This window comes from Hymenobacter cellulosilyticus (genome assembly GCF_022919215.1).
Lineage (GTDB): Bacteria > Bacteroidota > Bacteroidia > Cytophagales > Hymenobacteraceae > Hymenobacter > Hymenobacter cellulosilyticus.
This window is the reverse complement of sequence record NZ_CP095046.1, coordinates 3,141,926-3,199,596: the sequence shown is the minus strand read 5'-3', so window position 1 is coordinate 3,199,596 and position 57,671 is coordinate 3,141,926. Positions and strand designations below refer to the sequence as shown.

General features: G+C 59.1%; 49 protein-coding genes and 2 pseudogenes (2 of these 51 running past the window's edge). 17 read left to right on the top strand and 34 right to left on the bottom strand.

Annotated elements, in window-relative coordinates:
• On the top strand, positions 1–1,701 hold the 3' portion of the coding sequence (locus MUN79_RS15745; RefSeq protein ID WP_244673632.1) for a M14 family metallopeptidase. Its footprint begins 96 nt before the window's first position; only the last 1,701 of its 1,797 coding nucleotides appear in the window; the start codon falls outside the window, past its left edge; its stop codon occupies positions 1,699–1,701.
• A 298-nt stretch (positions 1,702–1,999) separates the two neighbouring features.
• On the opposite strand, the gene MUN79_RS31855 is transcribed toward MUN79_RS15745, so the two are convergent.
• The 22 genes and pseudogenes from MUN79_RS31855 to MUN79_RS15650 all read right to left on the bottom strand — a co-directional run bounded on the left by MUN79_RS31855 (position 2,000) and on the right by MUN79_RS15650 (position 18,755).
• Entirely contained in the window at positions 2,000–2,371 is a 372-nt protein-coding gene (locus tag MUN79_RS31855; protein ID WP_375378177.1) for a MerC domain-containing protein, read from the bottom strand.
• Between the two features lie 316 nt (positions 2,372–2,687).
• Positions 2,688–3,140: a Fur family transcriptional regulator gene (locus tag MUN79_RS15740; RefSeq protein ID WP_244673631.1), complete on the bottom strand. Its 453-nt coding sequence runs from the start codon at positions 3,138–3,140 to the stop codon at positions 2,688–2,690.
• A 42-nt stretch (positions 3,141–3,182) separates the two neighbouring features.
• On the bottom strand, positions 3,183–4,817 hold the full coding sequence (locus tag MUN79_RS15735; RefSeq protein ID WP_244673630.1) for an outer membrane beta-barrel family protein: 1,635 nt from the start codon (positions 4,815–4,817) through the stop codon (positions 3,183–3,185).
• Positions 4,818–4,879: 62 nt separating this feature from the next.
• A complete protein-coding gene (locus MUN79_RS15730; protein WP_244673629.1) occupies positions 4,880–5,635 on the bottom strand; it encodes a TonB-dependent receptor in 756 nt (251 codons plus the stop codon).
• Between the two features lie 42 nt (positions 5,636–5,677).
• The gene (locus MUN79_RS15725) at positions 5,678–7,105 is read right to left on the bottom strand and encodes a DUF3526 domain-containing protein (RefSeq protein WP_244673628.1); all 1,428 of its coding nucleotides are present in this window, start codon (positions 7,103–7,105) and stop codon (positions 5,678–5,680) included.
• A 14-nt stretch (positions 7,106–7,119) separates the two neighbouring features.
• Entirely contained in the window at positions 7,120–8,145 is a 1,026-nt protein-coding gene (locus MUN79_RS15720) for a DUF3526 domain-containing protein (protein ID WP_244673627.1), read from the bottom strand.
• Positions 8,061–8,543 (bottom strand): hypothetical protein, encoded by a 483-nt coding sequence (locus tag MUN79_RS15715; RefSeq protein WP_244673626.1) that lies wholly within the window; start codon positions 8,541–8,543, stop codon positions 8,061–8,063. The genes MUN79_RS15720 and MUN79_RS15715 overlap by 85 nt, the downstream gene beginning before the upstream one ends.
• 72 nt (positions 8,544–8,615) lie before the next feature.
• Complete coding sequence (locus tag MUN79_RS15710) at positions 8,616–8,912, bottom strand: AAA family ATPase (RefSeq protein WP_244678347.1); 297 nt, start codon at positions 8,910–8,912, stop codon at positions 8,616–8,618.
• A pseudogene (locus MUN79_RS15705) lies at positions 8,898–9,316 on the bottom strand (ATP-binding cassette domain-containing protein); the annotation flags it as partial. The gene MUN79_RS15710 and the pseudogene MUN79_RS15705, both read right to left, overlap by 15 nt.
• A 2-nt stretch (positions 9,317–9,318) precedes the next feature.
• Complete coding sequence (locus MUN79_RS15700) at positions 9,319–10,506, bottom strand: DUF4374 domain-containing protein (protein ID WP_244673625.1); 1,188 nt, start codon at positions 10,504–10,506, stop codon at positions 9,319–9,321.
• A gap of 70 nt (positions 10,507–10,576) precedes the next feature.
• Entirely contained in the window at positions 10,577–11,020 is a 444-nt protein-coding gene (locus tag MUN79_RS15695) for a hypothetical protein (protein WP_244673624.1), read from the bottom strand.
• The gene (locus MUN79_RS15690; protein ID WP_244673623.1) at positions 11,002–11,679 is read right to left on the bottom strand and encodes a TonB-dependent receptor domain-containing protein; all 678 of its coding nucleotides are present in this window, start codon (positions 11,677–11,679) and stop codon (positions 11,002–11,004) included. The genes MUN79_RS15695 and MUN79_RS15690 overlap by 19 nt, the downstream gene beginning before the upstream one ends.
• Positions 11,672–12,916, bottom strand: a complete 1,245-nt coding sequence (locus MUN79_RS15685; protein ID WP_244673622.1) for a TonB-dependent receptor plug domain-containing protein — start codon at positions 12,914–12,916, stop codon at positions 11,672–11,674. The genes MUN79_RS15690 and MUN79_RS15685 overlap by 8 nt, the downstream gene beginning before the upstream one ends.
• A gap of 172 nt (positions 12,917–13,088) precedes the next feature.
• On the bottom strand, positions 13,089–13,298 hold the full coding sequence (locus MUN79_RS15680; RefSeq protein WP_244673621.1) for a hypothetical protein: 210 nt from the start codon (positions 13,296–13,298) through the stop codon (positions 13,089–13,091).
• A 271-nt stretch (positions 13,299–13,569) separates the two neighbouring features.
• Positions 13,570–14,928, bottom strand: coding sequence for an MATE family efflux transporter (locus tag MUN79_RS15675; protein WP_244673620.1), 1,359 nt, complete (start codon positions 14,926–14,928; stop codon positions 13,570–13,572).
• 65 nt (positions 14,929–14,993) lie between these two features.
• Positions 14,994–15,767 (bottom strand): hypothetical protein, encoded by a 774-nt coding sequence (locus MUN79_RS15670; protein ID WP_244673619.1) that lies wholly within the window; start codon positions 15,765–15,767, stop codon positions 14,994–14,996.
• Between the two features lie 20 nt (positions 15,768–15,787).
• Positions 15,788–15,922, bottom strand: a complete 135-nt coding sequence (locus tag MUN79_RS30125) for a hypothetical protein (RefSeq protein WP_262922874.1) — start codon at positions 15,920–15,922, stop codon at positions 15,788–15,790.
• Positions 15,919–16,389, bottom strand: a complete 471-nt coding sequence (locus MUN79_RS15665; RefSeq protein ID WP_244673618.1) for a UCP032817 domain-containing protein — start codon at positions 16,387–16,389, stop codon at positions 15,919–15,921. The genes MUN79_RS30125 and MUN79_RS15665 overlap by 4 nt, the downstream gene beginning before the upstream one ends.
• A 74-nt stretch (positions 16,390–16,463) precedes the next feature.
• Positions 16,464–16,586, bottom strand: a complete 123-nt coding sequence (locus tag MUN79_RS30120; RefSeq protein WP_262922873.1) for a hypothetical protein — start codon at positions 16,584–16,586, stop codon at positions 16,464–16,466.
• A gap of 302 nt (positions 16,587–16,888) precedes the next feature.
• A complete protein-coding gene (locus MUN79_RS15660) occupies positions 16,889–17,317 on the bottom strand; it encodes a Fur family transcriptional regulator (RefSeq protein WP_244673617.1) in 429 nt (142 codons plus the stop codon).
• Positions 17,318–17,588: 271 nt separating this feature from the next.
• Complete coding sequence (locus tag MUN79_RS15655) at positions 17,589–18,212, bottom strand: MFS transporter (RefSeq protein WP_244678346.1); 624 nt, start codon at positions 18,210–18,212, stop codon at positions 17,589–17,591.
• 105 nt (positions 18,213–18,317) lie between these two features.
• Positions 18,318–18,755, bottom strand: a complete 438-nt coding sequence (locus MUN79_RS15650; RefSeq protein ID WP_262922872.1) for an MFS transporter — start codon at positions 18,753–18,755, stop codon at positions 18,318–18,320.
• A 706-nt stretch (positions 18,756–19,461) separates the two neighbouring features.
• Between MUN79_RS15650 and MUN79_RS15645 the strand changes: the two genes are divergently transcribed.
• The 5 genes from MUN79_RS15645 (at position 19,462) to MUN79_RS15625 (ending at position 24,080) form a co-directional block, all read left to right on the top strand.
• Complete coding sequence (locus MUN79_RS15645; protein WP_244673616.1) at positions 19,462–19,821, top strand: BLUF domain-containing protein; 360 nt, start codon at positions 19,462–19,464, stop codon at positions 19,819–19,821.
• A gap of 1,427 nt (positions 19,822–21,248) precedes the next feature.
• On the top strand, positions 21,249–21,902 hold the full coding sequence (locus MUN79_RS15640) for an alpha/beta fold hydrolase (protein ID WP_244673615.1): 654 nt from the start codon (positions 21,249–21,251) through the stop codon (positions 21,900–21,902).
• Positions 21,881–22,027: an alpha/beta fold hydrolase gene (locus tag MUN79_RS15635; RefSeq protein ID WP_244673614.1), complete on the top strand. Its 147-nt coding sequence runs from the start codon at positions 21,881–21,883 to the stop codon at positions 22,025–22,027. The genes MUN79_RS15640 and MUN79_RS15635 overlap by 22 nt, the downstream gene beginning before the upstream one ends.
• A gap of 493 nt (positions 22,028–22,520) precedes the next feature.
• Complete coding sequence (locus tag MUN79_RS15630) at positions 22,521–23,312, top strand: M28 family metallopeptidase (RefSeq protein WP_244673613.1); 792 nt, start codon at positions 22,521–22,523, stop codon at positions 23,310–23,312.
• A 420-nt stretch (positions 23,313–23,732) separates the two neighbouring features.
• Positions 23,733–24,080 (top strand): ankyrin repeat domain-containing protein, encoded by a 348-nt coding sequence (locus tag MUN79_RS15625; protein WP_244673612.1) that lies wholly within the window; start codon positions 23,733–23,735, stop codon positions 24,078–24,080.
• Between the two features lie 44 nt (positions 24,081–24,124).
• Here the strand turns inward: MUN79_RS15625 and MUN79_RS15620 are convergent, their stop codons facing one another.
• Positions 24,125–24,532 carry a hypothetical protein gene (locus MUN79_RS15620; protein ID WP_244673611.1) on the bottom strand — a complete coding sequence of 136 codons (408 nt, stop codon included), beginning with the start codon at positions 24,530–24,532 and terminating at the stop codon, positions 24,125–24,127.
• A 941-nt stretch (positions 24,533–25,473) separates the two neighbouring features.
• Between MUN79_RS15620 and MUN79_RS15615 the strand changes: the two genes are divergently transcribed.
• The 6 genes from MUN79_RS15615 to MUN79_RS15590 all read left to right on the top strand — a co-directional run bounded on the left by MUN79_RS15615 (position 25,474) and on the right by MUN79_RS15590 (position 41,330).
• Positions 25,474–25,845, top strand: coding sequence for a hypothetical protein (locus tag MUN79_RS15615; protein WP_244673610.1), 372 nt, complete (start codon positions 25,474–25,476; stop codon positions 25,843–25,845).
• Positions 25,846–27,005: 1,160 nt separating this feature from the next.
• A complete protein-coding gene (locus MUN79_RS15610; protein WP_244673609.1) occupies positions 27,006–28,094 on the top strand; it encodes a hypothetical protein in 1,089 nt (362 codons plus the stop codon).
• Positions 28,095–28,311: 217 nt separating this feature from the next.
• Positions 28,312–30,423, top strand: coding sequence for a hypothetical protein (locus MUN79_RS15605; RefSeq protein WP_244673608.1), 2,112 nt, complete (start codon positions 28,312–28,314; stop codon positions 30,421–30,423).
• 132 nt (positions 30,424–30,555) lie between these two features.
• Positions 30,556–31,863 (top strand): MBL fold metallo-hydrolase, encoded by a 1,308-nt coding sequence (locus MUN79_RS15600; RefSeq protein ID WP_244673607.1) that lies wholly within the window; start codon positions 30,556–30,558, stop codon positions 31,861–31,863.
• Positions 31,864–32,127: 264 nt separating this feature from the next.
• On the top strand, positions 32,128–38,193 hold the full coding sequence (locus MUN79_RS15595; RefSeq protein WP_244673606.1) for a LysM peptidoglycan-binding domain-containing protein: 6,066 nt from the start codon (positions 32,128–32,130) through the stop codon (positions 38,191–38,193).
• Positions 38,145–41,330 (top strand): hypothetical protein, encoded by a 3,186-nt coding sequence (locus MUN79_RS15590; RefSeq protein ID WP_244673605.1) that lies wholly within the window; start codon positions 38,145–38,147, stop codon positions 41,328–41,330. Before MUN79_RS15595 ends, MUN79_RS15590 begins: the two co-directional genes overlap by 49 nt.
• Positions 41,331–41,677: 347 nt before the next feature.
• Here the strand turns inward: MUN79_RS15590 and MUN79_RS15585 are convergent, their stop codons facing one another.
• The gene (locus MUN79_RS15585) at positions 41,678–42,547 is read right to left on the bottom strand and encodes an SDR family NAD(P)-dependent oxidoreductase (protein ID WP_244673604.1); all 870 of its coding nucleotides are present in this window, start codon (positions 42,545–42,547) and stop codon (positions 41,678–41,680) included.
• A gap of 121 nt (positions 42,548–42,668) precedes the next feature.
• Positions 42,669–43,571: a helix-turn-helix domain-containing protein gene (locus MUN79_RS15580; protein ID WP_244673603.1), complete on the bottom strand. Its 903-nt coding sequence runs from the start codon at positions 43,569–43,571 to the stop codon at positions 42,669–42,671.
• Between the two features lie 290 nt (positions 43,572–43,861).
• Here MUN79_RS15580 and MUN79_RS15575 point away from each other — a divergent pair, with 290 nt between their 5' ends.
• From MUN79_RS15575 to MUN79_RS15555, 5 genes and pseudogenes are all read left to right on the top strand, one after another.
• On the top strand, positions 43,862–47,050 hold the full coding sequence (locus MUN79_RS15575) for a SusC/RagA family TonB-linked outer membrane protein (protein WP_244673602.1): 3,189 nt from the start codon (positions 43,862–43,864) through the stop codon (positions 47,048–47,050).
• 33 nt (positions 47,051–47,083) lie between these two features.
• Positions 47,084–48,405, top strand: a pseudogene (locus MUN79_RS15570) (SusD/RagB family nutrient-binding outer membrane lipoprotein).
• Positions 48,405–48,524, top strand: a complete 120-nt coding sequence (locus MUN79_RS15565; RefSeq protein WP_244673601.1) for a SusD/RagB family nutrient-binding outer membrane lipoprotein — start codon at positions 48,405–48,407, stop codon at positions 48,522–48,524. Before MUN79_RS15570 ends, MUN79_RS15565 begins: the two are co-directional and overlap by 1 nt.
• A 90-nt stretch (positions 48,525–48,614) precedes the next feature.
• Complete coding sequence (locus MUN79_RS15560) at positions 48,615–50,123, top strand: calcineurin-like phosphoesterase C-terminal domain-containing protein (RefSeq protein WP_244673600.1); 1,509 nt, start codon at positions 48,615–48,617, stop codon at positions 50,121–50,123.
• 114 nt (positions 50,124–50,237) lie between these two features.
• Entirely contained in the window at positions 50,238–51,119 is an 882-nt protein-coding gene (locus tag MUN79_RS15555; RefSeq protein WP_244673599.1) for a glycerophosphodiester phosphodiesterase family protein, read from the top strand.
• Positions 51,120–51,289: 170 nt separating this feature from the next.
• Here the strand turns inward: MUN79_RS15555 and MUN79_RS15550 are convergent, their stop codons facing one another.
• The 9 genes from MUN79_RS15550 to MUN79_RS15510 form a co-directional block, all read right to left on the bottom strand.
• Positions 51,290–52,243: a phosphatidylinositol-specific phospholipase C gene (locus tag MUN79_RS15550; RefSeq protein WP_244673598.1), complete on the bottom strand. Its 954-nt coding sequence runs from the start codon at positions 52,241–52,243 to the stop codon at positions 51,290–51,292.
• Between the two features lie 126 nt (positions 52,244–52,369).
• Positions 52,370–52,780, bottom strand: coding sequence for an alkaline phosphatase (locus MUN79_RS30115; RefSeq protein ID WP_262922871.1), 411 nt, complete (start codon positions 52,778–52,780; stop codon positions 52,370–52,372).
• On the bottom strand, positions 52,717–53,277 hold the full coding sequence (locus MUN79_RS15540) for an alkaline phosphatase (protein WP_262923065.1): 561 nt from the start codon (positions 53,275–53,277) through the stop codon (positions 52,717–52,719). Before MUN79_RS15540 ends, MUN79_RS30115 begins: the two co-directional genes overlap by 64 nt.
• 319 nt (positions 53,278–53,596) lie before the next feature.
• Complete coding sequence (locus tag MUN79_RS15535) at positions 53,597–54,319, bottom strand: calcineurin-like phosphoesterase C-terminal domain-containing protein (protein WP_244673597.1); 723 nt, start codon at positions 54,317–54,319, stop codon at positions 53,597–53,599.
• The gene (locus tag MUN79_RS15530) at positions 54,295–55,131 is read right to left on the bottom strand and encodes a metallophosphoesterase N-terminal domain-containing protein (RefSeq protein ID WP_244673596.1); all 837 of its coding nucleotides are present in this window, start codon (positions 55,129–55,131) and stop codon (positions 54,295–54,297) included. The genes MUN79_RS15535 and MUN79_RS15530 overlap by 25 nt, the downstream gene beginning before the upstream one ends.
• Entirely contained in the window at positions 55,121–55,792 is a 672-nt protein-coding gene (locus tag MUN79_RS15525) for a PI-PLC domain-containing protein (protein ID WP_244673595.1), read from the bottom strand. Before MUN79_RS15525 ends, MUN79_RS15530 begins: the two co-directional genes overlap by 11 nt.
• On the bottom strand, positions 55,741–55,929 hold the full coding sequence (locus MUN79_RS15520; protein ID WP_244673594.1) for a hypothetical protein: 189 nt from the start codon (positions 55,927–55,929) through the stop codon (positions 55,741–55,743). The genes MUN79_RS15525 and MUN79_RS15520 overlap by 52 nt, the downstream gene beginning before the upstream one ends.
• A gap of 66 nt (positions 55,930–55,995) precedes the next feature.
• The gene (locus MUN79_RS15515) at positions 55,996–57,552 is read right to left on the bottom strand and encodes a RagB/SusD family nutrient uptake outer membrane protein (protein ID WP_244673593.1); all 1,557 of its coding nucleotides are present in this window, start codon (positions 57,550–57,552) and stop codon (positions 55,996–55,998) included.
• 89 nt (positions 57,553–57,641) lie between these two features.
• Positions 57,642–57,671, bottom strand: partial view of a SusC/RagA family TonB-linked outer membrane protein gene (locus tag MUN79_RS15510; RefSeq protein WP_244678343.1) — the end only. Its footprint extends 1,986 nt past the window's final position; the window shows 30 of its 2,016 coding nt (coding positions 1,987–2,016); the start codon falls outside the window, past its right edge — the gene reads right to left on this strand; the stop codon is at positions 57,642–57,644.

Sequence of the window (57,671 nt, the reverse complement as noted above, 5' to 3'; positions counted from 1 at the left end):
TTGCCGCCCGTCTTGCCCTGGTCTGGTAAAAGCGAACGATTGATCGTTAAACCAAATGATCCCTGGATCACGCCGGCCGAGTTGGCTAACTTCCAGACCACGCCGCGTTACGCCGAAGTTCGGTCTTGGCTGGAACGGCTTACGGCCGCTTCGCCCCTACTCACGTTGCAAACATTTGGTCGCACTGGTGAAGGCCGCGACCTGCTGTACGTGCGTGCACGCAAAGGTGGCGCTGTCAAGCCGGTCGTGCTGGTGCAAGCCGGCATCCACTCCGGCGAAATCGACGGCAAGGATGCTGGCCTGATGCTGTTGCGCGACATTGCGCTACGCGGCAAAGACGACCTGTTGGACCACGTTGATCTGGTATTCGTGCCGATCTACAACATTGACGGCCATGAGCAAATGAGCCCGTGGAACTTCGTGCATGTGCGCGGGCCCGCCGAGAAGGGGCGGGATGCCAACGCCCGCAACATCGACCTGAACCGCGATTACGGCAAATTAGATGCGCCCGAATCGCGCGCCATGATCGGGCTGCTCCGCCAACTGGACCCGATTCTCTACGTCGATTGCCACGTCAGCGAAGGCTTCGATATGCAGTATGACGTAACTTTCACCTACGCGGGCTGGGGTAGGTATGCGCGCCATCGAGCAACGGCTGACTGGCTACAGGGGCGCTTCGGTCCGGCCGTGACGCAGGCCCTGACAAAGGCGGGGCATATTCCCATCATGTATCCCAGCCCAATCGACACGCGCGAGCCGACCAAAGGCATCCGCTACAGCCCGGAGGGGCCTCGCTACTCGACCGGCTACGGCGACTTCATTGGCGTGCCGACGGTACTGGTCGAGAACCATATGCTGAAACCGTACCGCCAGCGCGTACTGGGCACCTACGTGCTGCTGGAAGCCGCGCTTAAGATTGCAGCAAAGGATGCTAAATGGATTGTTGCGGCCAAGGCGAAAGATCGCGCGAGCCGTCCCACGGAATTGCTCACGCGCTGGAAGCCAGCACCGCAGCCCATTGGCTGGATCGAGCAGTTCAAGGGGGTGGCCTTCGAGCTGTATAGCTCGCCAGCCTCGGGTCGGCTGGAGCAACGCTGGCTAGGCCAGCCGATTACGTTCCGGATGCCTATCATCGGGCAGCAGCCCACGGAGATGGTGCGGTTGCCCAAGGCCTGGTGGGTGCCAGCCGCCCAGGTGGAGGTAATTGACCGGCTGCGCCTGCACGGCATCATCTTCGAAACAAGTGAGACTGCGCGGACGCTACGCCTCGATCAGGTGCGGCTTGTCAAACCTCAGCTGTTGCAGCCCAATGAAGGACGTGTGCCAATGACAGCCACCTTCGTGCATGCGTTAGGCGAGCAGATGCTGCCGGCGGGCAGCGTGCGGGTACCCGCCGATCAGCCCAACGGGCTGCTGGCGGCCGCGTTGCTGGAACCAGAAAGCCAGGACTCGTTTCTCGCCTGGGGGTTCTTTCCCGAACTGCTGTCCCCGGCGCCGAACACGGACGCCTTCGTACTGGCCGCACTGGGCGAACGCCTGCTGGCGACGAATCCATCGCTCAAGGCAGAATTCGAGGCGAAGCTACGTGCTGACACTGCTTTCGCCGCCGACCCGGATGCGCGGCTCGCGTGGTTGTACGCGCACGCTGGACCGGGCCACTCGTATCCGTTGCGCTATCCAATTGCCCGGGAGCTGAATTAAAGGGTTGATGGGGCAAGCTCTAGAAGACACGCTACTCCTATCAAGCCCACAAGCTCGGCTAGCACGGACTCGCATGACCTAATTGCCACCGATCTATTCAATGTCCAGCCAGTAAGAACACTGCTCTGCTGCACTCTTGCAGATACGTTGCCATGGCATACAAAGGCGTTTAGCAGTGAGAAAAAGAATAAAGACGGCTAACCCAGCAAACAATAAACCAGCTGACTACCCTTTCCCTTGGCTTCTAATCAACTCAAGATCCTTACGCTGAGCAGAGCCAAGGAAAGGAAGGATAGAATCACTGCATAGCACAGCGACGACAATAGCGCAGGTTCAATAAATGGGTAGTTAGAAGCCCCAAAGAAGCCGCATACTGTATTATCTCCAACTCAGGCCAGCGCTCTGCCAGCAGAACAGTGACGGCAAACAGACTGAAAAATGCCCATAAGGCTACCCGAAGCCGCCACGAAGACAAACGCCACGCAGCTACGGCAACTAGCACGCCGCTGCTCAACAGGAACAAGGAATCCCAGTAGGGAGCTGGTTCTGTACCCCGCGTGCCAGTCCACCAGGTCAAGAGTAGAGGACCTATTGCACAGTGCACCAGGCATAGACCAGCATTCAGTATGCCGCCGTAATCGGCTAGTATGCGGGGTACATGGTTTTTCATTCGGCAAAAGTAAGCGAGGGGTTCCTTATTTGCAACAATGTTGCAAATAAGGAACCCCTCGCTTACTTTTCATTTATTGTCATGATAGGTACTTACCCAATGTCGGTACCTACTGCCAGGCAAAAGTCATTGAGCATCCACCCAACCTGATACGGTTTTCCTCTGAATGACAAAACATTGGGCCCCGCGAAATATAATCAACTCCAGAGTGTCCCTGTATCAGTGCATCGGTAGTGGCCAAGAGCTTGCCATGCCATGCGACAAGCCGTTGGCCTGCCCTACCCCCTTACTATGTTGTAAGTACAGTTGTTAGGGCTTACTTTTCTTGGGGATGACAGGTGGCACACACGCCGGAGAGCAGATAATCACTCGACGATGTATGGTACAGAGCAGGCAGTTCTACCGGGGGTACAATTACTTCGTGCAGGCAATACAGCCGCCGGCAGGTTGTGCACTTGAAATGCACGTGCGCCGGGGCTGGAGCTGGGCTAGAAGCGGCGTAGCGAACAATGTCGCAATGGTCAATAACCCGATGAACCAAGCCTTTCTCTTCGAATATGCGCAGCGTGCGATACAGGGTGATACGGTCGGTGCATGGCACAATCTGTTTCTCAATCTCGCTGCCCGATAGCGCATAGGAGGATTCCAGCAGCATGGTTAAGACGGCCTGGCGTATGGCCGTGGAGCGTAGCGTATGGCGGTGGAGCGTAAGGCGCACGAACTCGACAGACGTGGCACCCACCGTAGATGGAGCAGATGAGATACTCATACACGAAGGATAGAAAGCTACCGGATAGGATTGTGAGACTGATTAGCGGATGCGGCCGGCTTCTTCTAGGCGCCGATTCTGGCCCGCGCTGAGCTTACCACCCAGGCGGTAGGTAACACTTAGATTCGCGCGGCGGGTGTCGCCAGTGTGGTCGTAGCGAATGTTGATGGGCTCATAGATGGAGTAGCCCCAGTAGTGGTCGGTGTGAAACAGGTCGACCACGGCCAGCTTCACATCCAGCTTTTCCTTAAAAAAGGACTTTTTGAGGCCAGTTTGCACGCCAAAGTAGCGTCGCAGCAGGTAGCTACCGTTGAGCATCGGCGACTGATAGAACGTCGACACATCCAATGTGAGCTTGCCGGGCAACTGCAGGGTTTGGATAACCGACAGATCTACCGACAGCCGGCTTGGGCTAAATACCACGTTTTCCTCGGGCCGGAAACGCAGGCGCTGGTAACGCACGTCCACCGTATTTTGCACCGTCCAGAACGCGGCCAGCTTTACGGGTACGACCATCAGCAGATCGTAGTCCTCGCGGCTGGCGTAGTTGTAGTCGCGCAGCACAATTTCGGCGGTCTGCTCATTCTGGCGGGCAAACTGCGCAATGGCCCGGCTCACGCGGGTATGGCTCAGGGTGAATGAGTAGTCATTCCGATAGGTATAAGCGGCCGCGTAGTTCCAGGACGTTTCGGGCTGCAAATAGGGGTTGCCCTCGTGGTAGGAATACCGGTCGAAGAAGAACCGCGCCGGGTTCAGAGCCCCGTACTGGGGCCGGTTGATGCGCCGCGTGGCCGACACGTTCAGGGCGTGGTTCTCACCCAGCTTGCGGCCCACCGACAGGTAAGGAAACAGATTGGTGTAGTCGCGCTCAGTTACCTGTTGCAGGTTCAGAGAGTTGCCCTCCGAGCGGGTGCGCTCCACCCGCAAGCCCGCATCCAGACTCAGGCTACCCAGTTGACGGCCCGCCGTGAGGTAGGCGGCGTAAATGCGCTCCTGGTACACGAAATGGTTGCTGAGTACCGGCGAAAACACCCGGCTCCCGTTGCGCAGAGAGTCGTAGCGAAAGTCATTATCGGCCCGCACAGCCGAGTACTTCAGCCCGCCCGCCAGCTTCACAGATGCCACCGGCCAGATTAGGTCCGCTTTGAGGGAGCGAATGGTGATATCGGTGGGCTGCACGAAGTTGAGCTGCTGATAAGGCTCAGTGGGTTGACCGGAGGAATTGAAGCGCTGGTTGGCCAGGAAGCCGTCGGAGGTGCTGGCGTAGCGGGCGTAGTCGGCGTCGGCCGTGAGCAGCCGACCCAGCGTATCGAGGGTAGCTTTGTAGTTGAGGTTGAACAGGTTTTGATGGGCCGGCTCGTCCGTGATATTGTGATTACGCAGCACATCCTCCTGGCCACTTCCTGCCCGGCGGATGCGGGTTGGCCCCTGCCCGTCGCGCTGCCAGCGGTTGTGGAAGCCGCTGTAGACGAAGCCCAGCGTTTGGCGGGGCATCAGGTCCACATCCAAGCCGGCCTTGTAGCTGTGGCCCCGGGTAATTTCCGGGTCGCGGGAGCGGCGGTCAAAGGTCGTGGCCGCGTCGCCGGTGCCCAGCACCCGGAAGCTGGTCCGGTTGAGGTAGGAATGGCGATAGGTGTAGGCGTAGTTGCCAAACACATTTACGCGGCCGGTTTTCACGTTGCCAATCAGGCTTTCCGCCGTTTGGGGGTAGTAGCCTCCTCCCCCACCAGCCGTCAGGTTCAGGCATAGCCCCGGCGCGTGCTCTTTTTGGTGATGATGTTGATGATGCCCGCGTTGCCAGAGGCGTCGTAGCGGGAGTCGGGCGTGAGCAGCACTTCAATGCGAGCCAAGTTGCTGGCGGGTGTGCTTTTGAGGTAGGTGCTTAGCTGCTGGGGTGAAAGGTAAGTCAGCTTGCCGTCGAGCATGACGTTTACGTTGGCATTGCCGCGGAGCAGAATCTCGTCGTTTTGCGAGACACTCACGCCGGGCGCCCGCCGCAGCACCTCCAGGGCCGTACTGCCCGCCGTCGATACCTGCTGGTCCAGGTTGTAGACCAACTTGCCGTCGACTAGCTCGGTGGCTTGCTGCTGGCCGGTTACGGTTACTTCGCGCAGGGCTTTGGTTTCGGCCTGCAGCCGCAGGGGTGGCAGCATTACAGTTTGTTGCCCCTCTGAGAGGGTGAAAGGCAGGCTTTCGGCTGGCTGCCAGCCCAGGGCCCGAGCCCGTACCAGGTAGCGGCCCGCGGACACGGCCGCCAGCTCGTAATGACCTTCCTCATCGGCTTGAGTGCCGGTTACGACGGTTGAGTCGGGCAGCCGCACGAGCAGCAGCTGAGCTCCCGGCAAGGGCTGGCCCACTGCGTCGCGCACAACTCCGGCTACCAGCGGGCCCACCGCATAGGATGGGGCTTTACTTACTGTTAGCGACGGCGCATCGGAACTGTACGGCAACGCTTGGGAGCCTACCAGTAAGAGCAATAACAGGGTGTTTAACATAAATCACCTGGATTGAGTAGTTATTTCAAGCCTGAATCAGGATCAGTTCCGTAGCTGCCGGGGAAGATTCACGTAGCCGAGGACAAATAGCACGGCGGCCGCGCCTAACAGCTGCAGCAGCCCTGTGGCTACACCTTGCTCCGTCAGCGGCGGGGCCTGAAAGACGGGTCGGCGCGGATAGTCGGCAGCGGTTAAGGGGCGGTTGGCGAAGAGACGGGGATAGTAGAAATCCACAATCTGGCGGTGAAACGCGGGCAGACTACTGAAGAAGCGCAGGTAGGTGGGCAGATCAGTGCCGGCTACCTGGCTGAGTAGGTTTTGGGTGTTCACGGCCGGGTTGAGCAGGCTGAAGCGGGCGGCCAGATTCTCCCTATCCGCCACGGCGCTCAGATAGGCTTCTACCACTGGTCGCTGGCGCTGGGAGTTCAGTTGGGCATAGGAAGCAAAACCTTTGGGCAGCAGGTTGGGCTGGAAAAGCGTGTCATTGGCAGCGGAAGCCAGGTCGGGCCGCTGGCGCAGGTACTCCCGTACCACGGCCCGCACACTGGGTTCGTGGTCTTCCCTATCGATGCCGGTGCGGCGCACCAGCGTGGCCAGCGCGGAGCTGTCGACGGGCCGAACTACGGCCAGCGTGGCGCTGAGCAGGCTAGGTACCACCAGCAAAAACAGCAGCCACAACCCCACGGCCGTCAGGGCATTGACGGCCGAGTTTCTGTTGAAGCTCACGAGTAGCCACACCAGGGCAAACCAGAAGGCACAATAGGCCAGTACGGTCAGCAGCCAAAGCACCATCCCGGCACCATCCACCTCCAGGCGGACGCCGGTGACGACAAAGCCTACCACCGACAAGAACACGGCCAGCCCGGCTACCAACCCGAAGCCAAACAAGAGCTTACCCAGCAGCAGGCGGCGCACCGAGGCCGCCTGCACCCGCAGCAGCGGCAGCACCCCGTTTTCCCGGTCAGCCGACAGCAGCCCGTAGCTGAGCACGATGATGAGCAGGGGCAGCAGGTAAATCAGCACAAAGGCCAAGTCGAAATTGCCGACCAGCAGCTTCTGGGGGTTGGCCAGCTCATTCTGAAACAGCTGGTAGTACAGCCCCATGCCGGTAAGGCGGTAGTAGCCTGGATTCAGGTCGCGCTGACCCACGACCAAGCCGGCCAGGGGCGCGGGCGGCAGCGTGGCGGCATAGCCGTGCCGGTACCAGGCAACAGTCGGCGCGGTAGCATCCAAGTAGGCGGTTTTAGCGGCTGGCTGGCTGGTATCGGCGCGCAGAGCCGCTTGGTAGCCGGCAAATTCGACTTGCTCGTCGGCCACTACCCGCGCCAGCGTGAGGCGTTGAGCAGCTATTTGGCGATGACCAGCCGCAATGGCGTAGAGTCCAAACAGCGCTAGGACGACCAGCAGGGCAACTTGCAGCCGGTTGCGCCAGAAGCGGCGCCATTCGTAGCGCAAAATGAAAGTGAGCATGCAGTGAGTGGCGTTTAATGCAGCGGAAAGCGGTTGGCGGACAAATGCAGCGCCAACGGCAGCACCACCAGCCAGAGCAGCAGGGCGGCCAGCTCCGGCGCGTAGTGCCGCAGGGTGCGACTCACAGCAGGCAGCTGGTAAGAAAAGTCCGGAACGGCAGCCCAGAGCGCCTGGCCGGGATGGTACTCATAAAACTGCCCGTACTTGGAGTGGTGAGCCGCGTCGAGGTGCAGGCTGCGCATCAGGGCCAGGCGGTAGTCGCTGGCCTGGCGCTGGAAGTCAAGGCTAGTCGATAAGTCGGTGCCGGTCAGGGCCATGCTCAGGTTACGGACGGCCAAGTAGGGGTCCAGGAAGCTGGCGTAGCTGCTGAGCCGGTTTTGGCGCTCCAGCACCTGGCGCAGGCTGTCCCGGTGCACGGCCTGCACTTTGTCGAGGTACTCCTCCCCAGCCTGGGCCGCCACCCACTCCACGTTCAGCGGCAGCTGCTGCACCGAGTCGGCGTGGTAGCGCCGCAGGTAGGAGCGTATCAGCTGCGCCCGGCGCCCGGCTTTAGTCGTGTCGCCGGGCAGGCCCTGGTCCATGTCCCGGTCGATGCCCTGGTGGTAGGCCTGCACAGAAGGCAGCGCGTACAGGTTGTCGCCTAGGGCGGCGGCCGTTTTGGGCAGCACGATGACCAGGGTTATCCAAATCGTGAGCAGGCCCAGCAGGGCATTGCGCGACGATCGGGCCCAGCCCGAAACCAGCACGCCAAGGCAGATAAAGCCCAGAAAGTACACTGCGTAGCTCAACGCCAGTAGCCCCAGCCGCCGGGCCGTGTCGCTGGTCCAGGGCAAGCCGGCCAGCCAAAACGCCCCGCCCAGGGCCACGGTCAGCGTGGGGACGAGTAAGGCCAGCACGATACCGTAATAAGCTAATACTTTGCCCCAGGCCAGCTGCCGTCGGCTCACGCCCTGGCTCAGGGCCAGGCGCAGCGTGCCACTCTCCTTTTCCTGGGTGAAGGCCCCGAAGCACAGAAAGATGATGAGCAGCGGCAGCAGCACCTGTAGAACCAAGGCCCCGACAGCTCGCCAAACCGAATCAGGGCCGAGTAGTCCTGGGCCGGGCGGAACATGAACTCGTGCTGGTAGTGCGCCTCCAGGTATACCGACGTGCCCGTGTAGGCATCTAGGCCGTAGTCGAAGAAGCTCAGGCCGGTTTTGGGCTTGAAGACGAACGTGCCGAAGTGGGTGGCAATGTGCGGGTGCTTTTCGCCCTGCCCCAGCCACTCAGCGCGACGCTCGGCCTGGGCCCGCGCCATCTGGGCCCGGTGCCCGGCGTAACTCACGTAGCCCACAGCACTGGCCGCCAGCAGCAGCGCCGCCACGACCAAGCCGAAGAACAGCACCTGCCGGTTGCGCACCGCGGCCCGAATTTCCTTGTAAATAATGCGTCGAAGCATAAGGGAGATAGTCAAGAACTCGACCGGCAGGTAGTACTCTGCCCCGCCGGTCGATAAAAGAAAAGCTGGGGCTCAGGCGTGCATATGCTGCAGGTAGAGCTGCTCCAGGTCTTCGTAGCTCACGTCGGTTGCCGGAAACGACTCCAGCAGGTGGCCCTGGCGCATAATGCCGATGTGGGTGCCCGTGTCCTTGGCCCGGAACAAGTCGTGGGTGGCCATGAGCGTGGCCACCCCCTGTTCCTGCAGGCGTAGCAGCAGGGTCGAAAACTCGTTGGAGGCCTGCGGGTCGAGGCCGGAGGTAGGCTCGTCGAGTAGCAACACCTTGGCCTCCTTGGCCACGGCCAGGGCAATGCCTACTTTCTGCCGCATCCCCTTCGAGTAGGCCGACACCCGTCGCTGGGCAAATTCTTCCTGCAGTCCGGCTTCGCGCAGCAGCGTGAGCAATTCGGCTTTCGGATGCTGCTTGCCGGCCAGCCCGCAGAAGAAATCCAGGTTTTCCAGCCCCGTCAGATCCGGATAGAGCATCAGGTTTTCGGGGATGTAGGCCACGAAGCGCTTGGTGGCCGCGCCCTGCTCCTGCACGGGCAGCCCGTTGATATAAGCCTCTCCCCACTGGGCTTGATAAAGTCCAGGAACAGGTTGATGGTCGTGCTTTTGCCGGCTCCGTTGGCCCCAAGCAGGCAGTAGATGTCGCCGGGGCGCACGGTCAGGTTGAGCGGGTGCAGGGCCGTGAAGTCGCCGTAGCGCTTGGTCAGGTCGCGGGCTTCGAGCATGGCTAATTCAGCTTGGCCAGGCCCGTCAGCAAGCCCGGCAGGTCCATTTTCTTGGTTACCGTACCGTCGCTGAGCTTGTATTGATAGAGGCTGTTCTGGCTCTTGGTATTCACGCTCAGCAGCAGGCTCTCATTGTCGAACTTGCGAACCAACGACGACTGCGAACCAAAAATTAGCGGCAGATTCGGCAGGGCGCCACCCGAGGTTTTGGCATTCAGATCCAGCTTGTAGTAGCGGTAGTTGGGGCCTTTGGTCTCGTAGGAGTCATTGGGCTCTTCGATGCGGGTAGTGAAGGCCAGCCCGTTGCCGAAGTGGTAGAGGCCCTTGCAGTCCTTCCCAGTGGCAGCCTTCAGGTCGAAGAAGTACGTGGGGTCGAAACGGGTTTCGCCAGCCTTGATGCGCAGCACCCCGCTGGGCACCTTGTTGGTGCCGTCGCCCTGCACATAAATGTCGCCGTTGGCATCCTTGCTGAAGCACTCAACCGCCCCCGACGAAAATACCCGGCCGGTGCGGCCGTCGGAAATCACCCGCTCTACCTTGCCCGTGGGCAAGTCGATGACGGCGACGTGGGCCGAGTCGGTGAGCGGGCCGTAGGAGTCATTTTCGTAGTACACGCCCCAGAATAGCTTCGTGTCACGCACCATCGAGCCCAGGTAGTATATGCTGCGGGCGCCGGTCTTCTGCAGCTTGGCCAAGCTTATTTCGCCCGTCGTTACGAAGGTGGTGGGGTTGAACTTGACCAGCCGGGCCAGCCCGCCGCCCACCGAGGCGTAGGCCTCCGTGTCGCTAACGAACTGCACGTCGGAGAAGGTGTTAGCACCGGGCACCACGAGCCGCCCGGCTCCCACGGGCCGCCCAGTGGCGGGGTCGAAGGTGTACTTGGTGAGCGTAGCCGGGGCCGCAAACTTCGACATGTAGACGGCCTGCTTGTAATTCCACATGGCAGCGAAGCTGGCCTGCTCGGTAGCGTTTTTCGTGTCGAGCGTGGTGCCGTTCAGGTCGGTCAGGCCCTGGATGTAGGTGGTTTGACTGGGGTAAGCCCCGCCTACGGTACTCACGGCGTAGTTGACGCCGGCGCTGGGAGTCGGCGGTCCATCCGACCCGTTTCCTTTGTCGCAAGCGGAGAGCAAAAGCGTGGTGGCCGCCAGTACGCCGGTCAACAGCCGGCTAGTTGAGTTAAAGGTGTGCATGAAAATGTGGAAATGTTAGAATGTGGAAATGTGTATCAGAGCGGGCCGGAAGCATGAGACAGTGGCGTGCTCACCGCAAAAAAGCCCGCAGCTTCACGTGCCCCGAGCGACCGGGACGCTGCACGTTGTAGTTGTCGTAGGTGGCCGTATTGGCTAGGTTGTGCAGTTCGGCGCTGAGCGTGAGTCGCTCCCCAGCCAGGGCGTAGCTCACGCCTGTGTTCTGCACCAGCTGGCTGGGAATAGCAGACTTAGTGTCCTGAATGCCTTCCGTTTCCCAGTACAGGTAAAACTTCTGCACGTAGCTAGCCTGCCACCAGGCGCTCAGCCGGCGCCCGGTGCCACCCAGGTTGGCCTTGGTCAGCTGCACCTCCGCATTGCCGAACAGATAGGGCACGTTGGGCATGCGGGCATTGAAGAACTTGGCGTCGGTGCTGCCGCTCTGGCTGGGGGGCGTGCGGTTGCGGATGTCCTGATAGGTGGCGTTCAGGGCCACACTTAGTAGCGGCACCGGCACGTAGCGCACAGATGCCTCGGCCCCAGCGTGCGGGATTTGAGCAGGTTTTGGTTCTGAGTGTCTCGTATGGACGGCGGCTGATAGATAACATTATCGGCCCCGCGCACGAAGCCACTGACCTCGGCGCTCCAGCGCGGGCGCACGTACTGCACTTCCAGGTTGGCGTTGTGGCTGGTTTCGGGCTGTAGCGCCGGGTTGGCCCGCACCAAGATTCCCTCGCCGAACAGTTCATACTCGTCGGGCAGACGGGTGGCGTACTCGTAGCTGGCCTTCAGGGCCCAGGCCGGAGCCAGCTGCCAGCGCAGCAACTGGTTGGCCCCGAGGTGCTGCCGGGTTTGCTCGGTTTCGAGGTAAGTGTCGCTGTCTAGCTTGCCAAACCCACGGGATGTATACCCAAAGTACTTCACGGCCGTGCTGCTGCTCCAGCGCTGATCAGCCCAGTCGTGCTCGTAGGCCAGACCAGCCACCAGCTTGTGCAGCGAGGAAGGGTCCTGAGCATAATCCCGCTCCTGGCGAGCCACTACAATTTCGTCTTCGCCCCGGCGGTGGAAAGAACTGCCGAGCACATTACCTACCAACCGGCCATGCGCCCCTAGTGCTTGAGTAGCGTTCAGCCGCACGACGCTGGTGTGGGAGGTAAGCGTAAGCAGGCTACCCAAACCGTAAATTTCCCCGGAACTGAAGAGCTGCCGGGCAATAACGCTGCCGTCCCAGTTGTAGACGTTGCGGCTGGTATCGGTCAGCGCCCCCGAATGCGGGTGTAACCGGCGTACGCCCGCACGTCCAGGCCGGGCCGCAAAGCCGTTTTCTCGTACGCAAGCGCGGTGCCGACGCTGGTTTCCGCATAGCTGGCTTCCCGTAGGCCTGCCGCATCTGCACGTTGTGCTGAATCTGCCGGTCTACGCCCGCTGCGAAGGCAGTCAGAGCCAGCTTATCTGCCCACTTGCGGTCCTGCCAGCCAAGTTCTACCCGGCCCAGATAATTCTGAAACTGGTCGTGGAAGCGCCGGACGGTGCGCAACTCCGGCGTACCGGCGTTGATGACTTCAGCCTGCACTTTGTAGTCGTTGTCGGCGTGGTTGAACAGGCCGTTGCCCGCTACGTAGAGCCCACTTTTCCCCACGACGTAGCGACCATTCAGGGCCGCTTTGTGGGTATTGAACGAGCTGTGCTCGTAGGAGGCATCGGCGTAGGAAAACCGTTCCCGGCGGGTTACTACGTTCAGGGCCCCGCCCAGCGCATCGGCGCCCAGGCCTACGGGTGTCACGCCACGGTACACATCCACGCGCTCCAGCAGGCTGACCGGTAGCACGTTCAGGCCCAGCCCCCGGCCGTAGAACTCCAGTGGTATACCGTCCAGAAAAACGCGCACCTGCTTGCCGCCCAGCCCATTCAGCGACAGGTTGGCATTGCTGCCCAGCCCGCCGTCCTGGCGGATACGCACGCCCGGCACCCGGTTTACCAACTCCGTCAGCCCAAAGGCTTGGCCGTAGTAGGGCCGTACATCCAGCACGGCTACGGCCTGCACACTCCGCTGCACGGTTGTGGCCTCCGATTGGCCCTGTACCTGTACCGTGCTCAGCTCCTGGGTAGCAGCTCGTAGCGCCAGCGTCAGACGCACGGGCTGGCCGGCCCGCAGGTGGATTGCTTTCACTTCCGGGTGGTAGCCCATGAGGCGGACTTCTACCCGATAATGTCCGGGGCACACCTGGAAAGCACAGTCCCCAGCCGCATCCGCGGCCAGCACCTCGCCGGTTTCAAGAAGACGAACGACAGCGCCGGGCAGCACCTGCCCCGTGGCGGGGTCGGTTACGTGCACCTGTAACCCCAGGGCACAGGCCGCAGGAGGCGAAGACGGAGTTGCCACCTGCCCGTAGGCAGCTTGGCCGTTGAGCATACTAGCCAGCAACAACGCCAGTAGCCAACCGCCTCTTCCCCAGCCGGGAAGCGGATAATAGCAAGGCATGAAAAGAAAGGAAGGCACCGGCCCGCGTGGCACGCAGCCCAGTTGTGACAGGTAGCCGCGCCGATTAGCGCAGCTCGTCAACTGCCCAACGTGCCACGTTGGGCTAGGCTAGCGGCGGCCCGCGCAGGGCCGCACCGGGCAGCAGGTGCCGGGCCGGACAGGCATCGGCCAGGATTCGGTAGCAAGGATAGTTCGGTAGTACCCGCGGCAGCGGTACGGCCGGTGGCACAGCGGGCTGGAAAGCAGCATCAAACAACTGCTCGGTCTGGCAATGCTGGTGCTGCTTGGAGATTTTGTCTTGCTCAGCAGACACGGCAACGTCAACGGTGTGGTGGTGAGCATGCAGGCGCAATACGGCTGCATCAGGCGCTAGTACGCGCCCTAGTAGCAGCAATAGCCACCATGCTCCTAACCGGCTCCGTAAGCGTTGCATTACCATTTTCTTGCTGAAGTACCCAAAGGTAACAAGCCGCCAAACATATGCAACGTTATTGCATATAAATTACCCTTGCTTTCTCAGATGAGTCGTTTCTATTCCGCTAGTCCATATTGTGCCGCCAAGAGCATCTTCACCAGGAAGGGCGCTACGCTCCTTGGGCTTGCAATACCGGCTCCTCTGCGCGCCTGAATGACCAGGTAGTAACACCCAGTACGACAAGGGCGTAGGTTACATTCTCCAGCGCTAAGCCGTAGTAGATACCGGGAAGTCCCAGAAAACGAGGAATCAGTAGGATCAGGGGCACAAACAGCACTTCCCTGCCAAATGAGAGCGTCGTAGCCAGTCGGGCCTGCCCGGTGGCCTGAAAGTATACATAGCCCGTAGAAGCCAGTGGGGTGCCCAGCAGCACCAGCATCAACATCCGGAATTGCGCCAGGTCGGTAGTGGCAAACGTGGTGGCCGGTAGCAACAGATCTAGCACCTGGGCCGGGAATAGCAGGGAGGGTAAGCTGACGAGAAACAACAGGCCGATGCCCGCTAGTCGAAATACCCGCACGGCCTGCTGGCTGCGCAGGTAGTTGCCAGCCCCGTGGTTGATACCGACGGTGGGTTGCAAAGCCTGGAGTAGACCGAAAACGGGCAGTTGGGAAAAGCCATAAACGCGGTACACCGCCCCAAAAAAGGCTAATTCGGCCGCCGTACCATAGTGAGCCACGGATTTGAAAATCAGCACCTGCCGGACAAAGCTGGTGGCCTGCATCAGAAAAGCAGAGGAGCCGATACCGACTATTTCGCGGGTCAGGGGCCAGTTGAAATAGGGACGCACGGGCCCTAATGCCAAGGCCGTACGGCCGCGCAACAGGTGCTGCAGGTTGAGGACGCAATAGAGTAGCATGGCCAGGCCCGTGCCCAGGGCCGCTCCCCGCACACCCATATGCAAACCCTTTACAAAGGTGGCCGCCAATACCATGTTGGTAATTACCGCTGTGGCCGAGTACGTCATGGCCTGCCGGATCTGCCCCGTGGCCCGGATGAGCGTACTGGACGACAAGCTCAGCAACGTAAAAAAGCCGCCGAGGGCCAGTATTTCGTAGTATGCGGCCCCATAGCGCAGCACGGCTCCGGTGCCGCCCAGCAGCGCTACGGCTTGGCGGGCGAAGCCGTAGCCTAGCAGGCTGACGGTGCCGCCCAGTACCAGGCTCAGCGTGAGCAGCAGATTGAGCAGGTCCCGTTGCCGGGCCGGATCATCGGCCCCGAGGCTGCGGCTGGCCACCGAGCTAAAGCCGGCCGAAAGCAAGGCTACCAGACTGGAGTTGATAACCGTGAGCGGAAACACTAGTACTAAGCCGGCCAGGGCATCGGGGCCTACCCAACGCCCCACAAACACGGCATCCACCAGCGAATTGATGGACACAATGAGCATTCCCAGAATACCTGGCACAGCTTGGCGGCGCAACAGGTGCCAAAGGTTGTCGTGGAGAAAGGCGTGGGTAGCAGGGCGCACAAGTAGGGCTAAAACTTCCCGGCAGCTCGCCCGGGACTGTAGAGTGTAAGTGCGGTGGAGCCGGCTCAGTGTGGCAGTTCCTGAATCAATCCTTCGTCCAACAAGTCTTGATAAGCCGTCTGCATTTCCGGGTCTGGCAGCTCACTACGCCGGTGTAGGCCATCGGCCAGGTGCCACACGTCCCGGCTAGAGCCAGTGAGTTCGTAGGCATTATCGGTTTCACCAGTCAGCACGTAGGTAGTGGCCAGGCCATCTACCTCCTTTTCCAGAGTCAGCAACTGCTGATTGCGCAAAAACACTGGTTCCGTTGTGCTGATAACCGGCAGCACTTCCCGTTCCTCATTGTAGAGCACGAAACATTGGCTTCCGCTCGACTCAATCGGCAAGCTTCCCTGGGCGGGTACCTCGCGCACGTAGCTGCTCGTGCTAGGCTGCCGCTCCGGCTGATACTCCACCACCCGAATCGATACGGGCTCTGGGCCCGGATTAGTGGCTACTGCCCGCAGCCCACCGGCCGGCGTGGCTTCGGCTAGGCTGAGGTGCAGGTCTTCTACCAGAAAAAAGTCTTCGGCCGCGGTACCGGAGTGTTGCAGGCGCCCATCGGTATACAGCTCCGAGAGAAGCATGTAGCGGCCCAGCGGCGCCTCGGCGGGCACAGCGTAGGTGAAATAATAGTGCCGGCCGGTGTGCATACCCTGCAGCAGCTCTACCAGGGCTTCCCGCTTATGCCGGCCGCTCAGGTAGCTAGCCAAGACGAGCAAGGGCACGTTTTTCGGCAAATGCTGGGCTACCACTTCCGGAACCGGCGTCGTGGGTGCGGGCCCGGGTAGGCCTAACACATGGCCTTCGTGCAGCAGCGTTACCTGCCCGTCGGGGCCTGTACGCCAATGCGTACAAAGGGCATAACGTGGGTATGCGTCAGCCGGGCCGTATTGAAATTCCAGTGAATGGTGACGTGGGTGCCGCGCCGGGTGCGTTTGGGAAAGATGCTCATACCTTGCGCAGGGCGAGCAGCCGCGCTTGACTGTATTGCTCCGGATACTGTTGAAACCACTTCCGCACGGTGTCTTCTCCCAGGTGGTCATAGGTTGCTTCGAGCAAGCCCTCCATTCGGTCGAGGTAGCGCTGCTTGTTTTGCTCCGGGTCCTGCTCGCGCAACCGGGCCTGCTCGGCCTTTTCCTGCTTGGTGGCGGGCAAATGGTGCAGGTACTTCTGAAAGTGCGCCTGGCAAAAGTCCTGGTACTCCCGCGTAAACAGGATGAAGTTGTGCCACATTTCATCCAGAATGAGCAAGTCGTCCGGGATGAATGCTGGAGTGAGCTGGCTCAGGTACAGAAACTTCTTCGTCTCCTGAAAGATGTCCCGCGCCTCTTCTTCCTCAACAGCCAACAGGTCTGTAAAGCGGGAAATAACGTCTTCGTTCTGGTATGCCAGGATAGCGGCTAAGGGTGGCGTTTGCATAACGGCTAGCAAAAGGCTCAGATAGGGAAACGGGCAGATGCCTTCCTGGCAACTGCCCGCTCCCGTTTTACTGCCTACAGACCTACTGCACAATGCGTGCTGCCGGTGCAATGCGTGCTGCCGGCGGGAGCCATAGCTTTCTTGTTCAGGATGTTGGCGATGAGCGCCTGGCGAGTGGTCAGCTGTACTTTTTTCATAGTAGTAAAGAAAGGAGTGGTATGCCTACTCGGTCGAAGGTTTTCGGCGACGCCTTGTCGTTGCAACAACACCCAATACTAAACAGAAGGATTATTAAATGCAACTCAATTGCATTTAATAATCCTTCAAGTTAGATATACTAGCTATAATAACCTGTTAGTCATATTTATATACTTTCCAAAAAGTATACAACCAATGCATATTTGCTGCGCTTTTCGAGCATCTCTCAGCTATGAATGCACACAAAAAAGCCCTATCGTATACGACAGGGCTTTCTGTTGATGACGGCGGCTTCTCTTTGCTACGCCGGGTGACACTCCCGGCATACCCCTGCCAGCAGATAGTCACGGTGGACGGCCTCAAACTTATCGGGCAGCGTAACGGCCGGAATAGCCACTTGGTTCAAGCAGTAGATATGCTGACAGCTGGTGCACTTGAAATGCACGTGATTATCAAAATGCGCCTGCGCGCTGCATTCGATAGAGCACGTAGCGTAGCGCGCTACATCCGAATCGTCGATTACCCGGTGAATCAGCCCGCTTTCCTCAAACGACTTCATCGTCCGGTACAAGGTAATCCGGTCCGTATCGGGCGGTAGCTGCGGTTCAATTTCTCCCACGGATAAGGCAAACCGGGCGTCCGACATAACCTGCAACACGGCCCGCCGCACCGGGGTTTGGCGCAGCCCGTGCCGGCTCAGCGTTTGGGCGATACGATCGGAAGAGAGCATAAGCAAAAGGCGAATAAGAGCCAGTAGCAGCGGCCAAGGGAGTTCGCCGGCGTGCTAGCAAAGAAACAGCTACAAAAGTAACGAAGTTGCAAGAGCAACCGTTTTCCGCCGGGTAGGTTTTTGAGTTGTATAGTACGCTAAGCTGTTTGCATGGCCTTAGAGTCTGAGCCTATTGGCTCAACCTATCTTAGCCCAAAGCAGTAGGTGGTGGAGATGATGCTACCAAGCCCGTTCCACGAGAAGACGCTAGGAAACGGCTCGGGGCTGGCCATCACTGCGGCGCTAGCACTAGGGGCTGCTGCCTAGATACCCACGCCAGCACGCAGGCAACTCCTGCTCCGACAAGCGCTAGGCCTACCCCCACCAGAGCAGGCGACGTGTAGCCGTAGCCCGCTGCCAAGGGCAGCCCACCCAAAAACGCGCCCAACGCATTGCCGATGTTGAAGGCCGCTTGCGTGATCGAGGCGCCCAGCATCTCGGCTCCTTTCGATGAGTGAATCATCAGGATCTGGATGGGTGCGGCTAGGGCCAGCGCAAAACTGCCGGCTAGAAACGTGAGCCCGAGCGAGAGCAGCTGGTTGCTGGAGGTGAAGTAAATGGCCAGCAGCGTACCGCTCATAGCCAGCAGTAGGGTAGTTGCGGCGGTGAGAGGCGAAAAGCGGTCAGCCAACTTGCCCCCCACCACGTTGCCTACAAACATGCCCAGTCCCACGAGCATCATGATATAGGGCACGTAGGAGGCCGGAAAGTGCGACACCTCCGTCATCAGCGGCGCGATGTAACTTACCCAGCAGAACATCCCACCCGTGCCGATGGCCGTTAGCAGAATAATAAGCCATGTTTCGAGCCGCTTGAACAGGGCCAGCTCGCTCTGCCAGTTGCCGGCTTGCTGCACGGACAAAGTCGGTAAAAGGAAGTGGATAGAAGCCAGCGTGAGCAGACCGATGCCCCTACGCCTCCTAACGCATAGCGCCAGGAGTAATGCTGCCCAGGTAAGTACCTAACGGCACGGTGAGCAAATTAGCGAGCGTAAGGCCAGCAAACATGGTTGAAATGGCCTGTGCCTGCTTGCCTTGCTGTGCCAGCCGACTTGCCACCACCGACCCCACCCGAAGAAGGCACCGTGCGGCAGGCCCGCTAGTAAACGGGTGAAAAACAGTACCGTATTCGTAGGAGCGAAAGCCGAGAGCGTATTGAAGACCGTGAAGAGTACCATCAGGAGCATCAGCAGCTGCTTAGGTGCCAAATTGCGCCCTAATACAGTGAGCATGGGGGCTCCCACGACCACTCCCAGCGCGTAGGCCGAAATCACATAGCCCACCTCCGGAATAGTGACGCGTAAATCCTGTGAGATACTAGGTAGCAGGCCCATCATTACAAACTCGGTGGTGCCAATAGCTAGGCCACCCAAAGCAAGCGGAAGTAGTTTGATATTCACTAGAAGAAATTAGGGATTATGAACAAGGAGTGCCCTCGTCGTATTAAGGAGCTTGACGCTGCTGCAGGCGTGATAAGCGAACAAGCGAAAGGTAGCTGCTACAGGCCTGTTTAACGGCTTTTGCATTCCTAGCAACTAACGCGTAAACACGTATTCTTTGGACAGACTCTACACTCTGGCTCCGTAGAAGTACGAAGGGGAAGCGTAAAATGACTGCTTATGGTTAAACGCTGACTAGTCAGGTCGTAGGGCGGTACTACTTCGGCGCTGCCGCACAATCATCTTCCGGTATGCAATCGTTGGTAGAGAGTGTAGGAAGTAATTTTGTAGTGGGGGCCACCTACAGCCACTGATCCAGATAAATAATGGTGTATCAATGATGTAGCAACAACCTAAAGACAAGCAGCATACACTATCTTTTTTTTTATAGCTAACCCACAACGTGTATATCGTTCAGCGAAACGGTGGTTTGCCTTAATATGAACTATACTAAGGACACACTATGGTAACTATAGCGGGGATGCCGCGTTCTGACTAGTTGCGAACGAAGAAGTTTCTACACCCAGGTCAGGGTCAAGTGAGAAGCAGTATCCGGCTTGCGCTGGGAATTTTTCAACCGTACTTTTCGGTGTAGACCCTGAATTGAGTACTCTTGCCTTCTTCACCCTATTCCGAAGCCCAGCGTCAACGCGCCATTGCCTGGACTGTGGCGCTGACCGCCCATACGCCGTTGGTTGCCCGCCGCTACGAATGGGATCTGTTATCCCAGTATCAACGCGGCCTGCTCACATTCGAGCAAGTAGTACACCGCCTGCAGAACAGCGTATATCAGATCCTGTATCGGAGTCAACTTAAGCAACCCCTCACGGGCGACGAAGGACAAGCACTTCTAAAGCAGTCCCAGCACTATAATGCGCAGCACCAGATCACAGGCTTGTTGTTATATAGTACCGGGCGCTTTGTCCAAGTACTCGAAGGACCTGAAGCAGAAGTCCGTGCCTTATACGCACGGATTCAAGCCGATACCCGCCACCAGCAAGTAGTCACTGTCGGGAAGGCCCGGTAGCGACGCGCCGCTTTGCGGAGTGGACGATGGGCTTTGGGCAGGTGGCCCTAGCCGAGGTCGCGCTTGTGCTAGAGGCTGGAGCAGACGGCCCCGTTGTACCCGATGTGCAGGAGCAGCATATCCAAACGTTGTTACGCGCCTTTGGCCTGGCTGGATCCAGTATTTTCTCGCTGTGAGCAGCCCGAATGACAAGCAAAGCACCAAGTGGTTGGCACACACCACTTTCTCGGATGGCGACGTGAGCATGTAGAAGGCTGTCAAGCGAAGCCGCGAAAAGACCAACGGCTGGCGATTTCGTAACGCAGCAAACCCCAGCGTCGCACCATCAAGGACCGTTGAACCCCGCAGTGCATGCCTCCTACTGGCGCCGTGGGTGGGTGCTGCCGTAGCGACCAGCCGCGCGAACCTGGTACTACTAGTGCCCACAGTTCGGCAAGATCCGCGTTTTCTTCCTGCCGGACAGCGACTTGGCTTCGGATTTCACGTGTGCTGGGACCGGAGCTGAGCTTGAAGCAGCTTGACAGGCAGTGTCACAATGGTCAACGACATGATGAATAAAGCATTTCCCTTCAACTAGTGAGAAGGTCTTGGTATGAAGCGACGCTCCTTCCGTCGCCTACGTTGCTGCTGGGAACCGTGCTATTTACTTCTTATTCCCTACCGCCTGGTCCCGACCAATATGTCAGCGAGTATAATGGCCGACTAGCGTATAGGTTGGTTTTAACCGCCTACGTCTTGGTGGCGACCTTCCGACCATGTACCCGAAAACCTGCTACGCGCAGATGGCAGCTACGATGGGTGAAGGGCCCTACGTAAGGTGTCGCCCAGCGGGCACCCCAGTGCTACCAGCTTTCCGTGGGGTCCAACTGGAAAAAGAGCTTTGAAGCACAGGAACTGCCTTTTGTATGCTGACCACAGCCGGTTGTCGCTCTATTTCTCGACCAACACAGGCACGGCTATTGGAAGCATTCCGACAGAAGCTGCCACGGGCTCCGCTAGCGCCTCGCCATCCGGGTTGCGCGGCTGCCAGCCCATCCCATTTCCTTCCGGAAGAGAGGAAATATCGCGCTGCTGGTACAGCAGTAGGTCTGGGCCGCGTGCAGGCGTACGAACTCGGCCTCGTTGAGATAGGCAACCGCGATCAGCGAGTGTGTGACCACCCTCGCGCCAGCGCTACTCCGAACTTGCACTACCAGTCCAAAAGAGATGGCCCGCGCTTGTCTCATGAAGCAAAAAAGTAGCCCCATTGGCTCGGGAAGAAAGTAGGCTCACCAAGGCAGAGCAGAAGACTCTCTGCAAACGGCAAATAATCGTTTCTTTACCCAAAGAAAATTTCTATTTGGCTTATTGCTTGCTTCCGCATCATTTTTATTACGCTATCCTCCCCTCCTGTGCCATCCTATCCCAATACTTCGACTCCCCTATCTGTGGCCGACGGCTTGCTACAGCGTCACCACGTACGCATCCTGGGACAAGGGCAACCCTTGGTGCTGTGCAACGGCTTTGGCTGTACCCAGCAGATCTGGCGCCACCTGCTACCGGGCCTCTCGGCGCGCTATCAGCTTGTCCTCTTTGATTATGTAAGCGTGGATGAGGCCGGGCAACCGTATGCGACATTAGCCGAATATGCCCACGATGTGGTGGCCATCTGCCGGGCACTGGAGCTGCCTTCTATTTGGGTACTGGCCCATTCGGTAGGAGCCTCGATTGCGATGCTGACTGCTATTGCCGCCCCAGAACTGGTGGAACGCCTAATATTGCTGACTCCTTCCCCCTATTACTTCAACGAGGGCGACTACTATGGAGGCTTTGAGCGGGAGGATGTCGAGCAGCTCCTACGCCAGATGACGACGGATTATGGCGCTTGGTCACACTTGTTTGCCGGGCTCTTGCTGGGCCCCTTGCAGCCAGCAGCGCTGGGCGAGGAACTGGCTGAAGTATTTTGCCAGAACGATCCGGCGCAGGTACAGCACTTTGCCCAAGTAAGCTTCTTCACCGATAGCCGAAAGGATGTCCCCGTGTGCGGGCCCGCACGCTGGTGGTGCAATGTAATCAGGACGTGGCTTCTCCACCGGAAGTAGGCAACTACCTGTTGCACCACCTGCCGCAAGGAGAGCGGGTGACTCTGGGCACGAGCGGGCACTGTCCGCACCTGACTGCGCCCCTGGAAACGCTGGCCGCCATCGATGCTTTTCTCACTTCGTAGCAGCCGGTAGAAGGGGTTGCCATTTCATAGGCACAAGCGGCTTAGCGTAAAAGCCGATCGGGCTTGGCCGATTGCATGGGAAATGTTAGACCGTTCGGCCTTGGATGCAGACTTCCATTGCTTGTGAAGCGCACAGCAGGTCTGATTTTTTTGAGAGATAGGTTCTGTTCTCATCCAATGGGGCGCGTGCTACGCTGAGACTAGAGGACCTTTTTGCACGAATGGTTGGAAAGCTAAACGAGCGAAGGAATGCCACCATCTGGCTGACTGTCTCCAGTTAAAAGAGGGTAATTTTATTCCTCGCTGTTATAATAAGGCCTAGTTCGTGGTGTATAGCCCGTAAAAGGACCTTTCGCTTATGCAAAATCACCCGTTCGCTACAAACACTGACACTGCATTCAGCCTACTTGATTTACCTCTGCATCGTCCTACTTTCGCCTGATAATTCATTGCCGCGTGCCAGCAGAAGGAAGGTAAACACTACGTTTAGTGTATGAAGCTTCAAGAAATCGTCAAAGTACTCGATAACCAGCCAAATGCCACGCGACGGGCGCTCATTATCGAACACCTCGACGCGCTGGATGTCCGCTATGTTGAGCAGCCCTATGCGAGTGGTAGTAACCTGGTGGTCGATTTAGGCCGAGCCGAAGGTAAAATCGGCGTCGGTTCTCATTTTGACCGCGTGCTTACGTCGGCCGGCGCCAATGACAATGGCTCGGCCATCGCCGTTTGCCTTGATATTATTCGCAAGCATCAAGAAGCCCGTAGCAACGCCGGCCTGCGGGTATTCTTTTTCGACGAAGAGGAAACCAGGTTGAAAGGGTCGCACGCCTACGTTGCCCACTATGGTACCAGGGACTTAGCCGGGTTGCTCAACCTGGAATTGGTTGGCATGGGGGATCAACTGGCGTTGTGGCCCATGGATGCCTTACACAGGGGCCCGCTACTCAGCACGTTTGAAGCAGTTGCCCGGCACCAGGGCGTTCGGACCAACCGGTTTGGCCAGCTCATCACCAATACCGCCGACCATGTGCCCTTTCGCAAAGCCGGGCTGCGTGATGCCTTTACCATAACCTGCATTACGGACCAAGATATTGCTGTTGCGCAGCAGTATTTCCAGGCCATTGCGCAGCAAGCAGACCTATGGACACTTCAGGAAATACTAGCGCAAGCCCCTCTTTTCAAGCATTATCACCAACCGACCGATACCTATGAAAAATTAAGCGAAGCCGCCTTAGCCATGACTTCCGCTGCCGTGTGGGAAACCGTAGTAGCTGCCCAATAAGATAAACGAGCGTTTCGCTAGTACTTTTCCCTCATGACCCGCAAACTCCTATTAGCACTACTTTGGCTTCTCACGCTCCTTTGGGTTGCATTGGGTTCGGTTACTGCCTACGTCGGACCACTGAACGGGCTGAGTGCTTTTCTGTTGTGGGCCACCGGCTTCTGCACGCTGCTGGTCCAAGCCCCACGGCTGAACGGGAATAAGCCGGCGGGGCTGGTCTTTGCGCTGGGGGCCGGGGCAGCCGGCACCGCTTTGTGCTACTTCGCCACATCCCCGACGCTGTTTGCGGGGTGGTTCGTCGGTTTAACCAGCGTCCTGATGTTACTTGCCCCGCCCATGCCGCAGACCAGCCGGTGGGCGTTAATCGCTACATCCGTCTGCTTCCTTGCGCTGCCATGGACCGTGTTACGCCACACGAGTATGCGTCCCTCTATTGCGGCTGGCAACGCGGCCCACTTGGATTTGTTGCTGTGGTGTGGTGCTGACCCTAATGAGCGCCTCAAACACGAGACGCCGTTGATTGTCGCAGTACAACTAGGCCGGGCCGACTTGGTGGAAGCCCTTCTGCGGCATGGTGCCGACCCAAACGGACGCAGCAGCGCCTTTATGAATTCGACGCCCGTCTTATTCTACGCCGCCCGGCTGCCCATAAATCAGCAACATGTGCTGGGACTGTTGTTGCAGTTTGGGGCGGATTCAACTCTAACCAACGGCAGCGGGCAACGGGTCCGGTTGCCTACTCAACGGCATCCCCTACACGACCTATAACCCCTAGCCCCGATGAGAAAGTTCTCGGTCAGGCAAACGATGGATTACTGCTGATGATGAGCCAACTCTTCTACTAGTAGGCCATAGTCTTCCAAATCCCCAGCGGTGTAGCCAGTGTCAATAAGAGCCTGGTTCGCGAAGCGTAACAAGGCAACCCACTGCGCCATAAACGTGGCTTGGTCTGTTTCCACTACCGGGGAGGCATTCAACGCATCTACCGGGGCGTACCCACTCTCCCAGGAAGCGGTAACCCGTACGCAGCCAGCTACTACTGCCACCTGCCAGTTTACCCGAAACGTATTGGAGGGCCAGCAAATGGTAAAGCTTCCCATCAAGCTGGTCCGTAGTTGCTGGACGAGGAAGATGATGTCATGAATAATGATGCCGAGGTCGTACTTGTAGGAGAGTGGCACCGATACGCCGTTCCAGTGTAGAAGAGCGCCATCATCCATCTGGGGGAAACACGATTCTAAGGCCTCCCCAGGCTCGTGTCATTGAGGTCTTTTTCTCCCAATTTGGTAGGTGGGAACAGCTGCAGGTCAACCATGTACTAAGAGAGAAACGCAGGATAGCACCACTCAACGAAAGAAAAGTTTGTGTTCACGCAAACTGTCGTTTACGTGAATGGTCAATAGCCAGGTGTTCAATGCAAAATCTTAGGGCACGCTGCTGGGTGCGCACTTTGTCCATCCTCTATCGAAGGCCGGGCCCTTCGCATCTGCGAAGCCCGCGGGCTGGACGCGCACAAACGAGTGAACAGGCGCAAGCGACAGCTGCTGGTCGACACGCAAGGCCACGTGCGGGCATGCCGCGGCCCCGCTTTCAATATCCGCCATGCCTAGGTCACATCAGTTAATTCCCCAACAGGCTTTTATTCTGCAGTGTAGCATTGCCCGAACAAGAATAATAGTGCATCAAACTCCATTCAATTGTGCTGTTGCAGTGGGCCCGTATTGAGCTTTGCTGAAGTCAAACTGGTTACTACCAGGTAATTCTACCTGGTTTGTAAATAGCGTATTTCTACCTGCTATAGGCTGGATTTTAACTGTCTTTTTTGCACAGGTAATTGTGTCGCCTGGCTTATTCAATTCTCTTATCAAAAACCCTACTCGATCTGCAGGCATGTATACTACAATCCCTTCACGATCAAGTAGTATGATGCTCTTATTAGGATCATATGCTATTGGCTTTTGCTCATGGTCTGCTAGTGTAGCAACTGTACTATATGCGAATTAATTACTCCAAACAAGAAACGTTTCCCGGCTGCTAGCTGACACTAGCACCATATACTTTGGTATGCACTGCATTTCCCGAATCCTTCCTGATATAAAAAGCGGCTGCCGAAAAGCTTAAATAGAGTAGGCGTTTTCTTAAATACAAAGCAAACACCCAAATGAGTACGCAACACCAAGACACAGAAGCCACCGGCACCATTCAAGACCGTCCGATAGCCTCGGCTTCATTCACAGACTCGCCTGTTGATTTTTCGCGGCTGCAGAAAGAAGGCGGGCCGGTGACTTACTCCAAGCAGATCGGTTACGGTAACGCCTTTCTCAGTGCCAACATCCTTGTGTTTGGCGACACCTACAACATGGTGAAAGTAACATTCACGAATTCGGCCGGTACATTCCCGAACCCCATTTACCTCAATCCCAACAACCTGATCCAAACTGACATCACTGTTGAATCCGGGTTGATGACCCTGTCGATTAAAGTAATTCAGTTGTATACCCCCACCCCGACGACAACGGCAGCGTTTATCTGAACGCTACCTGGACGGACCTCAACGGCAAAGGCAACTATTCCTACGTCAACCCGATTGCGAACTGGAGTAACCCGCCGGCTGACAGCGACGAAAAATAAAAGCCAGCAACGCGCTGCCATTTCCGGTAGATGGCCGCACGTCGGGCCGCTGTGACCTGGCGTGCGGTCTTTGGGGCGGGGAAGGCCCATGCACCCGATGCGAATGGTGCCGAATGCGCCGTTACCATGCCGCCTTGTACCTGCCTCAATCCGTCCCGGCGCACCGGGAGCTTTTGAAAGGGTTCCTACCACTTAGCAGCAGTACTATCGTGCGTTTTAAGCCTCTTTTTTCAAGGGAGGTGGCCTCGTCGGATAGCCTTTGTCTTCGACACTCCTGGCACAAAACAGTCGGGCAGATACCGCCCATCACAGTAGGTAGGGTTTGCGGCCCATCCAGGGCACCAGTTAGAGGTTGTTATGAACTAGTGAGGAGAAAGTGGCTTTAGCCAATACCAGTTTGGCAAAGGCAAGAACGTGAAACTGCTATATGGATGGCTTTACCCATTCATGGTTTCTGACCAGCTCGAGGAAGTGGGCAACCTTATCGAAACGGCGCTTGGAAGCTCCGCGACGGGGTAACAGCCCGAAGCCGGTCCAGCCCGCGGGTTTGGTCATTACCTGAAAACACTATTGTGCACGACCGCAGCGTATTCGGATTTTTCGCCCGTGTACCCCAGGTTGGTATAGCCCGGAACTTGCTGTACCTGCTCGTACCACGCCCCGCTCGCCCGCGGTCGGGCTCGTTGGTAGGCGTGTTCTGCACCGTGTGCGCGACTACAATGATGGCCGTCGGCTCGGTATCGCGTCCGGTCAGCAAGGGCTCGAAACAGCCGTTACCTAAGACAGCGCGCCCACGAGAGCTAGACCACGGCCCGGCGGTAAGTGGCCCCTGCCGCAGCCGATTTTAACCAGGTAGCGCACGGGGTTGCAAATGGTCCGCAAGGAATGCGCGCTACGGCAAGCCTTCTTGCACCAAGGCAAAAAATAGCGCCTTAAACGGCCATTACACCTCTACCACGGCGCTCGGGCAAGCATTTTTCGTTGCCATCCACCAAGCAGGCTCCTACGTTTCTTCCCATGACCGTCCCTACTTTTTCCAACACGTCCTCGGCCAACAAGCGTTTGTACACCGCCGATAAACCGGCGGACGGGACCGGCTGGTGTGCCTGCCTGCTCAACGCTCCGGCGGCTACTGCCACCATCACCTTGGAACAAAGCTGGGACGTCAAGAACAAGGCTGTTTACCTTTTTGCGCCTTCCGCGCCGGACGACGCAGCCAAATTCATCCAAAATCTCGACACCCTGCTGCAGTCGCTTAGCAGCTTCAGCAACGCCTTTCTCTGGATTGCCAATAGCAACGCGGTTACCAAGACCTCTACGTCTTATACCCTGGTGCAGCAGAGCCCTAACCTGCAGCGCTACACCAGCAACAACACGAACCTTCTTTTCGGAAAGTACATCAACCTAGCAGTGCCCTCCGGTTGCTTCATTCAACTGAGTGGAAAGAAGCTGTTTTTTGAACTGCGCAGCCAGCCCGGCAGCACCATCCGGTTTTCCAGCCAAGTGGCTGTTAGCAAGTCGCAAATCGCCGACGACCGGATTTATATCTCCGTCACTGGTGCGAGCAGCGGCTGTATTCGGTTCGGCCTCCGCTTCAACGGCGCCAGCGACTGGAAATCCTTTGATGCGGACCCTCGCCTTTTTTACGGAACGCCTGCCGCGGCCAACGCCCTTAAATTTCCCTTGCTGGATGCAGGTTTTACGTCGTTGCTGGCGTTCCAGGCCAGCCTCGATCCTAACAACCAGCTCAACAACAACGGTGTGCCGCGCACGTTCCTGGCATTCGACACGGCCGGACCGGTGCTGACCACGTACCTGCGCTCCAGCTTCGGCAATGCCCTTTCCCTGGCGCCGTACGTGAATTTTTTGCCGGATGAGAATCCCCTCCCGTATGCGGTGCCCGGTTCCGGAGCGGCCATGCTGGTATTCAGCCCTGCTGACAAAGGCAATACCGGCCCCAACTACCTGCTCCCCAAGGGTGGCTTCCACCTGATTGCGGGCACTGCCCTTGCACAGCCAACGGTGCTTAACCTCTTATGTGGCCTCTCCGGGTTGGAGACTCTGTCCTTCATTCCCGAACGACAACTTACCCCGGCGACCTGCTGCTATTCACGGACAAACAGCCCGCGTACGTGCAAGGGTACCCGGTAGTGCCCAGCGAGAGCAGCACCCAGCCCGCGCTTACCGGCAGCTACCTTGGCGGCTGGGTATCCATTGCCGCCGCAGCCGGCCGACCCACACTCCCCCATACCGACACCACCATTCGGTACGTGTCGCAGCCCACCGGCGCTTCGCTCTACGGCGTAACACCCCTGACTACGCAGACCGCCACGAACTTCCTGGGATTTTACGAACCGACCACCGCCCCTTGCAGGGTGCAGGTAACAACCTGTTTTTCCCCATCGGCATCTACGGCGCTTTCACCAGCGCCACGACCCAGTCAGTTGACCTCGTCCAATTCGAGAAGGCGGTCCTGAGCCCGATCCGCAAAGCGGTAATCGAAAAGCAAGCTTTGCCGCATCTGATCATGGCCCGGCAGCGGCGCAAGGCAGCGCACCAGGGCGGACTGGCCGCAGCCAGTGCTGGCGACACGCTGTCCACCTCGCCGCAGGGGCTGATGGTGACAATCGACGCGGCGCAGGCCTGGACCAGTCTCATTCTAGCCAAGAACGCGGGGCAGGGGACGGCCGACGGGCAAACGATGGCGTTCTACAACCTGAACGCGAAGCTGCAGAGCGCGTTCCAGACCAATCAACAGTTTCTGGTCATCGGGCTGGACAAGATTCTCGGGGATTTTCAAAGCGAGATTACGCTGGAGGGCTGGCCCTTCAGAATCAACGTCCCCAAGAGCACCACGAACGGTCAGTTCAACAACGTGCTCATTTTTAAATTCTGCGCCGGCTCCCTTGCCGAACGTGTAGCAAACCCCGCGCAGTGGACCAACGCGACCGACGTAAATGATACCGCTCAGAGCAGCCTGGCCGAGTTGGCCTCGTGGCTCGATGCCTACGTCAAGGACGGCATCAAGAAGGGGCATGAGGCCGGCGACCCGGATTTTATGCACTTCGCCGACATCGTCACCAATTCGGACTGGAACGGCATCCTAGCCCTCAAGACGGACATTGGCATTAAAAACTTCCCGAGCGAGCTGCAGGGCCTGCTGGCCGGTATCGACCTGTCGCAATTCAACGCGCACCACTTTGGCATCAATGCCAACCACATTCTGACCCGAAAAGACCCTGCCACGGGCCAGGTCTCCATCTCCATGGAGGACAAAAGCTCGATGTTCGGCCTCATCTACTATGTGGACCCGGCTTTCGCCCCCTATGCGGGCAACATACCGGCGTACAAGCAGACGCTCGATTTTGACCCGCGCAGCGCCTTCAATTTCAAGACCCTGATGTTGAAGGTGCTCTTTGAAAACTCAAAGATCAAAAGCTTCAAAAGCTTTGTCCAGCTCAGCATTTACCAGTTGTTTGGCAGTGAAGTCACGGAAACGGCCGGCCGCGACAACATCCTTATTCTTTCGGGCAGCTACGAGGACCACAACGGTCTGCCCTCGTACAGCTTTACCGGTTCCGGCCGCGACATGATTCCGCTGGCTAATCCGGCGTTCAAGACGGTAGAAGTTGTGCGCTCCAGTTTCAGCACCTTGCTGCCGTCGGCGACACAGCAAGCCGACCGGATGGTCTACGCGCAATTCGCGCTGTGGGGCTACCTCAACTTTGCGGCCCTGCAGAACATGGACCTGCTCTCGTTCGGATCGGACGGGGAGCCGGTTTCAACCCAGGGGCTGGCTTATTCCCAGCTGCTGGTCCGCATGTCGTTTAGCCTGGACACCCCCGCCGTCAAGACCTTCGCCTTTGACGCCGGCGGCATCACGTTCGACGTATCGGCCAGCCGGACGCGCCGCGCGAGCCTGTTCAACCATTTCCCGGTAAAGCTCACCGGGCTGGTCAGCGGCAACGCGGACCAGCTGCCGGCGAAGCTGGACTTTATCAAGGTGCAGACGCCGACGCTGACCAACGCCGGGGACCCGACTGGTGACTGGTACGGCCTTGTGTATGACCTCAACCTGGGCACACCCGGGGCACTAGCTTCCAGCGCCGGATTCAAGTCGAGCCTGCTGCTGGCCTGGTCGGTCAGCGACGGGGCGATTTACACCGGGCTGAAGCTGCCGGGCATGAGTTCACAAAGCAAGCTGCTGTCGCTGCAAGGCGTGCTGGGCCTGGACATCGCGTCGGTGAAGTTGCTCCTGGCCAGTCCGGAGCCGGGCGAAACCGCAACGGCATACCTGCTGATGCTGAACAAAGTCGCGCTGAAGTTTCTCAGCAAGAAATTTCCTGCTGGCGGCACCATTGATTTCTACCTCTTCGGCGACCCCAACAACCAAGCGCAGCTCGGCAGTATGGGCTGGTACGCGGCCTACCAAAAAGCGGCAAAGAAAGCGGCCAGAATAGCTAAGGCTAAAAAGAAATAGCATCATGAAAATACATGGACACTTCTTAACAAACCCGGTCTTGCTGTTCCGTAGGCACGTCGGGGTGTGGTTGCTGTTGGCCCTGACTGCCCTCGGGGGTGCCGAAATGCACAAGCCCCCAGCAACGACTCCTTGCCGCAGGCAGCCTCTCCCGTCCAGGTACTAACTGGGAGCCCGGCGGTCCGGCTGGAAATCCACCATATCAATATTAACAACGGCGATGCAAGCGTTATCCGAGTTCTGTACAAAGACGGTTCCGAAGCGAAGGTGCTCATCGACGGCGGCCAAACCAACTATTCGGAATTATTGCTGCCGTACATGAAAGCCCGGTTTAGCAACACACAGTTCGATTATACCATTCTCACCCACTATCACAACGACCATTACAAAGGCCTGCTGGGTCTAGGTACCGGCGACATCCGGTCGAGCCAATACACCGACCTGGGCGGCTATAGCATGCGGCCTTACGTGAGCGCACCAAACTTGGCTAACGTCCAGCCCCGCGACACGACCAATCCCTGGGCCACCGAAGGTATTTTCGACGGAACGATGGACGATTATGTGACGGCTATCGGAAAGGCTGCCGACATGTTTGGACTGAAACGCTTTCAGCCCATCAACAAACCGACAGACAAGGTTAGCGAGATGGTTGGGGTCATGATGCCGCTGGGCTCCTTCGAAGAAGGCACGAAGAAGGTTCCTATCAACTTTCGGTGTGTGGCCGCCTGGGGCTTTACGCAGGACAACGGCAAGGTGACCGACAACTGGAACCGCGGCGCCAGCAAGAACGACCCGTCGCTCGGCTTTGTCTTGGAATGCGGCGAATTCCGGTACTTCTTCGGCGGCGACATGGGCGGCTCTACCGCCGGCAGCTACATCGACCAGGAAACCACCCTGGCGGCCGGCTTTCAATACCTCTACAAGGGCGCCAAATCCTATTTCAAACCAGCCGCGGCATACGACGGCCACATGTGCGGTTTTAAAGCCAACCACCACGGCAGCGACCACAGCAACAACTCCACGTTCCTCAGCACCATGCGTCCGGCCGTGTGCGTCACGTCAGCAGGCGACAATTCCGGCTGGCACCTGCCTTCTGTTGGCTTTATCAACCGGCTGAATGCAACGCAACCCATTACACTTCCCGCTGACCTGACGGCCCCAAACCAATCGGCCCAGGGTTTCTTTTTTACCAACCTATATGATTTTGCTCAAGGAGAATCCTTGACGCGTGCGACAACGCTTTTTGGCACCCGGAACCGGACCGCTTTTAGCTACGGAAGCTTGGGTACGTCCCAAGAGAAAGCGGGCTACATCGTGACTGCTTATCTCGGCGAAGGTGTCGTGCCCTACTCCACCGCGAGTGCATTCACGGTGCAGGCTGTGGAAAACAACTATACCATTTCTACGGTCTCGAGCACTTTTTTCTGCCACAAGAAGTAACATTCCCTCCGGCCTCTGCCATTCCTAATCCTGCTCCATGAACCTTCAACAACTTGCTACAGACCTCCGGGGAGCCGTTAAAGGGGGAAGCTGACGCTGGACAATACCATCATCAAGCAAGACAGCTTTGCCTTTGTACTTAGCTATTTTGATGGGCAGAAGATTGCGCTGTCGGGCCTGACCGATCCGTCGACCCAAATCACCGTCAGCGGCAGCACGCTGACCGTCACCGGCACGCAGACGCTCTACAGCCTGCCGCAACCGGTGCGAATTGCCCTGCTGCAGACCGATGCGGACACGCTGCAAAGCAATTACAGCGCAGCGTTTACCAACCTAGGCTTTGCGACGCTGGCTAGTTGGAACATCATCCCGGCCGGCTTTTTCGATCCATCCATCCTTCCGAAGCTGCCGTTTCAGGCGGTGACCATGTCCATTGCGTCGGAACTGGGATACCAGCAATGGGCGGCGGCCTCCTCGGCCAACGAGTGGACGCTGGTGCCTGCGATTTCGCTTAGAGTTACAAACATTGGCTTCGGCCTTCAGCGCACGTTGAATCCGCTGTCAGGGGGATACGACACCTCGTTCTGGCTGACGGGCACTTTCCTGCTGGGTAAACAAACCAACCTGACGGTATCGGTGGCTGTGCCCGTAAGCGCCAGCGCGCCCGCCGGGCAATGGCGCCTGAACCTGTCGTCGACCGCCACGCTGGCCGACGGCATCGCCGACTTATCGCAGCTCGTGTTCGGCAACAATCTGTTTGCCACGCTTCCGCCTGGCTTCCAGCAGGCAACGAGCTTCCGCCTCGACCAGTTGCTGCTCACCTTCTCGCTCGAGGGCGGCGGCACGGTCAGCTACGCCAAGATCATGATCGGCCGGCCTGCCGACCAGCCCTGGACGATTGTCGACGGCTTTACCGTCACGGGCGCCGGCGCCAACTTCACGCTAAATAAAGCCACAAGCCGGTATACGGTCGCGACCTACCTGTTTGCTAAGTTCGCCATCGGCGGCGGAAGCGGCACGCCGGCCAAAGCGTACCTCAATGTGTCGCTCGACGTTCCTGCGGGCAGCAGCGACTGGGTGGCGCACCTGGACGGGTCACTGCAAAACACTAATGGCATCGGAGACTTGTTTAGCTCCCTGCCCGCGTCCAACGGGTACGCGCTTCCCGCCTTTCCGGTCGGCCTGCAGTTGCAGGAAATCAATCTTGAGCAACTCAATATTGCATTCAATCCGGCATCCAAGACGCTTTCCTCCATTCAGTTCAGCGTTACCAGCGTCCTGGAATTCGACATTTTCGGCATCCTCTCCGTTCGGGACCCCTACGTAGCGCTCGACATTCGGAACCCAACCCTTAGCCAGCAGCGCACCCTTACTGGAACCATCGGCGGCACCCTTGAAATCGGCGGTGTATCGGTGAAGGTGGTGGCCGACAAGCCCGTTGCGGATGCGGGCTGGACATTCTCTGCCGGCATGCAGCCGGGCGCCGTTATTCCGCTCCTCGACCTGGTCAAAAAGTTTCTCAAGCCCCTGGGCATCGAAACCCTGCCGGACTGGGTCAATAAGGCCTCGCTGAATATCTCCGGCGTGGCCGTTTCCATGTACGTGCCCACGGCTGCAGCCACGGACCAGAGCAAGAAGTATCACGTCGAAGGCACCGTTAAATGGAAAATCGACGTCAACTCCTTTGCCCTGCCGAAGGCGCTGGACGCCACTGTCAGCTTGGATTACATCAACGGGAATGCCTCGGGCTCCATCACGGTCGTGGCAACGCTCCTACTGCTGCCGTTTAAGCTGGGCTACAAGTTCGGAACCCCCGCCACGGAAGTCTACCTCGAGTGGCTGGGCATCCAAGCCGATTACAAGCACAACAGCACCACGATGGTGGACGTGATTACCATCACTTTTGCCAACATGTCGGTGGGTGAAATCATTACCCACCTCATCCAGTCCTTCGACCCGGGTTTTGCCCTCTCGCCGCCGTGGGACGTGCTCAATTCCATCAACCTGAGCGGTCTTTCGCTCAAGTACACCAACGATAAAAACACGCCGGACAACTCGAAGATTGAGATTGTATATGCCAAGGCTATCAACCTGGGGTTCCTGCAGATCGACCAGATTACGATTACCAAGGACAAAACCGGGGTGTTTCTGGGTTTCAAAGGCAAATTTCTGGGCGTTGAGATTTCTTCCACTGCGCCAGACCCTGCGGCCCAGAAACTGGCCGGAAAGGGTTCCGATGTGCGCGACCTCGACAGCATTCCGGTGCCGGGCATGGGCACGCAGTTCTTCGATCTGGACTACCTGGGCATGGGCCAGCGGGTGGCCCTCTACCCGTTCCAGGACCTCAAAACCGTGGATCAGGCCATCAGCAACCTAAAAGACGTTTTTCTCCCTCCTGCTCCCCCGGCGCCCGGCAAGCCGCCCATCCTGCCCATCAAGCCCACGCCGAAGGTGCCGGCCCCGTCTGCCACGCTCGTTTTCAGCGAAGAAAGCAGCTGGCTGATTGCCACCAAGTTCACCATCATCGAGGCCATCACGCTGGGCGTGGTGTTCAACGACCCCAACCTGTACGGCCTGCTGGTGAAGCTGGACGGTGAGAAGATGCAGGCACTGAGCGGGCTGAGCTTCCAGATTCTCTATAAAAAGGTGACCGACTCGGTCGGCGTCTACCAGATCGAGCTGAAACTACCCGACTCCATCCGCGAGCTGCAGTTTGGTGCGGTATCGGTGACGCTGCCGGTTATCGGGATTGATGTCTACACCAACGGCAGCTTCCGGCTGGATTTCGGCTTCCCGGCCAACATGGACTTCTCCAGGTCACTGACGGTACAGGCCTTTCCATTTACCGGCTCGGGTGGCTTTTACATCGCCTACCTCCACGACGTGCCGTCGGACAAGGTGCCGAAAACGACGCGCGGCATTTTCAACCCAATCGTAGAGCTCGGCCTGGGCTTGCAGCTCGGTATCGGCAAGTCGATTAACAAAGGCATTCTCAAGGCCGGCTTTAGCGTCACGGTAATCGGCATCTTTGAAGGCGTAATAGCGTTCTTCAAGTCGAACAGCGGTACGCCGTCCGGCTCAGGCGACACTTACTACAAAGTGTCGGCGACGGTAGGCCTCGTGGGCAAGCTTTACGGCGAGGTGAATTTTGCCATCATCTCGGCGTCAGTGGATATCACGGTGTATGCTTACGTCCAGATGGTAGTGGAAGCGTACCGCAAGATTCCGATTTACCTCGAGGCCGGCGTTTCCGTGTCGCTGCGGGTATCCGTCAATCTGGGGCTGTTCAAGATCCACATCAACCTGCGCTTTTCCACCACCATCAGCGCGTCGTTTACCATCGGGTCGGACAGCCAGGCCCCCTGGGACCTGCCCGCCACCAACCAGCGCCGCCTGCTGCGAGAGGCGGCCGCACCGGCCCTGGTTCTTACGTGGGATCCGCTCGTGCTCACTGCACAGGAGCAGGCCAGTGAACGGCTGTCCCTGTATTTCTTCCCGCAGCTGACCGCCTCCAGCGACAGCACCTCGAAGGCCGTACAGTTTTGCAACCTGCTATACATCGACGCGCCGGAGAACGGTAGTACCACCGATGCTTCGCTGAACCGGCTCGTGAAGGGCGTGCTATACTGGTGTATCAACGCCGCGATTAACAGCGGCAAAAGCGGCATCACGCTCGAGGCCCTGAAAAGCGACACCGTGAGCTACGACGTGCTGAAGCAACTGCACGCTTACCTATCGGATACTTCGACCAACCCGAGCCCCATCCCCTACGCCAACATCGAGGCCTTCCTCAAAGCGTATTTCACCATCTCCATTGCCGATACCAACGAGGCGGCCGAGCGCCATGTGGGCACGGGCGAGCCGCTGAACGCGAGCATCTTCCCCATTTTCCCCATGTTGCAGGTGAGCTGGGCATTGAATGGCACCAGCCACGATCTGAGCACCTCCACGGTAGACAGCACGTACATGAGCGCCGTGCAGGAGGCCCTGCGCAAGCTCCGGGTAGACTATCAGAACCCGGCGGAAATGGCGCAGGACAAGCTGCAGGAAACCGGCCACGGCCTGCGTAGCGCCGCGCCGAAGCTAGCCAGCGGCCAGGCCTTATCGACTTTTATCTTCCAGGATTATATTCTTATGCTTGCCCGCTCGGCGGTGCAGGATGCGGTCAACGAGCTGGAGAAGTTTGCGGCTCCTTTCGGCAGCAACGACAGCCTGTACACCATCGCCGCAGCGTACAACGAGCTTACCTACACCCACGGCGAGAGCATCGACACCAACGACGTAACGGTAGCGGGCTTGGCCGCGGCGAACAGCAGCCTGCTATTCCGGCAGGGGTTGTTGCTCGAAATTCCATCCGTCAGCCATCAGGTGCGCGCTGGCGATACGCTGCAACGCGTCGCCGATCAGTACCACGTATCCGTACCTGCACTTGCCACGGGCGGCAATACTGCCATCCAGGGGCTGGTGACGGCAGGTACTCTGGTTCAGGTGGCCGGCTTCGACGATTACCGCATCGGAGTAGGCCAGACGCTCGACCAGGTGGCCGCTGGCATGACGTCCGCCTCCGGCGGGACCCACCCGACGACTGATCAGGTCTTGCAGGCCGTGAAAGACCAACCCCTGCTGAGCCTGGCCAAGCTGGTCCTCCCCACCCTGACCCATAGCACCGGTGCAGCTGACTCCTTCGAGAGCGTGGCGCTGCTCTACGGCGTCTCCATTGCTACCCTGGCCGACAATGACCACAATGCGAAGCAGCAAGGGCTGTTTAGCGCCGGCGTGACGAGCATTACCATTCCGTCACTTCAGGTCCTGAACGTCAAAACGGTGGTGGACACCTTCGATACCAGCGACAACATCGCCCGGATTTCCGGGATGGCCGCCCGGTACTTCCTGCATGGCATGCGCCTGCCTGTGCCGGGGCAGCTTTCCAGCACCGCGCCACTGTACGGTCTTTCGGGCCAGCAATTTCCGCTTCCCGTCCTGAAGGCGGGCGACGCCCTATCCATTCGGCTGGGAAAGACCGGCGATACGACCGAGCCCTGCTTCATCCAACTGAACGGTTCCTGTGCTACGACAAGCCTCGATATTCCGATTACGGAGGCTGACATTAGCCGCATTCAATCCCTGGCGGCCGTGCCGTTCGACCCAGGCGCTACGCCCTTGCCCCTGCCGCTGGGTAAAACGACCGGCCAAACTTTTACCTTGAAGCCCGGCATCAACTGGCAATATCCCGGCACCTTGGCGCTGCCCGTCGGCACACCACCCGCTCAGCTTACCATGCGGCCTTCGATTTGGCCATTCTCAGAGGCCCTGATGAACAAGCTCGAAGCCTTGCAGGCTACCGATCTGGGGCTAAGCGTGCTGAAGCTGGTGCGCCAAAGCGAGCAGGGCGGTTTTGACAAGCAGCCGGTCTACAATGGTTTTGCCACGCTGTTAGACTTTTCTATCCAGCAGGTGCAGGGCCTGGCCGGTGCGGAGGCTTCGGCCAACGTGTACGAGATAATCGGGGCGGGCGATACCGGCATCGTGCTGCTCGAAAGGTTGATTCGTCACATCAACAAAAACAACGGCGACGACAGCTTCATCGACCAGATCCGAGTACTGTACCCGGCCGACCCTACCGGTGATGCCCCGGTGGGCCTGCAGTCCGCCGTCGACGGCGGCGTTACCATTGCTCTTGTGCAGGCCAACCTTTCGACCGAGACGAACCCTTCCGGCCCGATGCTCTTCCGGCAACAGGAAGCCGCCCCGCGCAACACGCTGAACGAGTTCAAGCAGTTCGTCAGCTTCCTCTGGCAATGCAGCATTGTGCGCACCGGCGGCTATTTCCTGTATTACAAAACTGCCGACGGCGCCGGTCTGCCCCCTTCCCTCTTCAGCCAGGGCAAGACCGCTAAAGTCCAGCTGCTCGTCACTTACAAGGAGGATTTATCGGCGGCCTTCGTCAACAGCGTGGCTATCGGTGAGCCAATCGACTCGGCCACTACGACGGTGTACGTGGAAGCAACGCACCTCAACACGCTCGTTGCAGTAGCCGGACCAGGCAATGCCGGTTTTGAGCTGGAGCGCACCAAGCCGGACGAGTACGTTCCCATCAACCCGTACCCCATACCCGCCGACGACGCCAGCAAGCACCAGGACCTCAACTACCTTAATTATCAATTCAACCTCATCGGGTACGCACTGCTTGAGACCGATGTCTTCGAAGGCGCGTATTCGCTGCTTCCAGTGGGTCCGACGCACGATCCGGCCGCAGACGGGGCCTCCCCCGCCTTTCCGCCTTGCCAGACCGCAGCCTCGCCGATAAGAACTGGAAATACAACGCCCTGATCCCGCTGGCGAAGAATGTAAAGAGCAACAAGCGCATTCAACCGGCCAAGACGAGCTACCCGGCGGCCGCAAACGACCCGTATGCGGGCCTCGGCAGCCCCGCGCGCGTGCGCTTGAGTTGGCAGGACATGTTCGGGAACACCTTTAAGACACCCCTGTCCGACGGCAACCACGACCTCTCGCTTTCCTGCCTGTACACCGACCCGCTTTTTGCCCTTGCGCAGTGGCCCAGCGTCAGCAGCTATTATTATTTCGCTACGAAGTCGGGCACGCCCCAACTGCACGTGGATTTCCTGGCATCTGCCGCACGCTACACCGTCTCGGCAAAGCTGCCGAAGGAAGAAGCAATCCGCAATGCCCGCATCGACCAGGTAACGATCCAGAAGATCTACTACCAGCTCATCCAGGAAGGCATTACCATCCAGGTGCAAAGCAGCATCAACGTTGAAGCCGGGCAGCCTGCCTTCAACCTCGAACCCAAGATCCTGTCCGGGTTTGCCGGTGAGATGTACGCGTACCTGAACGCCGTCATTGCCGACCCGCTCACGGCCACGCTCCCCGCGCCCCTGAAGCTTGCCTACGACATCGACCTGAAGAACAGCAGATTCATCTTTGAGCTGACGGTGGTCCTTACCCTGCAGCGACCCACCCGGCACGTCGATCCTGCTTTTGCCGGCGTAGCGGAGGTAAGTACGGTCGCCAACATCCTGAGTCCGGTGCTGAAAGCCCCGCCGAAGGCGAGCCCCAACGCCCCGTCCGACGACATGCTTTCGCTGTCGGTCTTTGCGCAGGATTTTGAAGCGGCCTTTAAGGACCGGCCGGCCCCAGGCAATTTTCTGAAGGTGGCTACGGGGCTGGACCGCAACAACATCGGCAACACGAACGACAAGAAGCTGTGGGTCGTGCATTTTGATGCCAATGCTCAGAACGGCATCTGGTATACCATCGATAACACGCAGCAGTACTTCTTCGCGCCCAAGCCGCTGGCTAACAGCCTGGAAACCTTTGACAAGGTGCCGGTTTACAGCTACAAAACTGGCGAGACCTATCCATCCGGCAGCCCGGCACTGACAACCTTCTCAGACATCGACCTCGATAACTGGGGCCGGCTCTGTCTCGAGGCCATAGATCTGCTGCTGACGGCTACTTACGCCACACCGGCCTTCCTCGTGGACAATGGCGCGACGCTGCAAAAAATCCTGGATGCCAAAGAGCAGATTGCCGAAGGCATCGCGGCGTCGGTGGCACCGATCCTGCAGGCCGAAACGCCAGACTTGTCGGGACTGGCCACCGCGCAGGAAAAGCTGAAGCAGCAGGTGTTGATTCAGCTTTCCAACGCTTATAAAATCAGCACCGTGGTGCAGAACGCGGTGCAGGTGACGAAGGGTTTTACCGGCCAGAACGTACCAGTGAAAAATCCGCCGTTTGTGCCGCAGCTCTACGGCAACATGGTGAGCGTGCTCCAGGAAGCGGTCCGCTCCCGCCACGTGGGGGGCGAAGGCACCGACCAGCCGTCCGACGACTACACGCTCTCTACTGCTAAAGTGCCGCTGGGCACGGGCTTGTCCTGGCTCACTTACCTTTTTGAAGCGAAAGAAGCCGATAAGCACAGCAGCTTTAACTTCGCCAACATGGCCTTCCGGGTGTCGTACATCGAGCACCAGATCGACACCGTGGAGAACATGGGCGACTACCGCGCCTCATCCTGGCTCACACTGCTGCTGCCCCTGGACCTGACGATGTCGGACATCGGACCAGTTGACATTCCTGTCGCACTCCGTTCCTACCCGACGCCACCATCCCTGGTGAGCCAGGAAATTGACTACCCAGCGGCCAGCAGCACAGCCCCGACGATGACCATCCCGGAGGCCTTGCAGTGGGGCTATGCGTTCAGCTATCAACCGCCGCTTGCCGGGCAAGACCAGATCCACGCGACCCTGCAGTTCAATTACAGCAACCAGCCCGACCCGGCGAAGACGTTGTTCTATCAGGGGGGTAGCTACGATGCCACGCTGCTGCCTGCCACGCTGGGGCAGTTTGTCACGGTGTACCCGGTTATTCAGAAGGACTTCCAGGAGGTATTGCTGCGCAATCCCGCTGACCCAGCCGCTGCTACAGCTCTGAAGGCCTTTAGTACACTGGTCACCAACATCGGCACGGCCTGGAAGCAGTGGGAAAAAGTGAAAATGCAGGCCCAGGCGTTGCGCAAGTCCAACCCGCTGCCGACTTATATCTACGACTATGACGTCATCGAAGCACCGGAAGCCGGCGGCACCGCGGACCCAAAGCTGACCATTACCGTGAAGCCCCGCGGTGGCGCGCCGGATTTAACGGTTTCGCTGCTGGATTACCTGCCCGGTCCCAACAACACGTTCTACAAAAAGGTAGGCACTAAAGAAGAGTATCTGCTCTACAACGAGCGTAAATCGGTTCCACTGCGCACCCTGTCCCTGGACAAGCGTAATATCCTTGACATGCAGAATGCCTGGTCGGGCGTGCTGCTGACGCGGAACGAAGACCTGGTAAAGAACAAAGCAGGAGCGTACCGGACTACCCAGCACGAATTTATCTACAAGACCCCGCTGGTGAAGTTCTACAACGAACTGGTGCCGCTGCTTGTGTGCGGCAAGCCGATCGAAGTCGCGCAGATTGAAACGCCGGGCAAACCCAAGGTGCTCAACTTGGCCAAGCATCTGCAAAACCTGTTCAAGACGCTGTTGGCCCCTTCCAACCCGGAACAGACCATCCTCGAACAGACTATCAAAGTGGAGTGCCGGTACACGTACAACCTGGTAGGCACTGATCCATTCAACCAGATTACGCTTCCCGTACTAATGGCCACGCCGCTGATCTTCACCCTTAGTAAAGACTGGGAAATCGGCCAACCGGGTACCTACTGTGCAGACACCGACAGCTTTGTCTGCAACCTGACGCAGGTGATTTTAAACTGGTTTGCAACCAACAACCCGGTTGTCAATAACGGGTATTTCCAATTCATCGTCGAGGTATACAGCCAGAGCAACAACAAGTTACCCATCCTGAATCTATCGAACGTTCTGCTGGAAGTGCCCTACATCAAGGAGCTTGCGAAACCTGCCAGCAGGCCAGCCGGCAGGCGAAAACCGCCATCCCGCTAAGCACAGACCTGTGTCCGTCAGCTTCATTTCCGTTTCAACAAGGCATCCTAAGGATGCCTTGTTGAGTTTTAGCACTCTTAGCCCGCTTCCCTGTGCTGCGCACGAACGGCGTAACGGGCAGCTGCTCGGTGGCTAGGCCAATGGTCGTCAACTCGTCGGCTAACGCATCTTTAGCCGCGCCGAAAACGCGTTTACGGAGTCATGGAATTAGATTATCGGCATGCGGAGGTAAAAAAGGCCGCAGCGGGTGGCCTTGGCGGTGGCTGACTCTGGCCGGATGGGGAAGACTGCCGCGGCCCGCCTGGCCCTCAGAAATTGAGGCGGGGGCGGGCCACCTTCCCAAAACGCTACGCCTGGGCCGGATCGGCAGCGGTGGCGTGCGACAGGGCTTGCCAGGTCGCCATGTCCGCCTGGAGGCTCTTGATTTTCGCTTCGGCCAGGCCGTAAGCGTCAGCGCCCAGCAGCAGGTGCATAGGTGGATTAGGCTCGGTGGCAACCTGAATCAGGGCCGCGGCGCCTTTCGCGGGGTCTCCGAGCTGGGAGTTGGTTTCCCGCACGTGGTCGTGGTAGGCCTCATTGTTGCGCACTACTTGGTAGGCGGGTAGTTTATCAGCGGCCAGCTTCAGGGAGCCAGACTGCAGGAAGTTGGTGCGGAAATAGCCGGGTGCCACGACCGTCACCTTCACCCCGAACGGGGCAACCTCGGCGGCCAGGGCTTCGGAAAGGCCTTCGACGGCAAACTTGGTGGCGCAGTACACGCCCCAGCCGGGGAAACCGCCCTGAATGCCGGCAATGGAGGAAAAGTTGATAATGTGTCCGCTTTGCTGCTTTCGCAGCTGCGGCATGGCCCGGCGAATGACGTTGAGCGTTCCAAACACGTTGACATCGAAGTTTTCGCGTGCCTCGGCGTCAGTTACTTCTTCCAAGCCACCCAGCTGACCGTAGCCGGCATTGTTGACGACCACGTCCAGGCGGCCGTACTGCTGTACGGTGGCCGCAATGGCTTCGCCCACGCGGGCTTCGTCGGTCAGCTCCACGGCCAGCGGTAGCAAGTTGGGGGAGTCGGAACCGACGGCGGCGCGCAGCCCAGTGGCGTCGCGGGAAGTGGCCGCTACCTGGTGGCCTTGCGCCAGTAGTTGTTTTACCAGTTCGAGCCCGAAGCCTTTGGAGGCTCCAGTGATAAACCAGACTTGTGGAGTGTGTGCTTGCGTGTCCATGCGGGGGTGATGTGTGGAATGAGGGTTTGCGCGCTAATTCGAATGACTCGATTAACGAGAGCAAAGGTCGGGTACCCACCCAGGCAGGAGCTTATGAGATTCAAGCCGATACTTATGAAATTCAAACCCGCCGAAAAGCCGAGGGAACGAGGCCAGTGTGCTTCTTGAAGAAGTAGTTGAAGTTGGCCGGCTCGTCGAAGCCCAGGCTGTAGCCGACTTCGGCAATATTCCAGTCGGTGTGGCGCAGCAGGGCCCGGGCTTCGCCGGCCACGCGCTCGGCGATGTGGTCGGTGGTCGTTTTGCCGGTCGTATCGCGCACGCAGCGATTGAGGTGGTTGACGTGCACGGCCAGGTGCCGGGCAAAGTCGCTGGCTGAGCGCAGGGCAAAGCGGCGGGAAGGCGATTCGATGGGAAATTGCCGCTCCAACAGCTCCAGAAACACGGACGTCAGTCGTGATTTGGCATCGGGGTGCTGGTAGCGCGCCTCGGAGGGCCGCAGTTTGAGAGCGTAATGAATCAACTCCGACGTGTAGTTGCGCAGTAGCTCATATTTGAGCGGATAGTCGGAGTCAAGCTCCGTCAGCATCTTTGCATACAGCGCACTTACGGCTTCGTCCTGCGCTGCCGAGAGAGGATAGCTGGGAGTACTACTGGGCTGAAAAAGTGGCAATTCGGTGAGCGTCGGGTTGCCCCAGCCGCGAAAGAACTCTTCGCGGAAAATGCAGAAAAAGCCGGTGGTGTCATCCGAAAGCGGCTGCCAGGTATAGGGTACCTGGGGGTTGAAAAACAACAGTGTCGGCCCGGCTATTTCCAGACTTTTGTCGGCATAGTGGTAGGCATTGCGGCCGCGGATAAGGGTGATTTTGTAAAAATCGCGGCGACTGTACTGTACCGGTTCCGCACTGGGGGCCAGCACATCTTCCAGCCGGAACACGTTTACCTGTCCCTTCTCCGGGGAGTGCGACGCGGGTAGCTCCTTAAAATGGTGGTGATAAAATTCGGGGAGGCTTTCGGGCTTGGACATGCTACGAAGTTACCGAATTCAAGCCAGCCACTCCGCGCTGCTACCGACAGTGGCAGCTAGCTACGGTAGCGCCGACATTCACCACCCTTACGGCCAGGCAGCAACTTGCCCTGATGGTGAGCCAGTGCAGGGCTTTGCAAGCAGGGATATAGCTGCAAATCACCGGCAATACAATGCCCCACACAAAAGACGCATTTCTATACCGTGAACTATACAATAGCATAGCCTTATCGTAACATCAAGGTAATGAGGGAGCAGTAGTTTTGCGGCTGAAATAACTCCGTAAAATTATGCTTAACAGCTACTTAGCTCGAGCCAGCCAGCTCTGTGCGACGGCTATTCCCGTGCTTTTGCTGAGCGGCCCGGCCGTGGCCCAATCGCAGTCGGTTTCGGGCACGGTAACCGATGACAAGGGCACTACCCTGCCGGGAGCTACCGTGTTGGTACGGGGTACCTCCACTGGCACTTCCACCGATGCCCAAGGGGCGTACACTATCAGTGTGCCTTCCAATGCGGTGCTGGTCGTGACGTACCTGGGCTTTGTAACCCGGGAAGTGCCGGTAGAAGGCAAAACCCAGTTGAATCTGACGCTGACGCCCGACGCCAAGCAGCTGAACGAAGTCGTCGTGACGGCCCTGGGCATCAAGCGGGAGCAGAAAGCCCTGGGCTACGCCACCCAAACGATTGGCGGCGACGCCTTGCTGGAAGCCCGGCCCAACAACTTCTCCCAGGCCCTGTCGGGAAAAGTAGCGGGGCTGAACTTGATTTCGTCGGGCTCTGGTCCGGTGAACTCCACGCGTATCTCCTTGCGGGGCGACAACTCACTGAATCCCAACGGAAACAACGCCCTGATTGTGCTCGACGGCGTGCCCATGAACAGCGGCCTGACCAGCTCAGGAGTGGGCAGCGCCTACGGTGCCGGGGCCGGCAACGACGTGCCCGTGGACTTTGGCAACGGTATTGCCGACATCAACCCCGACGATATTGCCAGCATTACTGTGCTCAAAGGGGCCAGCGCCACCGCCTTGTATGGCAGCCGCGCTGCCAACGGGGCCCTGATTATTACCACCAAAACCGGCTCCCGCCAGAAAAAAGGGCTGGGCGTGACGGTAAACAGCAACTACAGCGTCAACACCGTGTTGCAGTGGCCCGAGTATCAGTACGAGTACGGGCAGGGCACGGGCCGCTCCTTCAACGCGGCTGGGGAAATGTACTACTCCTATGGAGCCTCTGCCGACGGGGCCAGCACGGGCGGCACCAGCAGCGCCTTCGGGCCCAAATTCAACGGGCAGCAATACTATCAGTACGACCCTCTCACGCAGGCCCAGTCTGCCGAGCGGCTGCCCTGGGTGCCCTACGAAGACAACATCAAAGGCTTTTTCCGAACGGGCTCCACGCTGACCAACAGCGTCGCGCTGGAAGGCGGCAACGAAACCAGCTCGGCCCGGGCCTCGGTTACGCACTCCAAAAACGAGTGGATTATGCCCAACACGGGCTACGAGCGCCTCACGGCAGCTTTGAGCGTGAACCACAGCCTCACGCCCAAGCTCAAGCTGGCCGGCAAGGTGAACTTCACCAACCGCACCGCCGACAACCTACCCGCGACCGGCTACAACAACCAGTCGCTGTCGTACTTCATGATTTTTCAGAACCCCAACGTGCCGCTCGACGCGTACCGGACGATCTGGAAATACGGCCTCGACCAGGTGGACCAGGTCCACCCATTTAGCTCCTTTATCGACAACCCCTACCTGATTGCCTACGAAATGACCAACTCGGCCGTGACACGCACCACGGTCGGCAACATTTCGGGCACCTACGATTTCACCAAGGACTTAAGCCTGCTGGTGCGCTCGGGCATTGCCATGACCCAGGAGCAGCGTGAGATGCGCCGGCCCTACAGCACGGCCAACTTCCAGAAGGGCTACTTCAAGCAGCAGGACATCAGCAACTACGAAATCAACACGGACTTCCTGCTGACCTACCACAAGGAATTCCAGGACCGGTTCGACCTGCGCGCCTCGGTGGGCGGCAACGCCATGCGGCGGCGCAACCGCAGCTCCGAGGCCTCCGTGCGCGACTTGGTCATTCCGGGCGTCTACAAGCTGGCCAACGGAGCCAACACCGCCTTGCTGGGTACCACCGTGTACGAGAAGGACATCAACAGCAACTACGCCCTGCTCACGGCGTCCTACGACGACAAGATCTTCATCGACCTGACCGGGCGCAACGACTGGTCGAGCTCCCTGCCGGTGGAAAACCTGCCCTTCTCCTACCCTTCCGTCAGCACCAGCTTTATTCTCAACGAGCTGCTGCCCCTGCCGGCTTCTATTTCGCTGGCCAAGCTGCGGCTCTCGGCGGCCAAAGTGGGCAACGACACCGACCCCTACGGCAACAACAAGTACTATGGCCGCAGCGACTTTCCGGGCGCGGGCTCGGTGGCTACCACGCTCTACAACAAAAACCTGAAGCCCGAGCAAACCGTCAGCTACGAGGCCGGGCTGGAGTATCTGATGTTCCAGGGCCGCATTGGGGCCGACCTGACGGTGTACCAGAACACGACCCGCAACCAGATTCTGGAAGTGCCCATCGACCCCACCACCGGCTATACCAGGGCCCTGCTCAACGCGGGAGCCGTACGCAACCGGGGCGTGGAAGTGGTGCTCAACACGCGCCCCATCGACAACAACGCTTTTAAGTGGAAAAACACCCTTACCTGGTCCCGCAACCGCAATAAGGTGCTGAGCCTGGCCGGCGGCCTGGAAGACCAGCAGGTGATTGGCGCGGGCGGCACGGCCACGCTGCTGGCCACCGTGGGCGGCACCACCGGCGACATCTACGGCTACGGCTTCGACTACTCGCCCGAGGGTAAAATCATCTATAACAAGGACGGGCTGCCGGTGCAGCCGGCCAACATCAAGTACATCGGGCGGGCCTACGCCGATTGGAAAGGCGGCTTTTTAAACGAGTTTTCCTACAAGAACTTCCGGGTGAGCGTGCTCTTAGACGGGCAGTACGGCGGCATCGTCTACTCCCAGACCCACCACAAGATGAGCGAGCAGGGCAAGCTTAAATCGACGCTGCCGGGCCGGGAGGAAGGCTTCATCATCGGCGACGGGGTAGTGGCCAACGGGGACGGCACCTACTCGCCCAACACGACCAAGGTGATTCCGGCCGCTTATTACGCCGAGTTCTACCGCCGCGCCAACATCGAGAGCAATTCGTTTGACGCCTCATACCTGAAGCTGCGCGAAGCCCGCATGGAGTTCAGCCTGCCCGCCGGCCTGCTGGCCCGCACCAAGGCCCTGACCGGTGCCACCATCGGCCTGTACGGCCGCGACCTGGCCATGTGGACCAAGTTTCCCATGTTCGACCCCGAAACGGCGGCCCTCAACGGCGGCACCATCCTGCCTGGCGTCGAAATCGGCCAGCTGCCCTCCACCCGCACGATGGGCGTGAACCTTACCCTGCAATTCTAGCGCTACCCGCCGCTTACTTTCCGCCGTCTTCCCATGAAAAAATACCTGCTCCTGTTGCTGGCCCTGAGCGGCAGCGTGGTTTCCTGCACCGATGGGTTTGAGGAGTTGAACACCGACCCGACCCGCATCGAGAAAATCAGCCCCGGCACCCTGCTCAACCCCATTGTGTACGAGGTAGCTTCCTTCAACGCCTTGCGGGCCGATGCCTTCACCTTCGATATTATGCAGGTGGCCCTCCCCTTTCCCAGTGTTTCGGGCGGGGTGCACCGCTACGTGGTAAGCGAAAGCGCCGGCAACACCACCTGGACCACCTACTACCGCTGGCTGGCCAACATCCGGGAGATGCGCGCCGCCGCCCAGGCCGCCCAGGCTCCCAACTACGAAGCCATTGCCCTGACCCTGAACGCCTGGGTCTACGCCAACCTGACCGACTGCTTCGGGGATGTGCCCATGACTGAGGCCAGCCGGGCCGAAGAAGGACTGCTCTACCCGGCCTTCGACTCCCAGCAGCAGATCTACACCCAGATTCTTAACGACCTGGAGACGGCCAATTCCCTGTTTGACGCCGCCAAGCCGATGACCTACGGCACCGATATTCTCTTCGAGAACAAAGACGCCAGTTGGCGGCGCTTCTGCAACTCGCTGCGCATGCGCCTGTTGCTGCGCCTCTCCAAGCGCCCGGAAATGAATACGGCGTCCCGGCTGGCAGCCATGATCAACGACCCGGTGAAGTACCCGGTATTCACGCAAAACAGCGAGTCGGCTATCCTGAAAATCACTGGAGTTACGCCCAATATCTCCCCTGGGGCCGGGCCATCGACTTCACCACGAGCCGGGCGGCCGCCGAGTTCTTCATCGACAACCTTAACACGTGGAACGACCCGCGCCTGGCTAAGTTCACCACCCAGGCCAAGACCAAGGACGGGCGCAGCAACATCGGCTACAAAGGCATTCCGAGCGCCTACGGCGGCAGCGACGCGCAGTTCCAGTTCCAGCCATCCAACTTCAACATAGCCCTGGTTCAGGCTACGGTGGCCGCTCCCATGCCCGCCGTGCTGATGAGCTACGCCGAAGTCGAGTTCATCAAGGCCGAGGCCGCCCAGCGCGGCTACACCACGGCCGATGCACGCACCCACTATGAGCGGGGCGTGAAGGCTGCCATGGAGCAATGGGGCGTGACGATGCCTGCCACCTACTTCCAGAACCCCGCGGCCGCCTATAATGGCACGCTGGAGCGCATCATGCTGCAAAAGTACTACGCGCTGTTTTTCAACGACTACCAGCAGTGGTTTGAGTACCGCCGTACGGGCCTGCCGAAACTGCCCGTGGCCAGGACCTGCAAAACAACGGCGTGATGCCCACTCGCTTTAAGTACCCCTTAATCGTGCAAACCAACAACGGCAACAACTACCGCGCTGCCGTGCAGGCCATGGGCGCCGATGACGTGAACACCAAGGTGTGGTGGGAAAAATAAGTACTGGGGTACCCGGCCGCTGGACTTTCGGCCCTCAAGCCGCCGGGCACCCGATTTTCAATAAGCGTATTTTAAGTTTCCTTGATAGGCATGTCTCAGCAAAGAAGAACGTTCCTTAAATCCGTTGGCCTGGCCGGTCTGGGCCTGACGCTCGACGTAAACCTGGGACTGGCCCGGCCGAAAGCGGCAACGCTCTCGGGAGCCAGCGAGCAAACGGCCGTGGTCACGCTCAGCGGCAAAGTGCAGGCGGGCGGGCAGGGCGTGGCCGGCGTGGCCGTTACCGATGGCCTCAGCGTTGTGCTGACCGATGCCAAGGGCAACTACGAGCTGGACAGCAACGGGACCACCGAATTTGTGTACATCTCGGTGCCTAGCGGCTATGCCTTTGAGCACGAGCAGGGCGTGGCAAACTTCTACCGCCGAAAAGAGCCGGTACGGGGCCGCTTTAAAGCCGATTTCGAGCTGCACAAGCTCGCCCAGGACGACACGAACCACAACTTTCTGGTCTGGGCCGATCCGCAGATGATATCCAAGGCCGACGCCGCCGAATTCAAGGCCACGGCCGTGCCGGACACGCAAAAGCTCATTGCTAGCTACGGGGCCAAGGCGCTGTTTCACGGCATCGGTTGCGGTGACCTGGTCTGGGACCATTTTGAGTTGTTCGAAGACTACAAGCAGGGCGTGGCCAGCACCGGTATTCCGTTCTTCCAGGTTATCGGCAACCACGACATGGACCTGACGGCCCGCACCGACGAGCATTCGTCGGACACGTTCAAGAAGCTGTTCGGGCCCACGTACTACTCCTTCAACCGGGGACAAATTCACTACGTGGTGCTCGATGACGTGTTCTTCATCGGCCCGCCGAAGAAATACATCGGCTACCTGACCGAGCGGCAGCTGGCGTGGCTGGAGCAGGATCTGGCCCAGGTGAAAGCGGGTAGCACCGTGGTGGTGAGCCTGCACATTCCGCCCTACACCCGGCAGCACCTGCGCAACAAGGAAAAGGACGAGCCCATGGGCGGCGTGGTAGCCAACCGCCAAGAGCTCTACCGCCTGCTCAAGCCTTATAAGGCGCATATTATGTCGGGTCATACCCACTTCAACGAGGTGCTGCAAACGGCCGACAATGTGACCGAGCACGTGCACGGCACCGTGTGCGGGGCGTGGTGGACCGGCCCCATCTGCACCGACGGTACCCCCGGCGGCTACGGGGTGTATGAGGTGCACGGCGCCGAGCTGAAATGGTATTACAAGTCCATTGGGCAGGAGCGCAGTCACCAGTTTCGGATCTACCCCAAAGGCAGCTTGCCCGAGCGCCCGGAAGCCCTGGTGGTCAACGTCTGGAACTGGGACCCGCAGTGGAAAGTGGAGTGGTTCGAAGACGGCGTGCGCAAAGGCAGCATGAGCCAGCATACTGGCCTCGACCCGCTCTCGGTGCGGCTGCATGCCGGCTCGGCCCTGCCGGCCAAGCATAAGTGGGTCGACCCGACCCTGACCGACCACCTGTTTGTGGCCAATGTCTCGGCCCAGGCCAAGCAGATCCGGGTGGAAGTCACCGACCGGTTTGGGCAGGTCTATACCGATACGCTGACAGCTTAAGGTCCTTAGTAGCCTCTGGTTCGTCTGCGGATAGCCGGGGCAAAGCTTGTTTATTTACTCCGTAGCTTGAGGTTGCTGCCTTGGGCTACGGAGTTCTGCTACTTACTTATTCCGATGACGCTGAGGTGTGTGCTTTTCCTGCTGGGGCTACTTACTACGCTTCCGGCCCTGGCTCAAACCCCGTCCTTTGACCGGCAGGGGCACCGGGGCTGCCGGGGGCTGATGCCCGAAAACACCATTCCGGCCATGCGCAAGGCCTTGGATCTGGGGGTAACGACGCTGGAAATGGACGTGCTGGTAAGTCAGGACAAGCAGGTGCTGCTCTCGCACGACCCATATATGAATGCCGCCTTTGTGCTGACTCCCCAGGGGCAGCCCTTGCGGAAAGACGAGGAGCAGCAGCACCGTCTGTATGGGCTGCCCTACGCCGAAATCCGGCGCTACGACGTCGGTAGCTTGGGTAATCCAAAGTTTCCCCGGCAGCAAAAGCTGCGCACGTATAAGCCCTTGCTGGCTGAAGTCATTGATTCGGTGGAAGCCTACGCGCGGAGCAGGCACTTGCCCCTGCCCCGCTATAATATCGAAACCAAATCGACGCCGGCGGGCGACGACGTGCTACACCCCGCGCCGGCTGAGTTCGTGCAGCTGCTTCTGTCCATCCTGGTGCAGAAAGGCATTCAGCAGCGGGTTATCATTCAGTCCTTCGACCCGCGCACGCTCGAGCTAGTGCACCGTCGCTACCCGTCTATAGCGACGGCCATGTTAGTGGACAACAAACTAGGCTGGGAAAAGAACTTGCAGCGCCTGAGCTTCCGCCCGACCATTTACAGCCCCGCTTACGCGTTGGTGACGGCCGAGCTGGTAGCTGCCTGCCACCAGCAACACGTACAAGTTATTCCCTGGACGGTTAACTCAGCTACAGCCATCGAGCAGCTGATTCGGCTGCAGGTAGATGGTATTATTACGGACTATCCGGATTTGTTTACTGGCTTTTAAGCTGGTCTGCGGGGCGCATTTTATTACCGAATATTCCTGTTCGCTCACAAGAGCGGGTTTTACACGCTCTGCACTCAGCCCAAATACGCGTACCCGGAGAGCAGGAAGCGAATCCCCTCGCCTCTTACTCTCCGGGTACGCGTTAACACTGACTTCTGCTAGACCACGAATCAGAAGTTTGTTTTCACAATCAGGCTGTTGCGGGACGACTCGGCAAAATCCATCGGGATGATGCCGAAGCGGCCTTTGCCTTGGGCCGTGAAGAAGGTCGTCAGGCGCGGATTGATATTGTTGGAAACCGTCGTGATGCTGGGAATACCAAACAAGCCGGGCTTGTAGCCGCTGGCGTAGTTGAGGTACAGGCGGTTGGTCGTGCTGGCCTTGGTTTCGGTGAGCAGCGTGCTCATGGCCGTCCACTTTGCGTTGTTATCCGACACTTTATACTGGTCCTGCACTTTGAGCTGAGCGGCGGGCGTAGTGATGTCAAACGAAGTGTTATCGGCCCAGTTGGTGGCGTCGATGCCCTTGGGAGTTGTGGCGGCGTAGCGGCGCAGCAGCACGATCTTGCCACGCACCTGCCCTAGCGTCGGCACCGATTCGCCCACGTACCACGTATCGGGGTTTTCCTGCAGGAAGGCATTGAGTGTCTGCTCAAAGGTGCGGGAGTTGTTGCTGGGCGTGTGCTCTTCCTTGATGGACATGATGATGCACTCCGTCGGATTCGTGCGCAAAAACTCCAGACAGGCCGCCCGCACGTCCGCGAAGTTCAGGTTCTGGTACACGGCCCCGTGGTGAATGGTAAAGGAGTTATCAATGTGGCGGCAGCGCACGTCCAGGAAGCGCACCCCGGCATTGAGTTGCTCGCCGATGGTCAGTGTCTGGCACTTGGCCGTACCGGCAATGGACTCGAAGCGGGCGCCGGAGTCGTGGGTGCCGGGAATGCTGAGTTGAGCCAGCGACAGGGAAGCATCCACCGAGCCCATCCAGTTAGCTAGCGTGTAGGCGGCCACGGCATCCTGCGACTGAGTTGCGGCAGCACCGGCGGGGCTTACCGTTTCTTGCTGGTCGCAGGAAGTGAATAGTAAGCTGGCCGCCAGAGCGAAAAGATTAACCGTTGATTTCATACGCGGTTAGAAAGAGGGTTTGGGTTGTGAGAGATGAGCCCAAAACTCTTCCTTTTTGGCCTGCCAGCAGTTAAGCAATGGTTAATTATTTATTACATAATTTACTGTTAATCAATTTATTGACTTTTAATTAGCTTTGGTCATAGCCCGCTTGATGCGGTGGTAGATTTCCGTATTCTCATACAGGCCGGTGAACAGCTCGCTGCCATTGCCATAGGCAAACACGGGCACCACCACGGCCGAGTGGTGCGTCGTGGTGAAGCGGCCCGTGAGCTTGCCGGTCTGGCTGCTTCCTCCCGTCACACTGTAGCCGCCGGTTTCGTGGTCGGCCGTGACGATTACCAGAGTCTCCCCGTTCTGGGCCGCAAAGCGGAAGGCCTTGCCCACCTGCTGATCGAAATCCAGGACCTCCTGCACATTGTAGGAAGTATCGTTGAAGTGGCCGGCATCGTCAATCTGCGAGCCTTCTACCATCAGAAAAAAGCCCTTCTCGTTTTTACCCAGCAGCTCCAGGGCTTTGTCGAAACCCAGCTCCATGTAGGCTGCCGTTCGGGCGGGCATCCGGGCCGGGCCATTGTCGGCCAGCAGGGCCACGGCCCGGGGCTGGTCAGGGCGCGGGCCTGCTGGGGGGTAGTGGCTACCTGGTAGCCTTTGGCCCGCCACTGGGCTAGCAAATCTACCTGATCCTTACGCTGGGTAAAGAACTTCAGCCCACCCCCGTACATGAAGTCAATAGGTGCATCCAGAAACTTGCGAGCAATAACCTCCAGGTCCTGGCGGTTGGGGTGGTTCACGGCAAAGCAGGCGGGTGTGGCATCGGGCAGCTCACAGGCTACCACCAGGCCCGTGGATTTGCCCTGGGCGCGCGCGTCCCACATAATGGAGCGAAACGAATGCCCCAGGGAGTCCATGCCGATGGCGCCGTTGTAGGTTTTGTGCCCGGTGGCCATGGCCGTGGCGCTGGCCGCCGAGTCGGTAATCTTGCCGTACTGGTTGGCCGTGATGGAAAGGCCCGTGACCTGGGCCTGCTGCAGATACAGCTGCCCCGGTTGGCTATCAGCCCACCCGTGACCTGGGCCGGCCCCATTCCGTCCCCAATCAGCAGAATAATGTTTTTCAGGGGCTTGCGCGGCCCGGCGTATGGTGCAAGCACCGGCACCTCGTACGTCTTGCCCGGCCCGTACTCGCGCTTTTCGAGGGGAATTTCCGGCGCGGCCGCGGCATCGGGCTGCTGCTTGAGGGCCTCGATTACAACGCTGCGCGAGGGGGCAGTGGCCTGGTGGGGACGGGCGCAGGATACCAGGCTTAAGCCTCCGAGCAGCAACCAGGCAAACGAACAGGAGGAGAGCATACTTAGGGCCGGGAAGGAGGGTTGACGGTTAGCACGCGGTAGGCCCGGGCCTGGAGGCCATAGGGGTCGGTGGCGCGCACTTCAATTTTGTGGGTGCCCACCGGTAGGCTGTCGGGCAGGCGGGCGCGCCACAGGTGGGGACTGGGTTCGGCCTGCCCCGCCAAGGCGGAGGCTTTGGCCGTGGGGTAAATCCGGCGCTGCTGGAGCTGGTAAATTCGGGCTACGTACGGGTCAGGAACCGCTACGGGGTAAGCGGGCTGCCAGGCCCCGTCGCTGAGGCGAAACTCGACGCGGGTTTTGCTCGAGCCGGCAAACACGTTGATCAGGGCCACATTTCGGGTCGAGTCGGCGGGCAAATTCTGGGCCGGGTCCCACTCCGAGTCTTCCGGGGTCCAGACGCTCAGCTGGAAGGTGGCCGGGTACTGGGAGGCCTTGTAGGCCAGCAGATAGTCACCCTGCTCGCCCACCTGCAGCTTCCAGTAGCCCTTGGGCGCGCCGCAGTTCATCAGGGCCGAGGGGATGCCGAAGATGTCGTGCTCCCCCTGCCACCAACTCCCGCAGGTAGCGCCGACCACCACTTCCTGCCAGGTTGCCCCATGCGCCTGGGCGTGGAACTCCCGCCGGTTGCGGTGCTCGTGGGCCGAAATAAAGGCCACGTTCGGGTGCTGGGCCAGCACGCCCAGCAGGTCGGCTTTATTTACTACTTCGGCCAGGGGAATGTGCATGGCCAGCACGTGCAGCTGCTGGGGTCGGAGTGTTGCAGGTAGTTGGTCAGGAAGGTTAGCTGCTCGCTCGATACCCGGCCTTCGTACTTCTTCTGCCCCAGGCAGGCCACATCATTGAGCACGATGAAGTGGGTGCGCCCGTATTGCAGGGCATAATATGAAGGGCCGAAGTAGCGCTGGTAAGTAGAGTCGGCGTAGGCAGCCTCCCGGACTTCGTAGTTCTGGTCGTGGTTGCCGAACACGGCGTACACCGGCTTGCCCAGGGCTGCCAGGCTGGCCTTGGTTTTGGGGTATACGCCCAGCTCATCAAAGGTGATGTCGCCCAGGGTGAGGGCAAAGGCGTAAGGGTCGTCGTAGAGCTCCTCGGTTACCAGATGGTTGAAGTGGTAGAGGTCGTCCTGGCTGCCGGCCTGAATGTCGCCGAGCAGCACCACCTGGTGGGCGTTTTTCTCCACAGCCAGGCGGAGTGCAAAATCCGCCGTTTGGCGGCTAGCCGTAGTCGGCTGATAATACCAGCCTTCGGGCCGGACGGGGGCATAGCCGCGGGGCTTCACTACAAAAACCAGCCGGCCGGGCCGGGTGCTCAGGCGGTATCTGCCCTGGGTGTCAGTCGGCACTATCTCAACGCCATTGGACACCAGCACGCCGGCTACCCCGGCTTCGGCGGCCTCGCGCCGGCCGTTGCCATTCTGGTCGACGAAGACGGTGCCAGCCACGGTGCGCGGCGTGAAATGCTGGCTTTGCGCGGGAGCCTGAGCAGCCAGCAGCCCAAACAGCCATGGCCAGGCGTAGCGCACGAAGCTATTTCCCATCAATTACTTGCTTCAGCTCGCCCAGCTCATCGGCCCCGACCAGCAGCCCTGGATACAGCAACAGTTCCTGCCAGACGGCCCGCCGCTGGGCCGCGGTGGCGGCTGGCAGGTTCCAGAACCGCACTTTCTGCCCATACTTGACCGCCTGCGCGCTCAGCTTCTGTAGGCGGGCCGACTCCGCGGCCGGCATCTTGCCGGTTCCATCCCAGCGAAAACTCTGCCGCCAGTCCCCATTGACAGCAGGAATGGTGGTGGCCAATTGCGGCTGCAAGTCGGAGAGCAGCCCATCCAGAAATACCAGCCGGTCGGCATCAGCCAGCACCTCGGGCCGGGTGTAACTGCCGGTCAGGATAACGCGCACCCCGCCAGGCCGGGCCTGCCGGGGCGTGACGAGCAAGTCGCGGTACCGGCTGAGCACGCGCCGCAGCTGGGCGTAGGTAGCCGGGCCGGCCGTTTTGAAATCCACGAACAGCCACAGCTCCGCGGGCCGGGTGTAGAGTTGGCCGCCATTGCGCAACTGCTGTTGCAGCGGGTCCAGGTAGAGGCTTTGCAGGGTACGGGTCGGGTTTAGGGCGGTTCGCTCGTGTCCCACTTGCAGGGTTGAATCAATCAGAAAAATGTCGGCCTCCACGCTTTTAAAGCCCAGTTGCAGGGCATCCACCAGCGGATGAGGGCGCCAGTAGTCGTTGTGGGAGTGTCCTTGTTCCAGGGGGGAGCCGGTTGGAAGCGGGGCGTTTGGGCCTGGGCAGTAGTAGCCAGCAGCAGAACTACGGCCGCGTAGCGAAGCGAATTGCGCATGAAAAACAGTAAGGCCCCCCTTCCCTCCGACCAACGAGTCGTACGGGAAAAGGCGGGCGCGGGAAATTACCAGCCCTGGTTTTGGGCGATTTTCGAATTGTTCAGGTCGATGGGCGGGATGGGCCACACGTGGTGCACGGCGGGGTTGAAGGTGCGGGCCGGCCATACTTCTACCACCTTGTAAGTCGAGGCCGGGTTGGCCTTGTCGGCATACTCGCGCCCGCGCTGGGGTTTGGCGTAGGCGGCCTGGGCATCGCCCCAGCGCACGAGGTCGGCGTGGCGGTCGGCAAACTCGCCGGCCAGCTCCGAGCGCCGCTCCCGCTTCAGGTCGGCCAGGGTAGCGCCCGTCAGCAGCGGCAAACCGGCCCGGCGGCGCACGGCGTTCAGGGCCTGGTCGCCGCTCTTGCCCTGCATGATCTGAGCCTCCGCCTGCAGCAGCAGCACCTCGGCGTAGCGCATCAGCGGCACATTCAGGTCGGTGGTGGGCTTGTCGCCGTTGGCGTTCAGGTGCTCGGTGGCCGGGTAGGTGTAGGGCTCCATGTACTTGCTGAACTGAAAGCCGGTCAGCGAGTTGGTGGAGGAGTATTTCTGCTTCTGCCCCAGGTAGGTGAACTCGTCGCCGAAGGAAAGGATGGTGGCTTCCCGGCGCGGGTCACCAGCTTCGAACGACTCGTACAGGTCCAGCGTAGGCTGGAAGTAGCCCCAGCCGTTGTACTTGCCCCAGCCCTTGTTTTCCAGCAGCACGCCGGGCAGAATGCTCCCGTCCTGCTTGCCCGACACCACCGACCAGATGTACTCCTTCGACCAGTTGTTTTGAATCGTAAACACCGAGTGGAAGTCCTCCTTGGGCTTGCCGGTGTTGAGCAGGGCCCGCCCCGAACCGGATTGCGTCACGGCCTCGGCGGCCTGCTCGGCCAGAACCCACTTGCTTTTGTCGTACTGGGCCCAGAACACGTAGGTTTTAGCCAAATATGCTAGGGCCGCATCCTTGTGGGCATGCCCCAGGTCGGCGCCCGAGTAGGCCGTAACCAGGGGAAGCAGCTCGGCGGCCTTTTTCAGGTCCTGCTCCATGAGCTCGTAGTTGGCCACTACGCTTGCGGGGCGGGGAAACGTGTTTTGGTCCATGTTTTCCACGGTTACCAGGGGCACACCGGCGCGCTGGTCGCCGTAGCGGGTGGCAATGTGGAAGTAGGAGAAGGCCCGCATAAAGTAGGCCTCGCCCAGCACCCGGTTTTTGAGCTTCTCGTCGATGCTCATGGCCGGCACGTTCTTCAGCACCTCGTTGGCCCGGCGGATAACCCGGTACGAGTAGCCGTACATCTTGTTGGTGTCGCCCTCGTCGCCGGTGGCCGTGAAGTTGCGCACGTTGGCCGCCGTGGCCCGTACCCGCCCCGTCACCATGTCGTCGGAGGCGTTGATCAGCCAGAAGAAGCCCCGCCCGAACATGTCGTCGTTGTTCATGTAGCCGTACAGGGCATTGGCAGCGGCCAGGGCATCGGCGTCGGTTTTCCAGAAGTTGGCGTAGGTGATGGTGCCCTGGGGCGTGAGGTCGGTGAAGTCGTCCTGGCAGCTGGTGGCAGCGCCCAAAAGCAGGGCCGTGAAAAGAAGCGCGGGGTATTTCATAAGAAAAGAGGGTCCGTCAGTTACTTAAATGCCCAGGTTCAGGCCGACCGTGAAGGTGCGGGCCACCGGGTAGGTACCCAAATCCAGGCCTACGCCCCGATTTCGGGGTCCATGCCCGA

Bases quoted from the DNA above. Each gene is read 5' to 3' on its own strand.
- MUN79_RS31855 (WP_375378177.1), bottom strand. From the start codon at position 2,371: ATGAAAAACCATGTACCCCGCATACTAGCCGATTACGGCGGCATACTG.
- MUN79_RS15740 (WP_244673631.1), bottom strand. From the start codon at position 3,140: ATGAGTATCTCATCTGCTCCATCTACGGTGGGTGCCACGTCTGTCGAG.
- MUN79_RS15730 (WP_244673629.1), bottom strand. From the start codon at position 5,635: ATGTTAAACACCCTGTTATTGCTCTTACTGGTAGGCTCCCAAGCGTTG.
- MUN79_RS15725 (WP_244673628.1), bottom strand. From the start codon at position 7,105: ATGCTCACTTTCATTTTGCGCTACGAATGGCGCCGCTTCTGGCGCAAC.
- MUN79_RS15715 (WP_244673626.1), bottom strand. From the start codon at position 8,543: ATGCTTCGACGCATTATTTACAAGGAAATTCGGGCCGCGGTGCGCAAC.
- MUN79_RS15710 (WP_244678347.1), bottom strand. From the start codon at position 8,912: ATGCGGCAGAAAGTAGGCATTGCCCTGGCCGTGGCCAAGGAGGCCAAG.
- MUN79_RS15700 (WP_244673625.1), bottom strand. From the start codon at position 10,506: ATGCACACCTTTAACTCAACTAGCCGGCTGTTGACCGGCGTACTGGCG.
- MUN79_RS15685 (WP_244673622.1), bottom strand. From the start codon at position 12,916: ATGCTCAACGGCCAAGCTGCCTACGGGCAGGTGGCAACTCCGTCTTCG.
- MUN79_RS30125 (WP_262922874.1), bottom strand. From the start codon at position 15,922: ATGAGCATCTTTCCCAAACGCACCCGGCGCGGCACCCACGTCACCATT.
- MUN79_RS15665 (WP_244673618.1), bottom strand. From the start codon at position 16,389: ATGCAAACGCCACCCTTAGCCGCTATCCTGGCATACCAGAACGAAGAC.
- MUN79_RS30120 (WP_262922873.1), bottom strand. From the start codon at position 16,586: ATGAAAAAAGTACAGCTGACCACTCGCCAGGCGCTCATCGCCAACATC.
- MUN79_RS15660 (WP_244673617.1), bottom strand. From the start codon at position 17,317: ATGCTCTCTTCCGATCGTATCGCCCAAACGCTGAGCCGGCACGGGCTG.
- MUN79_RS15630 (WP_244673613.1), top strand. From the start codon at position 22,521: ATGAAGCTTCAAGAAATCGTCAAAGTACTCGATAACCAGCCAAATGCC.
- MUN79_RS15625 (WP_244673612.1), top strand. From the start codon at position 23,733: ATGCGTCCCTCTATTGCGGCTGGCAACGCGGCCCACTTGGATTTGTTG.
- MUN79_RS15620 (WP_244673611.1), bottom strand. From the start codon at position 24,532: ATGGATGATGGCGCTCTTCTACACTGGAACGGCGTATCGGTGCCACTC.
- MUN79_RS15615 (WP_244673610.1), top strand. From the start codon at position 25,474: ATGAGTACGCAACACCAAGACACAGAAGCCACCGGCACCATTCAAGAC.
- MUN79_RS15585 (WP_244673604.1), bottom strand. From the start codon at position 42,547: ATGGACACGCAAGCACACACTCCACAAGTCTGGTTTATCACTGGAGCC.
- MUN79_RS15580 (WP_244673603.1), bottom strand. From the start codon at position 43,571: ATGTCCAAGCCCGAAAGCCTCCCCGAATTTTATCACCACCATTTTAAG.
- MUN79_RS15575 (WP_244673602.1), top strand. From the start codon at position 43,862: ATGCTTAACAGCTACTTAGCTCGAGCCAGCCAGCTCTGTGCGACGGCT.
- MUN79_RS15565 (WP_244673601.1), top strand. From the start codon at position 48,405: ATGCCCACTCGCTTTAAGTACCCCTTAATCGTGCAAACCAACAACGGC.
- MUN79_RS15560 (WP_244673600.1), top strand. From the start codon at position 48,615: ATGTCTCAGCAAAGAAGAACGTTCCTTAAATCCGTTGGCCTGGCCGGT.
- MUN79_RS15555 (WP_244673599.1), top strand. From the start codon at position 50,238: ATGACGCTGAGGTGTGTGCTTTTCCTGCTGGGGCTACTTACTACGCTT.
- MUN79_RS15550 (WP_244673598.1), bottom strand. From the start codon at position 52,243: ATGAAATCAACGGTTAATCTTTTCGCTCTGGCGGCCAGCTTACTATTC.
- MUN79_RS30115 (WP_262922871.1), bottom strand. From the start codon at position 52,780: ATGGAGCTGGGTTTCGACAAAGCCCTGGAGCTGCTGGGTAAAAACGAG.
- MUN79_RS15535 (WP_244673597.1), bottom strand. From the start codon at position 54,319: ATGCACATTCCCCTGGCCGAAGTAGTAAATAAAGCCGACCTGCTGGGC.
- MUN79_RS15530 (WP_244673596.1), bottom strand. From the start codon at position 55,131: ATGGGAAATAGCTTCGTGCGCTACGCCTGGCCATGGCTGTTTGGGCTG.
- MUN79_RS15520 (WP_244673594.1), bottom strand. From the start codon at position 55,929: ATGCGCAATTCGCTTCGCTACGCGGCCGTAGTTCTGCTGCTGGCTACT.
- MUN79_RS15515 (WP_244673593.1), bottom strand. From the start codon at position 57,552: ATGAAATACCCCGCGCTTCTTTTCACGGCCCTGCTTTTGGGCGCTGCC.